The 55784-nt window shown below is 38.4% G+C and carries 66 protein-coding genes and 6 pseudogenes (2 of these 72 running past the window's edge); 56 read left to right on the plus strand and 16 right to left on the minus strand.

Translation table 11 applies throughout. From position 1 onward, the window contains the following. From ANG_RS01140 to ANG_RS01180, 11 genes are all read right to left on the minus strand, one after another. Window positions 1-165, minus strand: partial view of an ArpU family phage packaging/lysis transcriptional regulator gene (locus ANG_RS01140; protein WP_003038422.1) — the beginning only. 276 nt of this gene lie to the left of the window's left edge; the window shows 165 of its 441 coding nt (coding positions 1-165); it begins with the start codon at window positions 163-165; the stop codon falls past the left edge of the window. A 248-nt stretch (window positions 166-413) separates the two neighbouring features. After that, the gene (locus ANG_RS01145; protein ID WP_020999881.1) at window positions 414-1265 is read right to left on the minus strand and encodes an ATP-binding protein; all 852 of its coding nucleotides are present in this window, start codon (window positions 1263-1265) and stop codon (window positions 414-416) included. A 14-nt stretch (window positions 1266-1279) separates the two neighbouring features. Continuing rightward, a complete protein-coding gene (locus ANG_RS01150; protein WP_003038339.1) occupies window positions 1280-2086 on the minus strand; it encodes a phage replisome organizer N-terminal domain-containing protein in 807 nt (268 codons plus the stop codon). A gap of 8 nt (window positions 2087-2094) precedes the next feature. Then, on the minus strand, window positions 2095-2364 hold the full coding sequence (locus ANG_RS01155; protein WP_003038376.1) for a MerR family transcriptional regulator: 270 nt from the start codon (window positions 2362-2364) through the stop codon (window positions 2095-2097). A gap of 1 nt (window position 2365) precedes the next feature. Next, window positions 2366-2701 (minus strand): hypothetical protein, encoded by a 336-nt coding sequence (locus tag ANG_RS01160; protein ID WP_003038362.1) that lies wholly within the window; start codon window positions 2699-2701, stop codon window positions 2366-2368. Then, window positions 2698-2934 (minus strand): hypothetical protein, encoded by a 237-nt coding sequence (locus ANG_RS01165; protein ID WP_003038392.1) that lies wholly within the window; start codon window positions 2932-2934, stop codon window positions 2698-2700. The genes ANG_RS01160 and ANG_RS01165 overlap by 4 nt, the downstream gene beginning before the upstream one ends. After that, entirely contained in the window at window positions 2924-3100 is a 177-nt protein-coding gene (locus tag ANG_RS11145; RefSeq protein ID WP_003027795.1) for a hypothetical protein, read from the minus strand. The genes ANG_RS01165 and ANG_RS11145 overlap by 11 nt, the downstream gene beginning before the upstream one ends. Next, on the minus strand, window positions 3097-3375 hold the full coding sequence (locus ANG_RS01170; RefSeq protein ID WP_003027794.1) for a hypothetical protein: 279 nt from the start codon (window positions 3373-3375) through the stop codon (window positions 3097-3099). The genes ANG_RS11145 and ANG_RS01170 overlap by 4 nt, the downstream gene beginning before the upstream one ends. A 342-nt stretch (window positions 3376-3717) precedes the next feature. Beyond that, window positions 3718-3885: a hypothetical protein gene (locus tag ANG_RS11150; RefSeq protein ID WP_003038324.1), complete on the minus strand. Its 168-nt coding sequence runs from the start codon at window positions 3883-3885 to the stop codon at window positions 3718-3720. Window positions 3886-3888: 3 nt separating this feature from the next. After that, the gene (locus ANG_RS01175; RefSeq protein WP_003038403.1) at window positions 3889-4506 is read right to left on the minus strand and encodes a Rha family transcriptional regulator; all 618 of its coding nucleotides are present in this window, start codon (window positions 4504-4506) and stop codon (window positions 3889-3891) included. A gap of 16 nt (window positions 4507-4522) precedes the next feature. Beyond that, entirely contained in the window at window positions 4523-4720 is a 198-nt protein-coding gene (locus ANG_RS01180) for a helix-turn-helix domain-containing protein (protein ID WP_003038356.1), read from the minus strand. Window positions 4721-4881: 161 nt separating this feature from the next. Between ANG_RS01180 and ANG_RS10695 the strand changes: the two genes are divergently transcribed. The 4 genes from ANG_RS10695 to mutL all read left to right on the plus strand — a co-directional run bounded on the left by ANG_RS10695 (window position 4882) and on the right by mutL (window position 9853). After that, entirely contained in the window at window positions 4882-5358 is a 477-nt protein-coding gene (locus ANG_RS10695; RefSeq protein WP_003038410.1) for a helix-turn-helix domain-containing protein, read from the plus strand. 144 nt (window positions 5359-5502) lie between these two features. Beyond that, window positions 5503-6507 (plus strand): virulence RhuM family protein, encoded by a 1005-nt coding sequence (locus ANG_RS01190; RefSeq protein ID WP_003038394.1) that lies wholly within the window; start codon window positions 5503-5505, stop codon window positions 6505-6507. A 156-nt stretch (window positions 6508-6663) separates the two neighbouring features. Beyond that, window positions 6664-7812: a tyrosine-type recombinase/integrase gene (locus ANG_RS01195; protein ID WP_003038317.1), complete on the plus strand. Its 1149-nt coding sequence runs from the start codon at window positions 6664-6666 to the stop codon at window positions 7810-7812. Window positions 7813-7906: 94 nt separating this feature from the next. Next, window positions 7907-9853 (plus strand): DNA mismatch repair endonuclease MutL, encoded by a 1947-nt coding sequence (gene mutL, locus ANG_RS01200; RefSeq protein WP_025271565.1) that lies wholly within the window; start codon window positions 7907-7909, stop codon window positions 9851-9853. Between the two features lie 474 nt (window positions 9854-10327). On the opposite strand, the gene ANG_RS01205 is transcribed toward mutL, so the two are convergent. Beyond that, a complete protein-coding gene (locus ANG_RS01205; RefSeq protein WP_003038373.1) occupies window positions 10328-10666 on the minus strand; it encodes a hypothetical protein in 339 nt (112 codons plus the stop codon). A gap of 98 nt (window positions 10667-10764) precedes the next feature. Between ANG_RS01205 and ruvA the strand changes: the two genes are divergently transcribed. Together ruvA and ANG_RS01215 are read left to right on the plus strand one after the other, a co-directional pair. Next, entirely contained in the window at window positions 10765-11355 is a 591-nt protein-coding gene (ruvA, locus tag ANG_RS01210) for a Holliday junction branch migration protein RuvA (protein ID WP_003038332.1), read from the plus strand. 10 nt (window positions 11356-11365) lie between these two features. Continuing rightward, window positions 11366-11938 (plus strand): DNA-3-methyladenine glycosylase I, encoded by a 573-nt coding sequence (locus tag ANG_RS01215; protein WP_003038379.1) that lies wholly within the window; start codon window positions 11366-11368, stop codon window positions 11936-11938. 108 nt (window positions 11939-12046) lie between these two features. Here ANG_RS01215 and ANG_RS01220 read toward each other — a convergent pair. Next, a pseudogene (locus tag ANG_RS01220) lies at window positions 12047-12460 on the minus strand (EamA family transporter). Window positions 12461-13057: 597 nt separating this feature from the next. Here ANG_RS01220 and ANG_RS01225 point away from each other — a divergent pair. The 32 genes and pseudogenes from ANG_RS01225 to ANG_RS01370 all read left to right on the plus strand — a co-directional run bounded on the left by ANG_RS01225 (window position 13058) and on the right by ANG_RS01370 (window position 39395). Further along, window positions 13058-14326, plus strand: a complete 1269-nt coding sequence (locus ANG_RS01225) for a competence/damage-inducible protein A (protein WP_003038347.1) — start codon at window positions 13058-13060, stop codon at window positions 14324-14326. Between the two features lie 43 nt (window positions 14327-14369). Then, on the plus strand, window positions 14370-15518 hold the full coding sequence (gene recA / locus ANG_RS01230) for a recombinase RecA (RefSeq protein ID WP_038677164.1): 1149 nt from the start codon (window positions 14370-14372) through the stop codon (window positions 15516-15518). 86 nt (window positions 15519-15604) lie between these two features. Further along, window positions 15605-16003, plus strand: coding sequence for a transcriptional regulator Spx (gene spx, locus ANG_RS01235; protein ID WP_003026638.1), 399 nt, complete (start codon window positions 15605-15607; stop codon window positions 16001-16003). A 137-nt stretch (window positions 16004-16140) separates the two neighbouring features. After that, complete coding sequence (locus ANG_RS01240; RefSeq protein WP_269446318.1) at window positions 16141-16590, plus strand: SP0191 family lipoprotein; 450 nt, start codon at window positions 16141-16143, stop codon at window positions 16588-16590. 103 nt (window positions 16591-16693) lie between these two features. Then, window positions 16694-17185 (plus strand): SP0191 family lipoprotein, encoded by a 492-nt coding sequence (locus ANG_RS01245; RefSeq protein ID WP_025271567.1) that lies wholly within the window; start codon window positions 16694-16696, stop codon window positions 17183-17185. Window positions 17186-17465: 280 nt separating this feature from the next. Then, window positions 17466-17732, plus strand: a complete 267-nt coding sequence (locus tag ANG_RS01250; protein ID WP_009569646.1) for an IreB family regulatory phosphoprotein — start codon at window positions 17466-17468, stop codon at window positions 17730-17732. After that, window positions 17732-18151 carry a Holliday junction resolvase RuvX gene (gene ruvX / locus ANG_RS01255; RefSeq protein WP_003038407.1) on the plus strand — a complete coding sequence of 140 codons (420 nt, stop codon included), beginning with the start codon at window positions 17732-17734 and terminating at the stop codon, window positions 18149-18151. Before ANG_RS01250 ends, ruvX begins: the two co-directional genes overlap by 1 nt. 17 nt (window positions 18152-18168) lie before the next feature. Beyond that, a complete protein-coding gene (locus ANG_RS01260; protein WP_003027765.1) occupies window positions 18169-18480 on the plus strand; it encodes a DUF1292 domain-containing protein in 312 nt (103 codons plus the stop codon). Window positions 18481-18679: 199 nt separating this feature from the next. Further along, window positions 18680-19912, plus strand: coding sequence for a bifunctional folylpolyglutamate synthase/dihydrofolate synthase (locus ANG_RS01265; RefSeq protein ID WP_003038358.1), 1233 nt, complete (start codon window positions 18680-18682; stop codon window positions 19910-19912). A 47-nt stretch (window positions 19913-19959) separates the two neighbouring features. Then, the gene (locus ANG_RS01270) at window positions 19960-20397 is read left to right on the plus strand and encodes an SP_0198 family lipoprotein (protein WP_003038389.1); all 438 of its coding nucleotides are present in this window, start codon (window positions 19960-19962) and stop codon (window positions 20395-20397) included. A gap of 259 nt (window positions 20398-20656) precedes the next feature. Then, on the plus strand, window positions 20657-22189 hold the full coding sequence (gene cls / locus ANG_RS01275) for a cardiolipin synthase (protein WP_025271568.1): 1533 nt from the start codon (window positions 20657-20659) through the stop codon (window positions 22187-22189). Between the two features lie 62 nt (window positions 22190-22251). Beyond that, window positions 22252-22386: a hypothetical protein gene (locus ANG_RS11535; protein ID WP_003038412.1), complete on the plus strand. Its 135-nt coding sequence runs from the start codon at window positions 22252-22254 to the stop codon at window positions 22384-22386. Between the two features lie 54 nt (window positions 22387-22440). Beyond that, window positions 22441-23982 carry a hypothetical protein gene (locus ANG_RS01280; protein WP_003038345.1) on the plus strand — a complete coding sequence of 514 codons (1542 nt, stop codon included), beginning with the start codon at window positions 22441-22443 and terminating at the stop codon, window positions 23980-23982. A 108-nt stretch (window positions 23983-24090) separates the two neighbouring features. Then, window positions 24091-26301 (plus strand): anaerobic ribonucleoside-triphosphate reductase, encoded by a 2211-nt coding sequence (gene nrdD, locus ANG_RS01285; RefSeq protein ID WP_025271569.1) that lies wholly within the window; start codon window positions 24091-24093, stop codon window positions 26299-26301. Window positions 26302-26509: 208 nt separating this feature from the next. Continuing rightward, the gene (locus tag ANG_RS01290) at window positions 26510-27007 is read left to right on the plus strand and encodes a GNAT family N-acetyltransferase (protein WP_025271570.1); all 498 of its coding nucleotides are present in this window, start codon (window positions 26510-26512) and stop codon (window positions 27005-27007) included. Between the two features lie 4 nt (window positions 27008-27011). Then, window positions 27012-27617: an anaerobic ribonucleoside-triphosphate reductase activating protein gene (gene nrdG / locus ANG_RS01295; RefSeq protein WP_003038320.1), complete on the plus strand. Its 606-nt coding sequence runs from the start codon at window positions 27012-27014 to the stop codon at window positions 27615-27617. Between the two features lie 175 nt (window positions 27618-27792). Further along, a complete protein-coding gene (locus ANG_RS11280) occupies window positions 27793-30207 on the plus strand; it encodes a SpaA isopeptide-forming pilin-related protein (RefSeq protein WP_025271571.1) in 2415 nt (804 codons plus the stop codon). Between the two features lie 463 nt (window positions 30208-30670). Next, window positions 30671-31087: pseudogene (locus ANG_RS01305) on the plus strand (sigma factor-like helix-turn-helix DNA-binding protein). Between the two features lie 464 nt (window positions 31088-31551). After that, window positions 31552-31782, plus strand: coding sequence for a hypothetical protein (locus tag ANG_RS01310; RefSeq protein WP_003034793.1), 231 nt, complete (start codon window positions 31552-31554; stop codon window positions 31780-31782). A 142-nt stretch (window positions 31783-31924) separates the two neighbouring features. After that, window positions 31925-32455: a serine integrase family protein gene (locus tag ANG_RS11285; RefSeq protein WP_003034765.1), complete on the plus strand. Its 531-nt coding sequence runs from the start codon at window positions 31925-31927 to the stop codon at window positions 32453-32455. A gap of 5 nt (window positions 32456-32460) precedes the next feature. Then, entirely contained in the window at window positions 32461-33399 is a 939-nt protein-coding gene (locus ANG_RS11290; RefSeq protein WP_231847315.1) for a recombinase zinc beta ribbon domain-containing protein, read from the plus strand. A gap of 30 nt (window positions 33400-33429) precedes the next feature. Then, window positions 33430-33870, plus strand: coding sequence for a recombinase family protein (locus ANG_RS11295; RefSeq protein WP_025271572.1), 441 nt, complete (start codon window positions 33430-33432; stop codon window positions 33868-33870). Next, window positions 33867-34262 (plus strand): annotated as a pseudogene (locus ANG_RS11595) (recombinase family protein); the annotation flags it as partial. The gene ANG_RS11295 and the pseudogene ANG_RS11595, both read left to right, overlap by 4 nt. Window positions 34263-34372: 110 nt before the next feature. Beyond that, a pseudogene (locus ANG_RS11600) lies at window positions 34373-34444 on the plus strand (hypothetical protein); the annotation flags it as partial. A 69-nt stretch (window positions 34445-34513) separates the two neighbouring features. After that, entirely contained in the window at window positions 34514-34984 is a 471-nt protein-coding gene (locus tag ANG_RS11305) for a hypothetical protein (protein WP_003034776.1), read from the plus strand. Between the two features lies 1 nt (window position 34985). Next, the gene (locus ANG_RS01340; protein WP_003034750.1) at window positions 34986-35948 is read left to right on the plus strand and encodes a recombinase family protein; all 963 of its coding nucleotides are present in this window, start codon (window positions 34986-34988) and stop codon (window positions 35946-35948) included. Window positions 35949-36038: 90 nt separating this feature from the next. After that, on the plus strand, window positions 36039-36326 hold the full coding sequence (locus ANG_RS11240; protein ID WP_006269150.1) for a hypothetical protein: 288 nt from the start codon (window positions 36039-36041) through the stop codon (window positions 36324-36326). A 15-nt stretch (window positions 36327-36341) separates the two neighbouring features. Beyond that, window positions 36342-36536 (plus strand): hypothetical protein, encoded by a 195-nt coding sequence (locus ANG_RS01350; protein ID WP_003034847.1) that lies wholly within the window; start codon window positions 36342-36344, stop codon window positions 36534-36536. Beyond that, on the plus strand, window positions 36517-36894 hold the full coding sequence (locus tag ANG_RS11670) for an ORF6N domain-containing protein (protein ID WP_003034809.1): 378 nt from the start codon (window positions 36517-36519) through the stop codon (window positions 36892-36894). The genes ANG_RS01350 and ANG_RS11670 overlap by 20 nt, the downstream gene beginning before the upstream one ends. Window positions 36895-36898: 4 nt before the next feature. After that, window positions 36899-37429, plus strand: coding sequence for a hypothetical protein (locus tag ANG_RS11675; RefSeq protein ID WP_025271573.1), 531 nt, complete (start codon window positions 36899-36901; stop codon window positions 37427-37429). Window positions 37430-37675: 246 nt separating this feature from the next. After that, window positions 37676-38362 (plus strand): response regulator transcription factor, encoded by a 687-nt coding sequence (locus ANG_RS01365; RefSeq protein ID WP_003034816.1) that lies wholly within the window; start codon window positions 37676-37678, stop codon window positions 38360-38362. A gap of 1 nt (window position 38363) precedes the next feature. Beyond that, on the plus strand, window positions 38364-39395 hold the full coding sequence (locus tag ANG_RS01370; protein WP_025271574.1) for a sensor histidine kinase: 1032 nt from the start codon (window positions 38364-38366) through the stop codon (window positions 39393-39395). 61 nt (window positions 39396-39456) lie between these two features. On the opposite strand, the gene ANG_RS11310 is transcribed toward ANG_RS01370, so the two are convergent. Together ANG_RS11310 and ANG_RS11640 are read right to left on the minus strand one after the other, a co-directional pair. Continuing rightward, complete coding sequence (locus tag ANG_RS11310) at window positions 39457-39813, minus strand: SIS domain-containing protein (RefSeq protein ID WP_231847289.1); 357 nt, start codon at window positions 39811-39813, stop codon at window positions 39457-39459. Between the two features lie 246 nt (window positions 39814-40059). Beyond that, window positions 40060-40116 (minus strand): annotated as a pseudogene (locus ANG_RS11640) (hypothetical protein); the annotation flags it as partial. 258 nt (window positions 40117-40374) lie between these two features. On the opposite strand from ANG_RS11640, the gene ANG_RS01380 reads away from it, so the two are divergent. The 5 genes from ANG_RS01380 (at window position 40375) to ANG_RS01400 (ending at window position 46679) form a co-directional block, all read left to right on the plus strand. Beyond that, on the plus strand, window positions 40375-42069 hold the full coding sequence (locus ANG_RS01380; protein WP_003071360.1) for a PTS transporter subunit EIIC: 1695 nt from the start codon (window positions 40375-40377) through the stop codon (window positions 42067-42069). Between the two features lie 2 nt (window positions 42070-42071). Continuing rightward, window positions 42072-42854: a Cof-type HAD-IIB family hydrolase gene (locus tag ANG_RS01385; RefSeq protein WP_020999871.1), complete on the plus strand. Its 783-nt coding sequence runs from the start codon at window positions 42072-42074 to the stop codon at window positions 42852-42854. Window positions 42855-42934: 80 nt separating this feature from the next. Beyond that, on the plus strand, window positions 42935-45580 hold the full coding sequence (gene polA / locus ANG_RS01390) for a DNA polymerase I (protein ID WP_020999870.1): 2646 nt from the start codon (window positions 42935-42937) through the stop codon (window positions 45578-45580). Between the two features lie 166 nt (window positions 45581-45746). Further along, window positions 45747-46184 (plus strand): CoA-binding protein, encoded by a 438-nt coding sequence (locus tag ANG_RS01395; RefSeq protein ID WP_003034829.1) that lies wholly within the window; start codon window positions 45747-45749, stop codon window positions 46182-46184. 108 nt (window positions 46185-46292) lie between these two features. After that, window positions 46293-46679, plus strand: a complete 387-nt coding sequence (locus ANG_RS01400; RefSeq protein WP_412093897.1) for a P-loop NTPase family protein — start codon at window positions 46293-46295, stop codon at window positions 46677-46679. 257 nt (window positions 46680-46936) lie between these two features. Here ANG_RS01400 and ANG_RS01405 read toward each other — a convergent pair whose 3' ends face one another. Beyond that, window positions 46937-47782, minus strand: coding sequence for a DUF975 family protein (locus tag ANG_RS01405; RefSeq protein ID WP_025271575.1), 846 nt, complete (start codon window positions 47780-47782; stop codon window positions 46937-46939). 178 nt (window positions 47783-47960) lie between these two features. Here ANG_RS01405 and tgt point away from each other — a divergent pair, with 178 nt between their 5' ends. The 13 genes and pseudogenes from tgt to rpmC form a co-directional block, all read left to right on the plus strand. Beyond that, a complete protein-coding gene (gene tgt, locus ANG_RS01410) occupies window positions 47961-49103 on the plus strand; it encodes a tRNA guanosine(34) transglycosylase Tgt (RefSeq protein WP_003034833.1) in 1143 nt (380 codons plus the stop codon). Between the two features lie 27 nt (window positions 49104-49130). Further along, window positions 49131-49768: pseudogene (locus ANG_RS01415) on the plus strand (uridine kinase family protein). A gap of 78 nt (window positions 49769-49846) precedes the next feature. Then, window positions 49847-50416, plus strand: coding sequence for an FUSC family protein (locus tag ANG_RS01420; RefSeq protein ID WP_020999869.1), 570 nt, complete (start codon window positions 49847-49849; stop codon window positions 50414-50416). 313 nt (window positions 50417-50729) lie between these two features. After that, entirely contained in the window at window positions 50730-51038 is a 309-nt protein-coding gene (gene rpsJ / locus ANG_RS01425) for a 30S ribosomal protein S10 (protein ID WP_002894478.1), read from the plus strand. Between the two features lie 205 nt (window positions 51039-51243). Continuing rightward, window positions 51244-51870 (plus strand): 50S ribosomal protein L3, encoded by a 627-nt coding sequence (rplC, locus tag ANG_RS01430; RefSeq protein WP_003026558.1) that lies wholly within the window; start codon window positions 51244-51246, stop codon window positions 51868-51870. Between the two features lie 24 nt (window positions 51871-51894). Beyond that, window positions 51895-52518 carry a 50S ribosomal protein L4 gene (gene rplD, locus ANG_RS01435; RefSeq protein ID WP_003029483.1) on the plus strand — a complete coding sequence of 208 codons (624 nt, stop codon included), beginning with the start codon at window positions 51895-51897 and terminating at the stop codon, window positions 52516-52518. Then, on the plus strand, window positions 52518-52814 hold the full coding sequence (locus ANG_RS01440; protein WP_003026555.1) for a 50S ribosomal protein L23: 297 nt from the start codon (window positions 52518-52520) through the stop codon (window positions 52812-52814). Before rplD ends, ANG_RS01440 begins: the two co-directional genes overlap by 1 nt. A 17-nt stretch (window positions 52815-52831) precedes the next feature. Beyond that, entirely contained in the window at window positions 52832-53665 is an 834-nt protein-coding gene (gene rplB / locus ANG_RS01445; RefSeq protein ID WP_003034836.1) for a 50S ribosomal protein L2, read from the plus strand. A 237-nt stretch (window positions 53666-53902) separates the two neighbouring features. After that, window positions 53903-54181, plus strand: coding sequence for a 30S ribosomal protein S19 (gene rpsS, locus ANG_RS01450; protein ID WP_000533765.1), 279 nt, complete (start codon window positions 53903-53905; stop codon window positions 54179-54181). Between the two features lie 14 nt (window positions 54182-54195). Continuing rightward, complete coding sequence (gene rplV / locus ANG_RS01455) at window positions 54196-54540, plus strand: 50S ribosomal protein L22 (RefSeq protein WP_003026550.1); 345 nt, start codon at window positions 54196-54198, stop codon at window positions 54538-54540. 12 nt (window positions 54541-54552) lie between these two features. Then, window positions 54553-55206: a 30S ribosomal protein S3 gene (gene rpsC, locus ANG_RS01460; RefSeq protein WP_003034762.1), complete on the plus strand. Its 654-nt coding sequence runs from the start codon at window positions 54553-54555 to the stop codon at window positions 55204-55206. 3 nt (window positions 55207-55209) lie between these two features. Beyond that, window positions 55210-55623, plus strand: a complete 414-nt coding sequence (gene rplP / locus ANG_RS01465) for a 50S ribosomal protein L16 (RefSeq protein WP_003029477.1) — start codon at window positions 55210-55212, stop codon at window positions 55621-55623. A gap of 9 nt (window positions 55624-55632) precedes the next feature. Continuing rightward, a protein-coding gene (rpmC, locus tag ANG_RS01470; RefSeq protein WP_003029476.1) for a 50S ribosomal protein L29 crosses the window boundary here: on the plus strand, window positions 55633-55784 show its 5' portion. The gene runs 55 nt beyond the window's last position; only the first 152 of its 207 coding nucleotides appear in the window; the start codon lies at window positions 55633-55635; the stop codon falls past the right edge of the window.

Genomic DNA, 55784 nt, shown 5'->3' on the forward strand with positions numbered 1-55784 from the left:
GCTTGGCTGATTGTTCTTGCTACGTGGTTGGTCTGAAAAAGCACTGGCGCTTCGCAAAGTGTATTCACTCCCAGCAATTCGACACAAACGGCGATAAGTCTGTAAAATCTTTTTAGCCTTGGCTTGAGTTGCTTTTTCGTCAATCTCTTGAAACAATTCCAGCATGTTTTATCTCTCCTGTGATATAATAGAGTTATCGAATTTATACCAAAAGGAGCTAGCACAAGCTGGCTTTTTTTGCTATTTTCTGCGCGTGTTCTTTGGATTATCCATGACTCAAATAGTTATTTTCTCTTTGTTCGTTCTTTGTTCAATCACGCGCTATCTTGTTAGATCTTATATTCAATACCTTACCAAAAGCCCGCTTGCTTTTCAAGTCTAGCTAAACAATAAAAGAGGCACGCGCCTCTTTGTTATTTCTTAACTTGTTTAGTCTTTAATTGTCGAATTGAATACCGCTTATCTTTGATACTGTAAATCCTGAACGAATTCCCCTCTAAGCCTTTAAGAATGCGGCTATAGTTACGTTCATTATACACTGTTTTTAATTCATCACCGCTTAGATTGGTATTGATAATTGTATTCTCACGATTGTTAAGTATATCAAATAATAAATTCTGTTCCCAATCGTTCTTAGGTTTAATAACCGCATTCTTTGCCCCTAGATCATCAATGATAAGGTAGTCAGGCTTTTTCAAGAGTTCCACGGCATCAGATTTAGTAAGAGCTGCATTCTTGCCATAACTCCAACCGTCCTGAATTTTATTAACAATATCTGTAAAGGTTACAAACAGAACGCTTTTAGGCTCTCCTTTGGCCTTGTAGCCCTCGTTTATAGCCTTAGCAATAGCTACGCTTAAATGACTCTTTCCTATCCCTGTAGATCCTGTAAATAGGGTATTTCCTGTCATGCCGTCCAGGTATTTCTCTACTTGCCCTCTAGCAAACTTCAGTAGTTGCTTTTCCTCGGCTGTCTCAGCTATGAAATTCTCAAAGCTAGCCTCTTTTAACTCTCTAGGGATCGTACTGTCTCGCATAAGCACATTATAGGTTTTTTGATAGACTTGTTGGTTTGTGGCTTCGTTAGCTAACTCTTGTTCTTCGCGCTGTATATTCTCTCTGACACATTCAGGGCAAAACTCTTGCAACTTACGTTCATCACTTCCCCTAATAGGTATTGATATTTGCCAATAGTTCACGTTATGAATTGAGCAGACCTTATCAAGTATTTTTCTATTTTGATACTCTTTGAACTGTTCCTCCATGTTTTCACCTCCTCCTAAAACGGGACATCAGGGAAGTTGTCCTGTGTTGGTTGTGCTAATGGCTGTTTCTTAGCCTCGTAAGCTGCTTGATTTTGTTTGACTTGCTCGATAGTCTTTAATCCTTGACCTTGCCAGCGTTCAAGGATTGAGCGCGTGTATCTAATAGACCTACCGTTGTTCAATATGGTTTGTTCAAGAGCATAAAGTAACAAAGTCTGGCCGTGAGTAGCTAGCAAGTCTTCAACCTCTGTCACCATTGTGCCACTAACAGACATTTCACCAAAAGCCTCTTTTAGTTTTTCAAAGATAATATTTTTACCAGCTTCACCAGCTTTTTCTTGCTCTAGCTGTTGCTCTATCTCTTTCTCTGTATCTATATCTATCTCTGTCTTACACGTAGTTAACGTGGTAAGATTATCAGATAACATTGTAAGATTTTTATTTTTTTCTCGTTGTTCTCTGCGGTATTCCCGCATATAGGCGGCTTGGTTCGTTTCCTGTTGTACCATGGCTTTAGCTTGTGGCAGCTTTGCATTTTTATCCTCATCAATTTGAATTAAACCGCATTTTGTAAAATATGCCATAGTCATTTCAATATCATCTTCTGAAACATCTAGCTTTAAGGCTAATTCTGCTTTTAAACTATCAAAGTATCCCTCGTAGTAAAGAATGCAGTCACTATCAAGACTTTCAAGCATAAGTCTGATATATATAACTGTCATAGTGTAACCACCCGGTAAAGTTTTAAGTCTCTTGATAAAGATATTATCAAAAAACTTTTTATCAATTTTTAACCAAAAATAAACTTTTGTTTTTGCCATTGTTCCCCCTAATCTACTCCCAAAAATACCAGAATATCGCTTACTTTATAAAAGACTTTCCTAGTGTCTTCTAGTGGTGGCTGGTATCGCTTTAAACCTGCTTTTTCCCAACGTGCCAAGGTTTTGGATTTTATCCCTAGTTCCTCCTTAACCTGTTGGGCTGTCATTAGTCCAAGCTGTCTTGGCTTTGGCTGCGTGTAAGACTGCAGAAAGTTAGAAAGCAAGGTTAGGGCTTCTGCCTTTAGTTGTGTTTCTGTATCTAAGCTAAATAATGCCATATTAACCGCCTTTCAAATATTTGTCTTGTTCATTCAAGTTCGCATACATGAGGGCGCTAATCCGCTTTTGCTCATCTTGTCGTTGTCTATCTAGTGCTCTGATACCTGCCAGACGTTCGCTGTCATTTGCTGGGATATAGTAACCGCCTGCTAGGTCACGGCTTCCACAAATAGCGATATGATACTTAATTACTAAACCGCGAATAATGCCTCGAACGGTTCGGATATCTAGCCCTGTGAGTTTAACAATCTCTTTGCCTGCGCGTGGTCTTTCTGCTCCCTGCGGAATAAGAGCAAGCACGCGCTTATAATTCTCTGGTAAAGTTGGAAGCTTCATTCAATCGCCTCTCTTTCTTTGCTGGCTAGGATAATCTGCCCTCTTTCCCACATATCACAAAAATCCATTAAAGTTTCTAAAACTCGTTCTAGTTGGTTTCGTTCCTCAATACTGTAACAGTCAAATTTATCTTCTAGGGAAAAATCTAGCATAGTCTGATAGGCTTCTTCTAGCCAAATACCAAAGTTCTTAGCTCTTTCATTTGCAAGGTCAAACTCTTTTTTATCTGCCATGTTCTGCCTCCATAACCTCTAGCCATTTTTCAATTTTTCTGAGTTGCTTTTTAGTGATATAGCCCCTCCGCTTGTAAGCAATCGCCCAAGCATTAAACAGTTGAGTACAAATACCAGCAAGAAAGAAAAGTAGTAGCGTTAAAATTGCGCCTAGTAGTTCGCTCATTTGTTTAATGCCTCCAGTTCCTTGGGTTTGTCATTGTTTAATAGCAGAAAGGCAATTTTGTCTAGTCTTTGGCAAAGTTTTTCGTTTTGTGCATAAGCAGTCTCAATATATTTCTTAGCTATCCAGTTAAAGGTCGCTGTATCCACTTTTTGCGTTATCTCTAAGGCTTCTAGAGTTAAGTTATTCATTTCTAAGCTGTTCATGATGTCAGTTAGTTCACTACCTAAGTCGATTAGTTTTTCAGTGCTCAATAATACTGTTGTTGTTTTCGTCATGGTGTTTTACCTCGTTTAAATTTTCTTGTATTTATGCCCTTTTTAAGGGGTAGCGCCCTCCGTATGGTCAAAATGTCCTAGATATGGTATAATCTAGCTATAAATCTTTACTAAAACCCTTACGGCTTGCCTACTGTATTGTTTTAGTATTTGTGTGAAAGGCTTTCTACTTGGTCGGTTGGTTAAGCCTTTTTGTTTTATTCTGTTTTTAAGCACTCTAATAGGCGTTTTGAGCGGTTGAAACGGTTAGGGATATAATTATATCCTTGAGACATTTCAAGTTGATTTTGGCTATATCTTATTGGCGAAAATCAGCTTAAAATCGATTCTAGCGCTTGCTGCTTATTCAGCTTTTGAGTTATCGTTGTCATTTAAAATATATTCAAGCCCTGTTTTGATAAAATAAAGGCTAGTTAGTGCTTGTTTTTTATCACCTTGTAAAATAGCATTGTCTGCAAGGTCGATCATAGCGTATAGATGGGCTTTTTCTTGTTCGTTTGATAGATACATTTTTTATCCTCCTTGTTGTGGTCTAAAGACCATGGATTTTATTTCCTGATAAGTCATGCCTAGCTTAATCATAGCAATAGCCATATCTTCTAAGTCTTGATATCTGGCTAGCTCGGTACTGGTTAGGCTATCAATGCCATTATAGCCGCCACGCGCCGCCATCAGTTGCTTTTTATTCATGTCACTAGTACCTTTTAGCAAAAGATTTGTAATGGTGTTATGCGGGTGCTGGGGTGCTTCTTTCCAGCTTTCTATGCTGTCATGCAAAGTTTTACGCTTTGGCTTTTCTAAAGCACGCTGTAGCTTAAACTTTGCTAGCTCGTCCCGCATTTCAAAGAATGCTTTGACTAGGTTTGTTTTGAATTTGACTACTTGCGGTGTGTTATCTAAGTAGGTGATTAACAACGTGGCTTGTTGTTCGTTTAGATGATAGACCTTTTTAGGTCTTCCTTTTCCGTCTAATTTATGGATTTCAAATCCATAAAATCCAAACACCTCAAATCGTTCCTTATGATTTCTTAATAGGCGCGTTACTGTGTGGTGCTGTACTCCAGCGCATTCAGCAACTATCTCGCTAGTAGTGTACGGCTCTTTCTTGCCGTCCATGTAAACTAATTCCATGCTTGCCTGCTCCGCTCTATTCTTCTGGCGTAAGTAGTTCGTCTATAGTGACGCCTAAATAGTCAGCTACTTTTTGCAATGTCTGAATGTCTGGCTTTTTAGTTCGTTCATAATACAAGGCAATCAAAGCGCTTTTTGAAATACCTGTTTTGTTATGTACGTCCGAAACCTTTTTCCGTCGCTTTGCTAAAAGAACGCGAAAATTATTTTTCATACTTTAGCTCCTTTCCACCAAAAGCCGCAACTTAATTGCGTCATATATTATATATTAGCGCTATTTTTTTGCGTTGTCAAGTATTGTTTTTTCTAAAGCCGTAATTTTTTTGCGTATCTTAGAAAAATGTGTTATAGTTTGTTGTGAAAGGCCGTAATAGTATGAATAGATTAAAAGAATTACGAAAACAAAAAAAGCAAACCCAAAAAGAGCTTGCCCTTGAATTAAAAATTCCTTTACGAACTCTTCAAAGTTGGGAAAATAAAGAGAGTCAAATCAAACAGGACAAAGCCCAGACGCTAGCTGACTACTTTGGTGTAAGTGTTGGGTACTTGTTAGGGTATGACGATATTACTAAGGTAGATGTTACTGATGTAGAAACTTTCAAGCTTTTTGAAAAAGTTGCTGATGAGCAAACAAAAGAATTTGGGTTAAAAGAAATAACAGATATTGAACAACTTAAAGAATTAAAATCAGATGCATTGATAGCCCTTAAGTTTATTGAAAGTATTAGAAATAGTTTAACTATTGGTGTTATTAAACCTTATTCTTATCCCTGGAAAATGGAAGAGATTTCTAATATTTTGCTTGATTTGCTCACCACAATAGAACGTCGTGAACAAGAATTGGCTGATTAGTTGTTTAAATCGTTAAATATTTAATAAGTTCACGCGCCACTAAGTTTTTCCATGATTTGTGCGTGATTTCTCGGGGTTCGTTCGGAGTTCAGCAAGTCAAATATCTTAAAATCTAATTTTTAAAACACCAACAGAAAGGAAGCCATGAACGAATTACAATTTTTAATCTATTCAGCAGATAACAACCAAGAAACAGCTAGCGTTATTATACGCGGGGAAACTATCTGGGCTAGTCAGAAAGAAATGGCTAGGCTGTTTGGTGTTGGTGTCCCTGCCATTAGTAAGCACTTAAAAAATATCTTTGAAGAGGGAGAATTAGAAGAAAAAGTGGTTGTTTCCAAAATGGAAATAACCACAAAACACGGTGCAATTGCTGATAAAACCCAAACTAAGGATGTCAGCTACTACAATCTTGACGCCATTATCTCCGTAGGTTATCGGGTCAACTCTCAAAAAGCCACGCGCTTCAGACAATGGGCTACTTCGGTACTGCGTGAGTACATGATAAAAGGCTTTGCTATGGATGACGAACGCTTGAAACAAGGGGAAAACCTCCTAGGAAAAGACTACTTCCGCGAACTCTTGGAACGTGTCCGCTCTATCCGTGCTAGTGAGCGCCGTATCTGGTTACAGATTACGGATATTTTTGCAGAGATTTCTATCGATTATGACCCACAAAGTACACTTACAAAACAATTCTATGCTGATGTACAAAACAAGTTTCATTATGCTATTACTGATCAGACTGCTGCAGAAATTATATATACGAAAGCAGACCATACCAAGGACAACATGGGACTAACCACTTGGAAAAATTCCCCAGACGGTCGTATCTTACAAATGGATACCCAGGTAGCAAAGAATTACCTAACAGAAAAAGAAATTAGCTCTCTTGAAAGAAGTATCTCCAGCTATTTTGATTACCTTGAAAGACAAATAGAGCAGCGAAAAACCCAGACCATGCAGCAGCTTGCTGAAAGCATTGATCGCTTTTTGACTTTCCAAGAATACGATATTTTAGAGGGGCATGGTAAAATCACTTCTAAGGCTGCTAAGGATAAGGCAAAGTTAGAGTATCAACTTTTCAATAAAACCCAAAAGATAAATTCAGACTTTGAGAAAGAGCTTAAAGGGCTGATTGACAAATAACCTCATAAAACGCGTTTTAAGCGCTTGTCTGCTTTTCTGGTATAATTTACCGTCTTACATAAAACAAACAAAAATAGGGATGTTCTCGTAGCTCCTAGCATGATATAAACCCAATCTAAAACTTTTACGGCTTGCCTGCTGATAGAAAGGGATATCATGAGAATAACAGAAGTCAAAAAGAAAAACGGTACAACTGTGTACCGTGCTAGTGTTTATCTCGGTGTTGACCAGGTAACAGGTAAGAAAGTAAAAACCAGCGTAACAGGACGGACAAGAAAAGAGGTTAAATTAAAAGCTCAACAAGCCCAGATAGATTTTAAACTGAATGGCTCAACCATTCAAAAGACAGTCACGGTCAAGAATTTTCAAGAGTTGGCCGACATATGGCTAGAAAGCTATAAGCTGACCGTTAAGCCTCAAACCTATGAGGCGACATTGAGCAATCTAAGAACCCATATTTACCCAGTTTTTGGGAACAGACAACTTGACAAGATAACGGCTAGTGATATACAAGTTTTTATTAATCAACTATCAAGATATTTTGAAAACTTTGTGACAATACGGTCAATCATCAGGAGGATTTTTCAGCAAGGAATATTGCTGCAGCTTGTCACCAATAACCCAGCTAGAGATATTATACTTCCTAGAAGACAAAAGAAGGCTGATGATAACAAGGTAAAGTTTATTGCTCCAGATGATTTGAAGGCTTTTCTTGATAATCTAGAAAAGAAGCAGTACAAGCGTTATGGTTTGTATTATGAGTATGTCCTCTATCATTTGCTCTTGTCTACAGGGTTACGGATTGGTGAAGCCTGCGCCTTAGAATGGACTGACATAGACCTTGATAAGAGTACAATCACAGTAAATAAAACGTATAACAAAGGCTTAAAGGCGGTTAGTACAGCCAAGACAAAGTCAGCTAACCGAACCATTAGCATAGACAAGAAAACGGTCAATATGCTGCGCTTATACAAGAATAGGCAACGCCAGCTATTTTTCGAGACTGGGGCGCGTGCTCCGTCTGTTGTCTTTGCCACCCCTACAAGAGAATATTTTGATTTGGCAATTAGGCAAAGCGCTTTAGATACCCGTTGTAAAGAAGCAGGTATCCCTCGCTTTACCTTTCACGCTTTCCGCCATACTCACGCTAGTTTATTGCTGAATGCTGGTATCTCATACAAAGAATTACAATATCGCTTAGGTCATGCAAATATTACAATGACTTTAGACATCTACAGCCACCTATCAAGAGACAAAGAAAAAGAAGCAGTAGCTTACTTTGAGAAAGCCATTAGCTCCCTTTAGTCCACAAAAAGGTGAACAAATTGAGTTTTTGATAGCTGTAAACATCATCAGAACCTTATTAAATCAACGTTTAGAAAGGGTAAAACCAAAAACTATGTCAAAAATTATTGAACTACCAGAAAATCTTGCTAATCAGATTGCAGCGGGTGAGGTTATTGAGCGACCTAGCAGCGTTGTCAAGGAGTTAATAGAAAATTCTATTGATGCTGGTGCCACTCAGATTATAGTTGAGATTGAAGAAGCGGGACTCAGGAGCATTCAAGTCATTGATAATGGTGAAGGAATTGAGCATGAGGAGGTTTCCTTGGCTTTGCGGCGGCATGCTACTAGTAAAATCAAGAAACAAGCCGACCTTTTTCGAATTCGGACATTGGGCTTTCGGGGCGAGGCGCTTCCATCCATTGCCTCTGTTTCACGTTTGACGATTGAAACTGCGACAAGTAGTGGTGCACATGGAACGCTTCTGATTGCGCAAGGTGGAGAAGTTGAGACTTTAGATCCAAGTAGCTGTCCTAGGGGTACCAAAATCAAAGTGGAAGACCTTTTTTTCAACACGCCTGCTCGCTTGAAATATATGAAAAGCCAACAAGCGGAACTATCTCATATTGTAGATGTGATTAACCGTTTAAGCTTGGCTCATCCGGAGGTCGCTTTCACTCTTGTTAATGACGGTAAAGAGATGACACGGACAGCAGGAACAGGAAATCTGCGTCAAGCAATTGCTGGTATTTATGGACTGACAACAGCCAAAAAAATGATTGAAATTTTAGCATCTGATTTGGATTTTGAAGTATCAGGCTATATTAGTTTGCCAGAATTAACAAGGGCTAATCGGAATTACATTACTATCCTCATCAATGGTCGCTACATCAAGAATTTCCTACTCAATCGAGCTATTTTAGATGGATATGGTAGCAAGCTCATGGTGGGACGTTTCCCGATTGCTGTGATTGATATTCGGATTGACCCATATCTTGCTGATGTTAATGTTCACCCGACCAAGCAAGAAGTGCGGATTTCAAAGGAGCGAGAGCTCATGGCCTTGATATCGCAAGCTATTGCTGTAAGTTTGAAAGAGCAAGATTTGATTCCGGACGCATTAGAGAATTTAGCCAAATCAACCATTAACCGAGCAATTAAGCCTGAGCAGACCAGCCTCCCTCTCAAAGAGAACCGACTTTATTACGATAAAGAAAGAAATGACTTCTTTGTGAAACCACAAGTGTCAGAAGCTCAACCTTCTTTTGAGGAATCTGCCCGATTAGACCAACAATCTGCTGATACAGATGAACTCAATTCAAAATCTGCTTCTGTCAAATTTGCAGAAAGGCAATCTCCTTCTTACAATCAACTAGATCATCCAGAGCTGGATCAGGCGAGCTTAGAGAGAGCTTTAGATAAGCTAGATGGAGAAGAAACTTCAACGTTTCCAGAATTGGAATATTTCGGGCAAATGCACGGCACCTACCTTTTTGCTCAAGGAAACGGTGGCCTTTATATTATTGACCAACATGCAGCTCAAGAGCGAGTAAAGTACGAATATTACCGCGAAAAAATCGGAGATGTAGATGCTAGTCAGCAGCAGCTTCTGGTTCCCTATATTTTTGAATTTCCAGCCGATGATATGCTGCGTCTGAAACAACGGATGTCTCTTTTAGAAGAAGCCGGTGTTTTCCTTGAAGAATACGGAACTAATCAATTTATTCTTCGTGAACATCCCATTTGGCTTAAGGAAGAGGAGATCGAATCAGGTATTTATGAGATGTGCGATATGCTCCTTCTAACCAAGGAAGTCTCTATCAAGAAATATCGCGCTGAGCTGGCTATTATGATGAGTTGCAAACGCTCTATTAAAGCCAATCACAGTTTGGATGACTATTCAGCGCGTGATTTGATCTTCCAGCTATCACAATGCGATAATCCCTACAACTGCCCTCACGGTCGTCCCGTTTTGGTCAACTTCACCAAATCTGATATGGAAAAAATGTTCCGTCGGATTCAGGAAAATCATACCAGCCTGAGAGAATTGGGGAAATATTAAAACTATTTATAAAAGCTCTAAAACAGAGAGAGTTTGGGACAAAAAGATTTCAATTTTTAAAAATCTTAATTATTAAGCCCTTCAAATCTATAATTAAATGCGAAAAGCGAACAAAGCAGAATTCTGATTTGTTCGCTTTTTATATTTGAGGTCGGACTTTTGTCCCAGCCTCCTCCGCACAGCTCGAAAGGTTTGGGGAACCCTTCGAGGCTGGAAATAAAGTCAAGTGAAACTTGGGTCAAAAGGACTGGAAAAGTTGAGTTATCAACGTATTAGAGTCCACTCAGCAGTGATTGATTGGCACTAAAGTGCCTAATCAATTGTGCATGGGAAACTCTACATTGACTAAAGTCACTAGAGCTTCTCCAAACCACTGCGTCTTATAATTCTGACTATATAAACAAAAGAAGCTGAGCACTTTTGTCTCAGCTTCTGTTTTTAAGATTTTATCTGTAATTGAGTTTCAGCAGTGATTTAAGATGTTTGGCTATAGGAATGGGGTTCTTGATGTTCAGCACTTTCTACTCTAAAGTTAGTTATCTGGTCCAAGTAAGTTTTCTTGATGGTCAGATACCTCTTGCAAGATAAGGCTGCGCCGGCAGATAGAAAGAAGAGGAAAAAGATGAGGGATGGATTCCAGGGAAGATAGAGTCCTCCTGCGAAAAAGAAGAGGGTGATGGCCAGAAAGAGGATATAGAGGACGTTGACCAGACCAAAGCTTCTGACCTCCTGTTGATAGCCCTCGCTTTCCGAAGTAGTCCACTTGGATCTGGCTTCTTTCTCATCTGCCTGATATTGAGAGAACTTGAACATATAGCCAGCTTTCCTTTTTGTCAACCGGAGGTTGCGCTTTTATTTGCAGTTTCTGCGCTCAGAATATGATATACTAGAAGGGTTGAAAAGGAGAAGTCATGTACGAATATTTTAAAGGAATTTTAAGTAAAATCACAGCCAAATATATTGTAGTGGAGGTGGGGCAAATTGGCTATACCCTGCATGTGGCAAATCCCTATGCCTATTCAGGTCAGGTCAATCAGGAGATTCAAGTTTTTGTTCATCAGGTGGTCAGAGAGGATGCCCAGCTCCTCTACGGTTTTCGCACAGAGGATGAAAAGCAGCTTTTTCTCAATTTGATTTCGGTTTCTGGTATTGGACCTGTTTCTGCTCTTGCGATAATCGCTGCCGATGATAATGCCGGTTTGGTGCAGGCTATTGAGCAGAAAAACATCACTTATCTGACAAAATTTCCTAAAATCGGCAAAAAAACGGCCCAGCAGATGGTGCTGGACTTAGAAGGCAAGGTTGTGGCAACAGGTGTTGCTCCTAAGCAAGTTGCTGTTGCAGCTACTAGTGACAATCAAGAATTGGAAGAAGCCATGGAAGCCATGCTAGCTCTGGGATACAAGGCGGCTGAACTCAAGAAAATTAAGAAATTTTTTGAAGGAACCAATGATACCGCGGAAAACTATATCAAATCCGCTCTTAAGATGCTGGTAAAATAAAGGAGAAAAGATGAAACGATGTAGTTGGGTAAAAAAGAATAATCCTTTATATGTCGCTTATCATGATCTAGAGTGGGGGATTCCTTTGCATGATGAGCGGGCTTTATTTGAGTTGCTCTGCCTAGAGACCTATCAGGCAGGACTGTCTTGGGAGACTATTCTCAATAAACGAGCAGCCTTCCGACAAGCTTTTCATGGCTATGATGTTCATCAGGTGGCAGTCATGACAGATGCGGAGTTAGAAGGCGTTTTACAAAATCCTGCCGTCGTCCGAAATCGTCGGAAAATCTATGCAACACGTGCCAACGCCCAAGCTTTTTTGAAAATACAGGCAGAATTTGGCAGTTTTGATCATTATCTCTGGTCTTTTGTAGACTTTACACCGATTGACAATCCTGTAAAGGACTACAGACTTGCTCCATCTAAAACGTCACTGTCCGAAGAAGTAGCTAAAGACATGAAGAGACGAGGCTTCGAGTTTGTAGGACCAGTCTGTGTCTATTCTTTCCTGCAGGCGGCAGGTCTTGTCAATGACCATGAGGAGACTTGCGATTTTAATTCAGCAAGAAAAACAATCAAATGATTTTAATAGCTTTGCTATCTTTTATGTGAGTAGTCGGTGCAATATTTATTGACCGATACTGTTTTATATTTTTCGTAATATTGCTGTATTTATGATGATATGACATCACTACAAAACCATGACCAAAGTTCCAATCGTAATCAAAATGCTGCCAATCAAGGATTTCATAGTAAAATCCTCGTGGAAAAAGATAAAAGCAAGAATGAGTGTGAGGACAACACTAAGCTTATCAATAGGAACGACCTTGGAGACTTCTCCCTCCTGCAATGCTCAGTAATAACAGAGCCAGGAAGCACCCGTCGCTAATCCAGATAAAATCAAGAAAATCCAACTTTTCTTGCTGATGTTAGCGAGACCGAGTTGCCCTTTGGTCAAAAAGACCATACTCCAAGCCATTAAAACAACGACCACTGTCCGAATAGCTGTCGCTAGATTAGAATTGACGCCAGAAATCCCGATTTTGGCTAAGATAGATGTCAGTGCTGCAAATAAAGCAGAAAGAAATGCAAAAACTGCCCACATCATTAAATCTCCTTAAATGTTTTGTTTTCTTTATTTTATCACATTTGATTCTATCTAACACAGCAAACTAAAGGCACTCAGGCAGTACAAAATTGTCTGTTTTTTATATAAATCCTAGTTTTGCTAAGCTAATCCTCATTTTTGAAGAGGCTGGGGCGAAAGTCTCCAACTTCAAAGTATATAAAGCGATAAATCAATGATGTAGTAGCTGATTGCTCAAAGTACGGCTTTGTGGTGATGCGAAGCAAGTCTCAGGGTATTAGCTTTTCAAGCTCGCAAAAACACTTTTGACGAAAACTTTATTTTCTTTATCCACCGTCTCAACAGTCTCCCAGACTGTTGAGCAAGCTTGCGGAAGTGAGATTACGAACTAAAAATTTTCAAGATGAGTTCTACCTCACTCCCATAATCGAGGTAATCATATTATTGATGTGACACAATTATAGTTATAAATTAGAAGGCTGGTAATTCCAGACTTTTTCTTTGAAAAATTCTTAGTCTTATCAATTTGCTTACAGATTCTTTTCTTAAAATGAAGTTTTTAAGATTTTTTGTGATAAAATAAAATCAATTGCGAATAGTAAAGTAGGAGGTTCTATGAAAGCAGAAATTATTGCTGTGGGTACTGAAATTCTGACAGGTCAGATTGTCAATACAAATGCCCGATTTTTATCGGAAAAATTAGCGAGTCTGGGTGTAGATGTGTATTTCCAAACAGCGGTTGGAGATAATGAAGCTCGTCTGTTATCCATTTTAGAAATTGCTCGAAATCGTAGTAATTTGGTCATCTTAACTGGAGGATTAGGCCCAACAGAAGATGACTTGACTAAGCAGACTTTGGCAAAATTCTTAAATCGTAGGTTGGTATTTGACCGAATGGCTACGGAGAAATTGGACCGCTTTTTCGCAAGTCGACCGGATTATGCTCGAACACCAAACAATGAGCGGCAAGCTCAGATAGTGGAAGGCTCGACTCCTCTCCAAAACGAAACCGGACTTGCGGTGGGAGGCGTGATTGGAGTCGGCGGCGTGACTTATGTTGTTCTCCCCGGACCGCCTAGTGAATTAAAGCCTATGGTAAATAATGAGCTAGTTCCGCTTTTAGCGACTGGTCAAAAATTGTATTCAAGAGTCTTGCGATTCTTTGGTATCGGTGAAAGTCAATTAGTAACTCTTTTAGGAGATTTAATTGATGCTCAGATCGATCCGACCATTGCTCCTTATGCTAAGACGGGAGAGGTGACATTGCGATTGTCCACAAAGGCTGGCAGTCAAAAGGAAGCAGATGTTAAGTTTGCTCATTTAGAAAAGAAAATTTTGGCAGTACAGACTTTTGAGAAACAACATTTAGCAGACCTTTTCTACGCTTATGGAGATGATAGTTCTCTGGGACAAACAGCTTTTGAACTGCTGATAAGAGCAGGAAAGACCGTCACAGCAGCTGAAAGTTTGACTGCAGGACTCTTTCAAGCAACTTTGGCAAACTTTGCTGGAGCCTCCAATGTTTTTAGTGGTGGCTTTGTTACCTACAGTATGGAGGAAAAGAGCCGAATGCTGGGCATTCCCTTGGCAGACTTAGAAAAGCATGGGGTAGTTTCAGCTTTTACAGCGGAGAAAATGGCTGAGCAGGCAAGAAAATTGACCGCTAGTGACTATGCGGTGAGCTTGACAGGTGTGGCAGGTCCAGACAGCTTAGAAGGACATCCAGCAGGGACAGTTTATATCGGCTTAGCAACTACAGAGGATGTTCAGTCTATTAAGGTTAATATTGCGGGTCGCAGTCGGACAGATGTACGTAAAATAGCCGTTCTGCATGCTTTCAATCTGCTACGAAAAACTTTATTAAAAAACGAAAATATGCTATAATAATTAGATAGGCAAAAAAATAATTTATCATTATACAGGAGAAATAAATGGCGAAAAAACAAAAAAAATAGAAGAAATTTCAAAGAAATTTGGCGAGGAACGTCAAAAAGCGCTAGACACTGCACTTAAAAATATTGAAAAAGATTTTGGTAAAGGAGCGATTATGCGCCTAGGTGAGCGCGCTGAACAAAAAGTTCAAGTTATGAGTTCAGGTAGCTTGGCGCTAGATATCGCTCTTGGTGCAGGAGGGTATCCAAAGGGGCGGATTATTGAAATCTATGGACCAGAGTCTTCTGGTAAGACGACCGTAGCTCTTCATGCAGTAGCGCAAGCTCAAAAAGAAGGCGGTATTGCAGCTTTTATTGATGCAGAACACGCTCTGGACCCGGCTTATGCACAAGCCCTTGGAGTTAATATTGATGAACTCTTACTTTCTCAGCCAGACTCTGGTGAGCAAGGCCTTGAGATTGCTGGGAAATTGATTGACTCTGGTGCGGTAGATTTGGTAGTTATTGACTCCGTGGCAGCCCTCGTACCGCGTGCTGAAATTGACGGAGATATTGGAGATAGTCACGTTGGTTTGCAAGCGCGGATGATGAGTCAAGCTATGCGTAAATTGTCTGCTTCTATCAATAAAACGAAGACAATTGCGATTTTCATCAACCAATTGCGTGAAAAAGTTGGTATTATGTTTGGAAATCCAGAAACAACACCTGGTGGTCGTGCCTTGAAATTCTATGCATCTGTTCGTTTGGATGTTCGCGGAAATACCCAAATCAAGGGAACTGGTGATGAGAAAGATACCAATGTTGGTAAGGAAACCAAGATTAAGGTTGTGAAGAATAAGGTTGCTCCGCCATTCAAGGAAGCTTTCGTAGAAATCATGTATGGTGAAGGAATTTCTAAAACAGGCGAGTTGATTAAAATTGCGACAGACCTTGATATTATCAAAAAAGCGGGTGCTTGGTATTCTTATAATGATGAAAAGATTGGTCAAGGGTCTGAAAATGCTAAGAAATACTTGGCGGATCATCCAGAAATTTTTGATGAAATTGATCATAAAGTTCGAGTGCATTACGGTTTGATTGAGGATGATGCTGAAGATGAAAAAAATGCAGAAGCAACTAAATCAGCAAACAAGGTGGAGGAAGTCACACTAGATTTGGATGACGCAATTGAGATTGAGGAATAATTTTTTAAAAATAGGTCGCAAGACGGAGGGATTTTGTGGTATAATATAGTATGATAATAGTACCGTGTGGCGAAAGGAGTACTTACATGATTACAATTTATACTGTCTCAAGTTGCACTAGTTGTAAAAAAGCAAAAACATGGCTCAATGCTCACCAGTTAACTTATAAAGAACAAAATCTTGGTAAAGAAGGAATTACAAAAGAAGAGTTATTAGATATTCTAACAAAAACTGAAAATGGGGTTGCAAGCATTGTTTCTTCAAAAAATCGTTATGCGAAAGGCTTAGGTGTAGATATTGAAGAATTAAGTGTGAGTGAAGTGATTGACTTGATTATGGAAACTCCACGCATCTTGAAAAGCCCTATTTTAGTAGATGACAAGCGCCTACAAGTGGGCTACAAAGAAGATGATATTCGTGCATTCTTACCTCGCTCGGTTCGTAATGTTGAAAATACAGAAGCGCGTTTACGCGCGGCCTTGTAAAGAGTGGAATTTCCACTCTTTTTTTATTTCGATGTTTATTGATATTAAAAATATGATAAAATAAAGAATGAGGAGGAGTTAATCCATGAAAAGAAGCCTGATTCTATTAACCATTATTCTTACAGTCTTAGCAGGATGTGGTCAAAAAAAAAGAAACAGTTGTGACAAAAACCTTATCATTCCCTAAAACAGCTGAAGGGATTCAACAAACACAAACAATTACTTACAAAGGCGATCAATTTTTAAGTTTAACGATTGAGCAAATCATGCCGATGAAAGAAGAAATGAAAAAAGTAGTTGCGGAAGTTGGAGTTGCTGAAGCGCAAAAATTATTGGAGAAATCTTTGGCTGAAGATGAAAAATTTACACAAGCAAAAAGTTTGGAAGGTTTTTCGACCTCTTTGGAAATTATAAATGATCAAGAATTGAAGCGAGTTCATACTTTTGATTTTCAAGTTTTGGATGTTAATAAGGCCGCTGATACTGAATATTTAAAAAATATGAAATTAAAAGAATTTTTAAAAATGAAACCAAAAGAATATGTTGAAAATCAGATTGCGAGTGGTGCAATGGAAGTCAATCAATAACTGTCAATCATTGGTTGCCTTTTTAGACAGGCCGTGTTGACAACGCTTACAAAAGATGGTATATTATTCTTATAAAGCTCTAAAATACAAGGAGGATATTTTTATCAGAAAATCGGTTGTTTTGTTAGGAGCAAGTTTGTTGCTGCTCACAGCTTGTGGTCAAAAATCCGGTCAGAATCAGTCAGGGGATAGTAAGACTGGTTCGAGTGTTGTGAAAAAGGATTCTGTTGTGACCAAGTCTTTTCAACAAAAACAGACTGTCCAAGGGATTGAACAAACACTTCCTGAAAATATGAAGAGTGTATTAGCGGGTCAAGATTTAGAAAGCACTAAGCCGCACTTGATTTCTGCTTTTGAAAAGGCTGCAGGATTGGATAAATTTAAGTCTTTGGGCGGTGTTGATGTTAAAACAGATATTACAAAAGACTATATTATTAAAGTTACAATCAATATTGATATGAGCAAAATCAACCTTGATGAAGCATCAAAACTAGATACATATGGCTCTATGTTTTCAACTATTAAAAATTTAACACCAAAACAATATATTGAGTCTGTCAAGGCAGCTGGAGCTAAAGAAGTTGCAAATCCATGATTTTATAGGTGTATAATGAAACAAAAAGAGGCTGGGACAAAAGTCCTTAACCTCGTCAGATTTTTATGAGTTTCTTGCAAGTCGCAGTGGTTGAGTAGGGCCGTAAAGGTTGATTTATCAACCTTTACGGCCCTACTCAACTGTGCGGGGGTGGGACGACAAAATCAAATTTCTTCGAAATTACCGATTTTTGTCCCACTCCCTTTTTCAACCCCTTTCATTTGTGAAAAGTATTGAAATGTGCTATAATATGAGTATTCTAGTGAAAGAAGGTGTAATTGTGGGATTTACAGATGAGACAGTACGTTTTAATCTTGATGATTCAAACAAAAAAGAGATTAGTGAAACATTGAAAGATGTCTATGTGTCGCTGAATGAAAAGGGCTATAACCCAATCAACCAAATCGTAGGATACGTGCTTAGTGGTGATCCTGCGTATGTACCTCGCTATAATAATGCACGAAATCAAATTCGTAAATATGAACGTGATGAGATTGTAGAAGAATTAGTTCGTTATTATTTGAAAGGGCAAGGCATTGATCTCTAATGAGAATTATGGGGTTAGATGTTGGTTCAAAAACAGTTGGTGTCGCAGTTAGTGATCCACTTGGTTTTACAGCTCAAGGACTTGAAATTATTCCTATTGATGAAGAAAAAGGGGAATTTGGTTTTGACCGTTTAAGTGAGCTTGCAAAAGGATATAAGGTTGAGAAGTTTGTTGTAGGACTCCCTAAAAATATGAACAACACAAGCGGACCACGTGTAGAAGCAAGTCAAGCTTATGGTGCTAAGATTGAGCAATTATTTCATTTGCCAGTTGAATACCAAGATGAGCGTCTAACAACGGTAGCTGCGGAGAGAATGCTGATCGAGCAAGCGGATGTGAGCAGAAAGAAGCGAAAAAAAGTGATTGATAAGCTCGCAGCGCAGCTCATATTGCAGAATTATTTAGATCGAAATTTTTAATAAATAAAGGAGAAAACATGGCACACGATCATAACCATGACCATGAACACGAAGAACGTGAGTTGATTACGCTAGTAGACGAGCAAGGAAATGAAACTTTGTTTGAAATTCTCTTGACCATTGACGGAAAAGAAGAATTTGGGAAAAACTACGTTCTATTGATTCCAGCTAGCGCAGAAGAAGATGAAAATGGTGAGGTAGAAATTCAAGCCTACTCGTTTACTGAAAATGAGGACGGAACAGAAGGTGATTTGCAACCAATTCCAGAAGATTCAGATGCTGAATGGGACATGATTGAAGAAGTTTTCAATAGCTTTATGGAAGAATAAAAATTGTGTACACTAGCTTTTCATATTACAGACGATGAAGAGATTGAAAGGCTGTGTGAATCGTTATTTTATGGTATACGAATGAGTGGTTGGTTTAATTCCTATGTGGAGCAAGAGTACCAACCATTCAAGTGAGTTGTGGGGGTGACAGGAACCAAAATCTGGTTCTGCTTCACTCCCTTTTTGCTGGGAGAAGAATATGAATGAAATTGAAACGTGGCTAGAAAGTCGCATTGGTTTAAATTTTCGCTCCGGCTTAGAGCGAATGAGACAGGCGATAAGTCTTTTAGATCATCCAGAAGAAAATTATCCCATTATTCATGTGACAGGAACGAACGGAAAAGGCTCAACAATTGCGTTTATGAGTCAGCTATTCGTGCAGCATGAAAAGAAAGTGGGAACTTTTACGTCACCTCACATGGCAAGCATTCACGATCGGATTTGTATCAACCATGAACCCATTTCTGACAATGATTTCATTAGAATTGGGCATCGCATTCAAGCAATGGAAAAACAGCTTTTGCAGCCTTTATCCTATTTTGAAATTTTAACGCTCATGGCTTTATTGTATTTCAACGAAGAGCAGGTAGAAGTGGCTTTAATTGAAGTAGGAATCGGTGGGCTTTTAGACACGACAAATGTGTTGACAGGAGATATTGCAGTTGTGACGTCTGTGGGTTTGGATCATCAAGAAACATTAGGAGACTCCATAGTAGCAATTGCGGAGCAGAAAGCAGGGATTTTCAAGGAGAAAAAAATAGCTGTCATCGGACCACTGGCTGAAGAAGCGAGAAGAGTCTGTGAACTGCGCGCGAATGAGCTGGAGACTGTTTTATATGAATATGGTAGAGATTTTTCGTTTTCAAAAGGACAATTTTTCAGCTCAGATGTGAATATTCCTCATCTAAAGTTGAGCCTAGCAGGTACTTATCAGGAAGAAAATGCCGCTGTTGCTTTGCAAAGTTTTCTTTTGTTTATGGGGCAACACAGCTGGCAAGTGAAAATAGAGCTAGTACGAAAAGCTCTGCAAGAGACACATTGGGCAGGGCGGCTGGAATATTTTGAGAGAGGAATTTATTTGGACGGGGCTCACAATTTACCCGCTTTGTCACGTTTGGTGGAGTTTATTCGCCAGCAAGGACAAAAAGAAATCTTTCTCTTATTCGGTGCTTTGAAACGCAAAAATTATCAGGGGATGCTGTCTTATCTTCAGCAGGAATTGCCTCATGTGCAGTTGTTCGTAACGACTTTTGAGGATGACGGTGCAGCAAATGAACAGGACTTTACAAATGGTCTCTACATTGCCTCTTATCAGGACTTTATCGAACAATTTATTAAAAGCGCTAATGACAATCAGCTCCTTTTTGTAACAGGTTCTCTTTATTTTATTGCGGAAGTTCGTGCTTTTCTTTTGGAGAAAGAAATTGACTGATTAGAATGGTGAATGGTATAATAGAAATGCAGGTAAAGGAGGGGAAAATGGCACATTTAAAGAAATTCAGCTACGTCGCATTTTTTCTGATAGGACTTATCATTTTGACATCGTGTGCCAAGTCTAACCAAACTTCACCGTCATCTCAATCTGTCTCAAGCAGTCAATCAACTACAGTCTCAGGTGAGAGTGGTACTTCGTCAACTATTGCGGAAAATTCGTCAGAAAAATTAGACGGTACTTATAAAGGTATGGACGAAGAAGATGAGATCACTTTGGTTATCAAGGGAAACAGTGGTACATGGACAGAAAAAGAACCAAATGGTAAGGAAGAAGTAAAACAGGTGAGCATTGATCCAACAAATCAGAGAATGACGATTGGTGATGACATTGAGCGTTATATGATTGATGGCAAACAGTTAACGATTGAGGATATTGAGCAAGAAAATGGAGAAAATGATACAGTCGTTTTAACGAAGCAATAGCCTGTCTGGGACTGGAGCAAATTTTAGCCACTCTCCAGATTGTTGAAGCATGCGGGAGTGAAAAGGGAACAGGCAATATGTCAGTTAGCACTTAGAATAAGGGAGTGAGGAAAAGTTGATGGTTACGAACCACAACTTTTCTTTTACTCTTTTTTGCTCTAATGAAAAAATACTTTGAATATCGAATAATGAGTGATTCTGGCTTGATTTATTAGGAAATCCCCGTTATACTAGTACTAAGTAAAAACAGGGAGAGAAAATGAATCTTAGGAAATTTCAGCTATTGATGTCAAAATATGGTTTCAGTATTATTATCATGGTACTAGAACTTGCACTCATTTTTTGGTTTTTCTTTTGGCTTGGTCGCTGGACACCTACTTTATGGATTGTCTTTGTGATTTTATTCAGTCTGGCAACGATTTTAGCGATTGTCAATCGCTCAATGACACCAGAAAGCAAAGTAACTTGGCTCTTGGTAGCGTTTGTTCCAGTCATTGGTCCCTTGCTTTATTTAATGTTTGGTGAGCGCCGATTGTCCAGAAGTGAGCTGAAACAGCTAAAAAATATGGATCAGATGAAATTTCGTGAGGACAATAGCTATGAGTTGCGGTTAGACTTGAAAAAAACAGATAAATCAGCTTACGGGATTATTAAGTCGCTTCTCAGCATGGATCATAATGCGGATGTTTACGACGGCACGGAATCGCAATTTTTCCCTTTGGGAGAAGAGATGTTCCAGAAAATGCTGGAAGATTTACGCAAAGCAGAAAAATTTATTTTTTTAGAATATTACATTGTGGAAGAAGGTATCATGTGGAATAGTATTTTGGATATTCTGCGTGAAAAGGCAGCCCAAGGTGTGGAAGTGAAAATGCTCTATGATGACATTGGCTGTATGGCAACTCTTCCGGGAGATTATACCAGCCGATTGCAGGCTATGGGAATTGACGCTCATAAGTTTAACAAAGTGATTCCGCGGATGACGGTGGCTTATAATAATCGAGATCATCGGAAAATTCTCATCGTTGACGGGCAGATTGGCTATACTGGTGGCATCAATCTGGCAGATGAATACATCAATCACATCGAGCGATTTGGTCACTGGAAAGACGGCGGGATTCGTCTGAACGGGCGCGCTGTAAAAGCCTTGACACGGCTGTTTCTGATGAACTGGTATATCAACCGTGGGAAAATCAGTGATTTCGATCGCTATCATTTGGACAACAAAGCTGTAGATGCGTCAGGGCTCTATATTCCGTATGGAAGCGGACCGAAGCCCATGTATAAAGCTCAAGTGGGTAAAAATGTCTATCAAAATATAATCAGTCAGGCGACAGATTATGTGTATATCGCCACGCCGTATTTAATCATTGATTATGATTTGACGGAAGACATTAAAAATGCTGCTATGCGGGGGGTAGATGTCCGCATTGTGACACCTTATATTCCGGATAAAAAAATCATTCAGCTTATTACGCGAGGAGCTTATCCTGATTTAATGGCGGCTGGGGTTCGGATTTATGAGTATACACCGGGCTTTATTCACAGTAAGCATGTAGTGGCTGATGATGATTTTGGTGTTGTCGGAACAATCAATTTTGATTACCGTAGCTTAGTTCATCACTATGAAAATGCTGTTTTGATGTATAAAACGCCTTCTATGTTTGACTTGAAGCGAGATTTTGAGGAATTGTTTGAAACCTCACAAGAAATACATGAAGATACCATTAAAAATACCTGGTATCAACGCTTGATTAAAGAAATTGTCGAATTATTTGCACCGATGCTATAAAATTCTTCTTGCAATAAGAGGAATTTTTCTTTTTTACGAATAATCTAGTAAAAGGAGGCAGAATGGTTAGCGATTTAACAAGTGAAGAAAAGGAATTTTTGAAAGAGTATGCGGCTGTAAGTTATCATCGTTTTCGAGAATTGGAATACTACACTTTACTTTTGCAAAAGATGCAGAACCTGTCAGAATCAAGCTGACAGATAGGGAAGATTTTGATATACTAGATAAGACTGATATCAAGGAGAATCTTTATGTACGATACAATGCCTGAACAAGAGATGAAAGAGACAGTAGTAGAGACGCTTCACGAAGAGAACGAGAAAAAATCGGTTTTTATAAAGCCAATGTCGACTCCTTTTGTTGTTTTATTTTTGTGGAGCTTATTATTGAGCGTTTTAAGTGTTGCCAATCCATTTTTGACCAACCTTGCTACTAATCTGCAATCTCAAAATTTATATGCAGGTTGGGCAATGGCGCAAGGGCAGGTTATTTATGGAAATATTTATGGAACGAGTGGTCTGTTTTATTATCTAGCTAATTGGGCGGGTAGTCTCTTCATGGGCAATATTTTCTTTGCGGCAATGCAATGCTTGGCTTTGTTTGTTGCAGGAATTTATCTGTTTAAAATTGTATATCAATTAACGGCTGTAAAAAACACTTCTATCAAAATCCTTTCTTTATTCTATTGTTTGACGCTCGCTTTAGGTTGGGGCGGCTTATACTCTAGTATTTTTGCTTTCCCATTTGTCTTTGGGTCGCTGTACTTTCTGATGCGTTATGTGACAGGAGAAGCAAGCGACAGAGGTTTTATTGGCTTTGGAGCACTTGGTGCGCTGATGTTTATGATTGATCCGGTGACGAGCCTTGTATTTTATTTGGTGACTTTCCTTGCTCTGCTAGTTTATAATATTTGGGCAAAGAAAAAAGCGCGCGGCCTGTATCAATTATTTGCCATTTTGGTAGGATTCTCGCTTGTATTTTATCCGCTAGGTTATTATACGGTTTTGAATGGCAGTTTTGGGCTTGCCATAAGCCAGATTCTTTATCCTTGGGATAGCTTGCATTTTTCAGGACAGCATTTATTGTACAATGGTTTGCTTTATGGAGGACTTATTATTGGACTTGGTATAGTTGTGACTTGGGTGAGAAGTTTTTCATTGCCAGCAAATTCTTTGGAACGTTTCCTGCAGCTATTTAGTTTTTTCGCGTCCTTAATTTTAGTTTTATTTGTTTTCTTTTTACCAGATCAAGGCGCTTATCAGCTGTTGCCTGTTTTACCATTCTTCCTGATTCTGCTCAGTATGTGGTTAGGAAAAAGTAAACTTAAAAGAGGTGGACGTCATAGCCGTGTACAAAAATCTACATCTATTTTAGGAACGTATGTTGCAAAAAATGCTTTCTTGCCGCTTTTAGCAGTTACTTACTTAATTGGTTCTCCGCTTGTTAATCACTATATTTTATCTTCAGGTGAAGCAAGTGAACGTGTTTCTGCGGCAAATTATATCAAAGATAAAGCGAAGAAGACTGATAAAATCTATGCTTGGGATAAAACAGCAGCGCTTTATCAGGCGAGTAGACACTTATCTGCAGTACCAATTTTAACACCTAGCTTGTACCAAGGAACCGATGAAAACAAAATGGCGCTAGCTAGGAGTCTGAAAGAAAATGCACCAACTTATATTTTAGTGAATAATCAAGTGCCTGTTCTTCAAGATGTGCAAAAACAAATTCAGAAAAATTATGAGAAAACTGACCTGGAACTTCATCATTTCAAGCTTTATAAATTAAAATGATTTAATCAATATCTTGTGTTTAAAATAAAATTTTAAGTTTTTTACCACAAGATATTGATTTTTTTTTATGAGAGTGATATAATATGATTTATACGAATGGAGGAGCTCATGATAGCATTAAAAGAAGAAACAGTACAAGGTTTTGCTGATATTTATGTTGAAAAACGTGACGGTCGTCGTGTGGCTTTTGACGCAGATAAGATTTATAAAGCGCTTGTCAAAGCTAGCCAAGAAGTAACGACGATGACTCCGTTGTTAGAAGCAAAACTTGAAGGTATTACCAATAAAATCGTAGCAGAAGTGATTTCACGTTTTCCTGCGGGCGTTAAAATCTATGAAATTCAAAATATCGTGGAACACGAATTACTGAATGCCAATGAATACGCCATTGCAGAAAGCTATATTACTTACCGCACACAACGTGATTTTGCGCGCTCAAAAGCAACAGATATTAACTTTACAATCGGAAAATTGCTTAACAAAGACCAAGCAGTTGTCAATGAAAATGCCAATAAAGATAGCGATGTTTTCAACACCCAGCGTGATTTGACGGCGGGAATTGTTGGGAAATCGATTGGTCTGCAAATGCTGCCACCACATGTGGCAAATGCACACCAAAAAGGAGACATTCACTATCACGATTTGGATTACAGTCCTTATACACCGATGACGAATTGCTGTTTGATTGATTTTAAGGGCATGTTGGCAAATGGCTTTAAGATTGGAAATGCTGAAGTCGAAAGTCCAAAGTCGATTCAAACAGCGACTGCGCAAATCTCTCAAATCATTGCAAACGTAGCTTCTAGTCAATATGGTGGTTGCTCTGCTGACCGAATTGATGAAGTTTTGGCGCCTTATGCTGAAAAAAATTATGAAAAACATTTGAAGGATGCGCGTGAATGGGTGCTTCCTGAAAAGCAAGAAGAGTTTGCCTGGACAAAGACTAAAAAAGACATTTATGATGCCATGCAATCTTTGGAGTATGAAATCAATACCTTGTTTACATCAAATGGACAAACCCCATTTACATCGCTTGGTTTTGGTCTTGGCACCAATCGTTTTGAAAGAGAAATTCAAAAAGCGATTCTTCAAATTCGCATTAAAGGTCTGGGGTCTGAACATCGGACAGCTATTTTTCCTAAATTGATTTTCACGTTGAAGCGCGGATTGAACTTAGAACCGGATAGCCCAAACTATGATATTAAACAGCTGGCTTTGGAATGCGCTACGAAACGGATGTACCCAGATGTCTTGTCTTACGACAAAATTGTGGAATTAACAGGTTCTTTTAAAGTTCCAATGGGCTGCCGTTCTTTCTTACAAGGCTGGAAAGATGAAAACGGTCAAGAAGTCAATTCTGGTCGGATGAATCTTGGCGTTGTGACGGTCAACCTTCCACGAATTGCTCTTGAATCTGAAGGCAACATGGAGAAATTCTGGGAAATTTTTAATGAGCGGATGAATATTGCTGAAGATGCGCTCGTCTACCGTGTCGAACGCACCAAAGAAGCGACTCCAGCTAATGCTCCTATTCTTTATCAATATGGTGCTTTTGGAAAACGTCTAGGTAAATATGATAAGGTGGATCAACTCTTTAAGCATCGTAGAGCCACGGTTTCTCTTGGCTATATTGGTCTGTATGAAGTGGCTACAGTCTTTTATGGTGGTGAATGGGAGCACAATCCAGAAGCCAAGAAATTCACAGTCGATATCGTTCGTGAAATGAAACGCCGTGTAGAAGAATGGTCTGACCAATATGACTACCACTTCTCTGTTTATTCTACACCGTCTGAAAGTCTGACAGACCGCTTTTGTCGTCTGGATACAGAAAAATTTGGTCTTGTAAAAGATATTACAGATAAGGAATACTATACGAATAGTTTCCACTATGATGTCCGTAAAAATCCGACACCATTTGAAAAATTAGATTTTGAAAAAGATTATCCAGCAGCTGGGGCTTCAGGAGGCTTTATTCACTACTGTGAATATCCTGTTCTACAACAAAATCCGAAAGCACTCGAATCAGTCTGGGACTATGCTTACGATCGTGTGGGCTATCTTGGAACCAATGCTCCGATTGACCATTGTTACAAGTGCGATTTTGAAGGGGACTTCACGCCAACCGATCGTGGATTTACTTGTCCAAACTGCGGCAATAGCGATCCTAAGACAGTTGATGTTGTGAAGCGAACTTGTGGTTATCTTGGAAATCCTCAAGCTCGTCCGATGGTAAATGGACGTCACAAGGAGATTTCGGCCCGTGTTAAACACATGAATGGTTCAACAATCAAGTTCGAAGGACATCATGTAGAAAAGTAGGAACTTTCATGGGAAAATATCAATTAGACGACAAAGGGAAAGCACAAGTTACACGCTATCATGAAAAACACTCGAAAGGTGGAATCAACAAGAAAGCTCGTGTTACAAGTTTGCGAGAATAATTTTTGCAAAAAGCAAAGAAAAAATAAGGGAAAGAGTGAGGTCTGCATGAAGCTAGTCTCACTCTCTTTCTATCAAGGTGTGAAATATGAAATTAAGACGACCAAGATTGGAAGATAAGGACGCAGTCATGGCTCTCATAATGGAATTTGAAAATTCAAATGCCGCACACGATGGTGGTTTTTGGAACGAGGAGGATTTTGATTATGAAGATTGGATTGCTGGGAACCGAAATGCAGAAATGGGTCTCAATATTCCTGATACCTGGGTGCCAGCTATACAATTTGTCGGGTTTGATGAAGGACAAGCAGTTGGTTTTTTAAATTTGCGCCTGAGCCTAAATGAATACTTACTCGAACACGGTGGTCATATAGGCTATAGTGTTCGTCCATCTATGCAAGGGAGAGGCCATGCTACTTCGATGCTGAAAGAAGGACTTCTTGTTGCTGCTTCAAAGAATATTCACCAAGTGCTGGTGACTTGTGCGGTAGATAATCCAGCTAGTCGAGCAGTAATTTTAAAAAATGGCGGAATATTGGAAGATGTACGAGCCGGGAAAGAGCGCTATTGGATAGATTTGGAGTAGAAAAATGACATGGAATACACCGAAGCCAGGTGAGTGGAAAAGTGAAGAGTTAAGCAAGGGGCGTATTATTGACTATAAAGCCTTTAATTTTGTGGATGGTGAAGGGGTGCGTAATTCCCTCTATGTCAGCGGCTGCATGTTTCATTGTGAGGGCTGCTACAATGTAGCGACCTGGTCGTTCAATGCCGGGATTCCTTATACGCAAGAGCTGGAAGAGCAAATCATGAAAGATTTGGCTGAGCCCTATGTTCAAGGACTGACCTTGCTAGGAGGAGAGCCTTTTCTGAATACTGGGATTCTCTTGCCCTTAGTCAAGCGTATTCGACGAGAGTTGCCTGACAAAGATATTTGGTCTTGGACGGGCTATACATGGGAAGAAATGATGCTGGAAACACCAGATAAACTTGAACTTCTTAGTCTCATTGATATTCTGGTAGATGGTCGTTTTGATAAGGCAAAACGAAATCTCATGTTGCAATTTCGAGGTTCTTCTAATCAACGAATCATTGATGTGCAAAAGTCTCTCAAAGCTGGAAAAGTGATTATTTGGGATAGATTGAATGATGGCACAGAAAGTTTTGAGCAGGTTAATCGAGATAAAACAGAATAAATTTAAACCAAAGTAGACTTTCTTTTCCAAATATGATATAATGCTGAACGTATTGTTTTGTGTGAAAATCAAGGAGGATATATATGTATAAAGCATGAATTTTTACTGTAAATAAAAGTCTAAGTTTATTTACGCTATAAAAAAATATACAAGGTAAAGAAGGAGTAGAAAACAAATGAAAAAAAGAGGGAATATACAAAAACTAATTTTATTTTTTTGGTTTTTGTTATATTTGGGGGGAAATATTTATTATACACAAGATGTATTTGCGAGTAACAATAACACAAGCAATTCTGTAACTAACAAAACAAGTAAAGTGGATGATTTTAAAAAAGCTTATGAAGATGGATTTTATAATACAAATTATGATTGGAGTGTAACAGGAAATTTTAATTCTGATTATGTTCCAACTGATATTAAAGCATATAATAAGGCAACAACAAATGTTAGTGATGTTAAAATATCTGTTGAATTTAAAGAAAAAGAAAACAATAAAGGTATTGCATACCTTACAGATAATAAAAAAAGGCATTCAGACAATAAGGCAACAGATAATTTATTTATAGGTAAACTTGATACTAATAAAACACCAACTCTTGGAATTTTTACACAAGCAGGAGAAGATGAGGGGAAGTTAAATACTTCTGAAAGATGGAATTTTGATGGAAGTAAGTTTGTTGGCACATTAACTATAACTTTTGACAAAGAAGTTGAAAATCCGATATTAGATTTATCAGGTATAGGCGGATATAGAAAAGTTTTTACTACAACAGGATCTGATAACTATGCAAAGGGATCGTTTAGTGCCTCAGAATTGGAACTAAAAAATGCAGATATTACGGTAGAAAAAGTCGGTACTGGAGCTAACTTACAGGTTGAAAACAAAAAAATTAAAGTTATCGATAAAAATACATACTCGCAATCTGTATTAGATAAACTATTTGTTCAAGATGCTGAAAATCCAGCTGCAAGAACTCCTGATTTATCTCCGGCAGGGACAGGATCAGTTATGTTGGTTGGTAAAATGAAAGAAGTAACATTTGATGTTTATCATAGCGCTATTCCTTTTTCTAAATTTTCAACAGAGCAATATCACACAGGGAACTCCTATTTTACAAAGGAAGAGGATAAAAAATGTGCAGATGGAATTAACGGATTAAATACACTTATTACTGAGGAAGTTTGTAAAGATAAATTTAACAACAAAGGGACAAAACTGTATAATTCTGATTTATTTTTAATCTCTATTAGACTTGCTAAAAGAGGAAGTGTGGATGTTAAGTACATCACAACAGATGGCAAAATTTTAGAGAATGTAACAGATGTTGTTAAAGATGAACTGGTAGGAAAAGATTATATAACCGTTCAAAAAAGTTTTAATGGATATGTGTTTGAAAAAATGGATACTAATTCAGCTCCGACAACAGGAAAGGTGAAAGAAGAAAAACAACACGTAATTTATGTATATAGAGAACATATTCCAGGCTTTCCACCGCCACCATCAACGCCACCAACAAAAGTTAAGTTTTCTAAGAAAGCATTAACAGAGAATGGAGAAGAACTAAAAGGAGCAACCATCAGATTGACGAAAGAAGATGGAAGCTTAGTCAAAGAATGGGTAACAGATGGAACGGTAAAAGAGTTTGAATTAAAAGACGGGAAGTACACCTTCACAGAAATATCGGCACCAGCTAAATACCAAGTAGCAACAGCAATAACATTTGAAGTAAAAAATGGAAAAGCAATAGTGAAAGGTATAGAAGTAACAGGAAATACGATAGTGATGGTAGATAAGCTGAGAGAACTTCCGCCGCCACCACCATCAACGCCATCAACAAAAGTTAAGTTTTCTAAGAAAGCATTAACAGAGAATGGAGAAGAACTAAAAGGAGCAACCATCAGATTGACGAAAGAAGATGGAAGCTTAGTCAAAGAATGGGTAACAGATGGAACGGTAAAAGAGTTTGAATTAAAAGACGGGAAGTACACCTTCACAGAAATATCGGCACCAGCTAAATACCAAGTAGCAACAGCAATAACATTTGAAGTAAAAAATGGAAAAGCAATAGTGAAAGGTATAGAAGTAACAGGAAATACGATAGTGATGGTAGATAAGCTGAGAGAACTTCCGCCGCCACCACCATCAACGCCATCAACAAAAGTTAAGTTTTCTAAGAAAGCATTAACAGAGAATGGAGAAGAACTAAAAGGAGCAACCATCAGATTGACGAAAGAAGATGGAAGCTTAGTCAAAGAATGGGTAACAGATGGAACGGTAAAAGAGTTTGAATTAAAAGACGGGAAGTACACCTTCACAGAAATATCGGCACCAGCTAAATACCAAGTAGCAACAGCAATAACATTTGAAGTAAAAAATGGAAAAGCGATAGTGAAAGGTATAGAAGTAACAGGAAATACGATAGTGATGGTAGATAAGTTGAAAGAACTTCCACCACCAAATACAAACACTAACAAAACTTTGCCGAAAACTGGAGAAGGTACAAACATATCTCTATATGCATGGCTTATGTTAACATCAGGAACATTATTAGTGCTTATAGGATACAGACGCAGAAATCATGCGAAGTAGAAGGCGTAGGTATTTTTTCACTGATGATAAGAGCTATTTGGAACAATAAGACAGATATTGTCTTGCACATATTGGATAACATAAATAGTTAGTCGTTAATAGAAGGGGGCAGTGATTGTAGAAAATACAGAAAGCCCTCTTCTTATCATCAGTAGTAGATGCAAACGAAAAATATAATGATGATATAAGAACGAAGATTTAATTTTATGTAACTTACGATAGGATAATGCAAACTCAGCGGGGAGAATGTTATGGGGAAGGGAGTCTTTAATTATATAATAGTTAAGTATAGAAGTACCCAGCCTTTTTCCTATTTTCAGTTGTTTACCTCGTGATGTCAAATTAAATATTTTTAGAGAAAGAATAGATTTCTTTCATTTTAGAGGACTTATTATGCCTAAATGCAGAAGTCCTCCTTTTTTTGCCTAAAAACGCAGACAAAAGAAGAAATGGAGGAAACTTTATGTCAAAAGAATACTATCTTTATGTCAACGGGAAAAAGGTAAAGGTTAGCGAGCAGATATATAAAGTCTACTAGCGAGAAAAGGAACACGAAAAGTATTTAGAGCAGGTGGACAAGAAAAACCACTTGCTCTTTTTTTCATCATTGGATCATGATGGACACTTTATAGATAACATTGTCGACGAAAGCGTTGATGTAGAAAAAATTGTAGAAACACAGATGATGATTTGGGTATTAAGATCATCTATATCAAAGTTAAACGATGAAGAAAAAGAAATTATTGAGCGTTTGTATTTCAATGATGAAACTATATCAAGTATTGCATCGGAAAAGGAAGTGAGCTATCAAGCTATTCAGTGGAGGAAATCCAATATACTTAAGAAATTAAAAAAGTTTTTGGAAGAAATATTTAGATAATCACCTTGTAGATGAGGGCAGATTTTCCTTTATAAAGTGAAGGGAGATCTGCCCGCTTTAATTTGTGGAAAACAGGAATTGTAAATTCAAGGTATTTGAAAGGCAATCTCTCTTAGAACCATTAGGTAATTGTTCTTTGACAACTGAATAGACCAAGACGGGACTTTTAATTATTTAGTGAGCGAAAGAAAATTTACGCCATAACTTTCCTGCGAAGAAATTCGGTTTAAATGAATACTGTCAAAGACAAGGATAGAAGGAAACGAGCGACAAATAATTTTTTAAAAAATAAAGGACAAGGATAACTTTGTGAGCCATGACCTAAGTAATGATAATGATACTTCTTTAGTGAAAGCCGGCTCATCTTAACAGGGGCGGTGGTGAGATTCCAATGTTGCTGATCCTAAGCACCCGTCAATGTCATGAAACTTTAAAGAGAAAACAACGAAGAAAGGAGTTTTCTAATGGATTTGATAGAAATGATAAAATTAAAAAATATATCAGTGGAAGACATAGATAGAAATATCGTTCCAGATATTGAAGATATAAAAAAGAAAAAGGATATTATTCCAATACCAATGTATTTTATGAAAGTAGGAAATATCATTGCAAAATGCAGTTATGCAGAAAACGGAAGAAGTTTAGAGGATTGTTTTTTATCTTATTTGAAGAAGAAAGCAATGTTACTTGATTAAAAATATGATAAATAGGGGCTGACTTTTATTTTTGAATATGGTATAATATTTAACAAATAGGGCTACAATTTAATATGTGCCGAGGACTCCAAGTTATCATATTTTTCTTTTGAAAAATGATGAATAATTTGGAGGTTTTGTTATGTCTAAAAATAATTTAGAGGCAAATAATTTTAAGGTCGCTATGTACCTTAGATTATCCCAGGATGATGAAAAATATGATAAAGGCTTTAAGGTGGAAAGCAACAGCATTTCCAATCAGAGACTGCAAATCAAAGATTATATTGATAGTGGAAGATATTTACAAAGAGTATTTCCATCTCTTGAAGTGAGGTTTATTGCCTTAAATGACAATTATGACAGTTTTACAGTCAATGAAACAGAAAAGAATTTAGTTATTCCTTTTAAAAACTTTATTAACGATAACTACTGTAGAGATACATCTGCAAAGGTAAGAAGTGTTTGTAAAGCAAAGAGAAAGCAAGGACAGTTTATATCAAATTATACTCCTTATGGCTATGAAAAAGATAAAGAATATAGGCACAAAATTGTAATAGATAAAGAGGTAGAGTATGTGGTGCAAAAAATCTTTTCTATGAAACTTGAGAGATATAGTTCTTATTCCATTGCAAAGCATCTTAATGAAAATGGGATACGGAACATAAAAAGGTAAAAGGCATCAAATACAAGACGGGCTTTAACACAAAAGTTGTTACAAAATGGGATACACCTGCGGTTAATCGTATTTTAACCAATGAAATATATATTGGTACATTGCAACAAGGAAAAAGAGAAAAAATAAATTATAAGCTGGATAAGGTTATATCTAAAGCCAAAAGCGATTGGATTGAGATTGAAGATAACCATGAGGCAATTATTGATATCCATGATTTTGAGATTGTACAAAAACTTTTAAGGTGCGATATAAAGGCAAGAAATATAGGTGAAAAGGCAGATATATTTTCCGGACTTTTGTTTTGTAAGGATTGTAATTCGCAAATGACAAAGAAGATGGATAGGAGAGGAAAGAAGTCTGCAACCTACTATATTTGCTCTATGTATAACAAAGGAAAGTCATGCAGCAGACACTCTATCAAGCAGGAAGAATTGAAAAAGACGGTTCTTGAAACCATTCGCCACTATATAAATTCACTTGGAAAATACGAAGTTATTTTTGAAAAAATAAGAGAAATGGAAATCTCTTATGAATTATTCAAGAAAATAGATAAAAGGCAAGAATATATAAAGAAAAGTAAGGCGAAATTTGAGCTTTTAAAATCATCATTGTTTCAGGATTTAAAAGAGGGGCTTATTTCTGAGGAAGAGTTTTACGATATGAGAGAGTTTTATACCAATCGTATTGTAGAAAGCGAGCTGATTTTAGAAAGACAGGATAAAGAAATCGCGTGGCTGTATAAAAAGAGTATAGGCAATCAGAACTTTATCTCAGAAATAAAGAAGTACAGGAACATAAGCGTTTTAGAAAGAGGGCTTCTCGTAAGACTAATAGATAAAATCTATGTATTGGAAGATCAAAGGATAGAAATTCATTTTAACTATGATGAAACTTTAGATATATTCGATAAATTAAATAGCTACCAACTTCAAACACTTTAAATCCAAAAGGGAATCAGGGAGGTGGTGTAGATGGCAAGAACTGCAAACAGAAGAATATCAGCAGCAAAAAATAAAGTAATGTTAGAACCATTAAATGGCTTTCAAACAGCTATTTATACCAGAATCTCAAGAGATAAGAAAGAGAAATCGAGCGATTCTATTGAAAATCAGATTGCTCTTTGTGAAGGGTATATCCAAAAGAATGATGAGCTTAGCTTGACTGACATATATAAATATGTTCCGAAAACCGGAACAAATTTTGAAAGACCAGACTTTGATAAACTGATAGAGAAAATAAGGCAGGGGAACATTGAGTGTATTGTTGTAAAGGATTTATCTCGTTTTGGAAGAAACTATATTGAGCTTGGAAATTTTATGGAGAAGATATTTCAAAGAAAGTATCTACATCTAATCAAATACGAATTAAGCAGGGTGGATTTATCTGTGGGGCAGCACCTTATGGGTATATGACACGAAAAGACGGGAATGGAATAAGAAGATTATATGTAGATGAAAATACAGCACCTATTGTTAAGGAAATTTTTGAATCGTACTTAAAAGGGCTTAGTACACTTGAAATTTCAAAGTTGCTACATGAAAGAAAATTCTATGTTGCTACGGATTATCGCAAGTATGGGAAAGTCATAGCAGATAGTGATGAGCCTGTTAGAATTTGGAATCCAACTACGGTTTTACAAGTGCTTAAAAATCGTGTTTATACAGGAACTTTAATTCAAGGAAGAAATCAAAAACATCTATATGAAGTGAGAAAGAGAGAAAGGCTTAGTGAAGAACACTGGACAGTAACTGAAAATGCCCATGAAGCCATTATCTCAATAGATACTTTTGAAAAGGTGCAGATGATGATTTCCTCAAAATCGAGCCCGATTAAAAATAGCAGACAGAAAATGCTCTCCTTAAAGAGGATACGGTATTTCGAGGAAAAGTTTATTGTGGTATTTGCAAGAGAAGAATGTGCGTACACAGGCAACAAAGTGGTAAAAAATCTGTATTTTATTTTAGCTGTAATATATTTAAAGAATTTACAACAGAAAAATGCGGATTATCTATTACAGAAGCTACTCTTGGGAAAACTGTTAAGGGAGCTTTTGATGTGATTCTTTCAAATAACGGTAAAAGCTATAAAGAATACTTAAAGAATTATGAGAAAGTCATAGGAGAACTCGATAGAAAGTGGGATAAGGAACTCACCGAAATCAATCGTAAATATACAAAACTTAGCGGGTTTCAAAGTGAATATTATGAAAAGTATGTTTTGGGAGAATGGACAAAAGAAACTTTTGAAAAAGAGAAAGAAAAGCTCAATCAAAGTAAGAAAGAATTGGAGATTTTTAAGGAAAAGCAAATATCAGCTTATGATGAGGCGAAATTAAAACTTCAGGAACAGCATAAGTATATTGAAGCTTTCATCAAGGGGAAAAACAAGAAATGGGATAAGAATTTTGTAGCTGCCATTATAGGTAAGATATTTATCTGGAAAGATAATAGTATTGAAATCAAGTTTAATTTTGAAGAGAAGTCTGTAGTTAGGGAAAAACTTGGCGGAAAGGTAAAAAGGTGCTGATATGAATACAGTAGATTTTTACTTAAGACTATCTTTAGAAGATGGGGACTACAAAGATGAGAGTAACAGCATTGTTTCTCAAAGAGATATTCTAAAAGACTATATCAGCTTAAGAGAAGAATTTGCAGGAGTTAAAGTAAGAGAACATATAGATGATGGTTATACTGGAACAAACTTTAATCGACCTGCTTTTCAAAAGGTGATAGGTCTTGTTAAGAAAAATGAAATAAAGACAATTCTTGTAAAGGACTTATCTCACTTGGCAAGAGATTATATTGAAGCAGGAGCATATATTGAGCAGATATTTCCTTTTATGCAAGTTCGATTTATTTCTGTTAATGATAATTATGATAGTAATAATAATGAAGATGGGATTGTCGGCTTAGATGTTCCGTTTAGAAACCTTACTCATGATTACTATTCAAAAGACATCTCACAGAAAATGCGTTCCTCTGTAAAAGTGAGACAAGACAAAGGTTATTACTTTGGTTCAAAAGCTCCTTATGGATATGTGAAAGATAAAAAAGACCATCACCATTTGATTGTTGATGAAAAAGCAAGACATATCATTGAAGAAATATTTGAAAGGTATTTAAGTGGAGATAGTATGCTTTCTATCGCAAAAGATTTCAATGAAAGAGAAGTTTTAACACCGGCAAAGTATATTGGACTAAAGAGAGGAAGCGGAATCTGGACAGGACAAATTGTTAGGTATATATTAACACAAAGAGTCTATACAGGGGCAGTTGTTGGAGGAAAAACAAGAGTACAGGAAGTGGGCTTCGATAATCGGAAATGGATAGATGAAAGTGAATGGATTATACGAGAAAATATGTACGAAGCTATCATTTCTAAAGAGAATTTTATCAAAGTTCAGGAATTATTAAATCGCAATGAAAAGCGCATCAGCAGGGAAAGAAAGAATTTTCACATTCTTCAGGATAAAGTCTATTGTGGTAAATGATGCCATCATAAAATGAGCTATACCGTTCATTATGGCAAAACTGATGGATATTGTTGTCCGTATAAATATAAAGCAAAAGATTGTGGCTGTATGAAAGGAAAGATAAAAGCCTCAATTCTTGAAAAAATTGTAGCTGAAGAAATAAGGCTTTATACAGAGCATTTCCTTGAGCAAGAGCAAACGAGAAACATTGAGTGTAGGGTTCGGGAAAGTATTTGTGAAAGTTTGAAGGATAGAAAAAGAAAGTGGGAAGCCGAAAAACAAAAGTTGCAGGTTTCTAAAATGCAGCTTTACGAAAAGTATAAGCAGGGAGTTACAGATAAGGAGACATATCTTTTTCAAAAAGAAGTCTTTACCAAGAAAATCCAAAGTATATAACAGGAAATATCTATCGTGGAAGTTAAGATAAAAGAAAATACAGCTTCAGGGCATAACTTAAACGTTGATAAATTGAAAGAAGATGTATCAAAAGGAGAGCTTGTTTTAGACTGGATCAATGAAGTCATAGAAAAGATATATATCTATGACAAGGATGATTTTGAGATAGTCTGGAAAATCAAAGAAAGTGATGGAGTGGATAAAAAATAAAGATGAAATGATGATTGTAAATCAAGAGTTTCTTGCAAGTAGAATTTATACAATCAGAGGTCAAAAGGTTATGATTGACTTTGAACTTGCAGAAATTTACGGGTATGAAACAAAAAGGTTCAATGAGCAAGTTAAGAATAATATTGAGAAATTTGATGATGATTTCAGATTTCAACTCACAAAAGATGAATGGGAATTTTTGAGGTCGAAATTTTCGACCTCAAAACCTGAAGCCGGCTCCGGAGGAAGAAGGTATTTACCTTTTGCCTTTACAGAACAAGGGATTTATATGTTAATGACAGTTCTCAAAGGGGAGCTTGCAGTAAAACAAAGTAAAGCTCTTATCTGGACTTTTTAAGCAAATGAAAGACTATATTTTTGGAAATCAAACTTTGATAGGGAAAAGAGAATTTTTACAACTTTCAATGCAGATTACAAGCAATATTGTAGAAATGCAGGATTTAAGAAGAGATTTAAGTGATGTAGAAGAAAAGGTTGCGAATGTAGTGGATACTTTAAGTAATGTTGTTTATAAATCGGAGCTATCTGAGTTACTTCTTGACTTGAGTAATCCTCAGCTAAAATCTGGATTTTTACTGTTAAACGGACAGCCTGTTGAGGCAAATATAGCTTATAAAGATATTTATAGCATAGCGAAAAAGAGCAGTTATATTGTAGATAACTATATCGGAGTAAAAACCTTGGTGCTATTAAAGGAAATAAATCTATCAGTGAAAATTATCATATTTAGCGACAATACAGGTAAAGGACTTCATACTCTTGAATACCAAGATTTTTGCAGAGAATATCCTTATGTAAGTATTAAGTTTCAAAAGTCCGGTAAGGTATTTCACGATAGATACATTATCATTGACTGGAATACAGATAGTTAAAGAATATATCATTGTGGAGCCTCATCTAAAGATGCGGGTCAAAAAATCACAAGCATATTGGAAGTTGCCGATCAAATGATTTATACGGATTTAATAAATAAGCTTTTGAAAAATCCTATATTAAAGTTAAAATAGGGTAGATATTTAATTGATTGGAAATTGGGGAAAAGATGTATCCAATACTTGACACAAGGGTGTTATACTTTTTCATGGTATAACACTATTTTTCACAGTAGAGGTAAGGATATGACAAAGAGAATTTTGTTAGTAGATGATGAAGTAGAGATTACCGAGATTAACAAGCGTTATTTAACACAGGCAGGTTATGAAGTCAATGTGGCGCATGATGGACAAGAAGCTTTAGAGTTGTTTCAGAAATATTCAATTGATTTGATAATTACAGATATTATGATGCCTAATATGGATGGCTATGATCTGATTGGGGAAGTACAATATCTTGCTCCAGACCAGCCTTTCCTTTTTATCACGGCTAAAACATCTGAGCCAGATAAGATTTATTCTCTCAGTATGGGGGCAGATGATTTCATCACCAAACCTTTTAGCCCGCGGGAATTGGTGTTGCGAGTCAATAATATCCTACGTCGCATTCACCGTAGTATGGGAATGGAAGAAACACTGCAGCTGGGTGATCTGGTGATGAATCACGAAACGCGCGAAGTAAGTGTTCATGATCGTCCGCTAGATATCACCATCAAATCGTTTGAGTTGCTATGGATTCTTGCTAATAATCCTCAACGTGTTTTTTCTAAAACAGAGCTTTATGAAAAGGTGTGGCAAGAGGACTTTGTGGATGACACAAATACGCTCAATGTTCATATCCATGCTTTGCGGCAGGATTTAGCGAAGTATAGTACTGAAAAAACGCCCACTATTAAGACTGTTTGGGGGTTGGGCTATAAGATAGAGGTGTAAAATGAAATTAAAGCACTTTATTATTGTGGGTTACCTCATTTCCACAACGATCACGGTTGTTGCAATCATCTGGTCTGTCAACACCATGCTGATTTCAAAAAGTGATATTTATTTTATTATTGGTATTAGCATTCTGGCTAGTATTACAGGGGCATTGGTTAGCCTTTTGCTGTTGAGCCGTGTCTTTCTCTCTTTGGATAAATTAAAACAACTCATAAAAGGAATCTCTGACAAGAAGTTTGAAACGGTCAATACAATTAAAAATCCAACAGAATTTAAAGAGCTGGCAGATGCCTTTAATAATATGTCAAGAAACTTGCAAAGTACCTTTACTTCGTTGGAAGAAAGTGAAAAAGAAAAAGGCTTGATGATTGCTCAGCTCTCACACGATATTAAAACGCCTTTAACATCCATTCAGGCAACTGTCGAAGGAATGTTGGATGGTGTGATTGCGGCAGATGAGCAGCAGTATTATCTCAAAACCATCAGTCGGCAGACCGATCGGTTGAATAAGCTGGTCGAGGAGCTAAGTTTTATCACTCTGAATACGATGAATCAGCCAGATGTACCGCTTGAAAAAGAAGAAATTTTCCTTGATAAGCTCTTGATTGATATTATGTCGGAGTTCCAATTGGTGATTGATAAAGAAGACCGAGATATTCAGATTTCGGTGCAGCCAGAATCAGCAAAAATTATCAGCAACTATGATAAACTCTCGCGGATTATTCTCAATCTTGTCAGCAATGCTTTTAAGTATTCAGAAGCAGGCACTAAGCTTACTATTGATGCAGCGGTTGACAATAAGCGCTTGACTTTAACGGTGGCAGATGAAGGTCAGGGCATTAAGTCAGAGGATTTGGAGAAAATATTTAAACGACTTTATCGGGTAGAATCTTCTCGCAATATGAAAACTGGCGGGCACGGTCTAGGGCTCTATATTGCACGTGAATTGGCACGCCAATTGGGTGGTGATATTTTCGTGCAAAGTGAGTATGGACAAGGTAGTAGTTTTTCGCTTGTATTAGATTTATAAAATGAAAGTGAGATAGACTAGAAAAATGAACATTTCCGGTTTATCTCACTCTTTGTTTTTATTAGTTTGTTTGTTGCTCAGCTAGAATGACTTCAAAGAGAAGATTTCCAACTAAATTGAACATTAAACGCGAACGCAATTTTTCGCGTTTTTTTGGTGCATCATAGACAAAAATCATGTGATCGCTGATTTTAGCGAGAAGATGGTTTCCTAAAGTGGTGATTGTAAGAACAGTTGCCCCTTGTTCTTTTGCCTGTAAAATACTGTGGTTGACGTCTTTATTGCTGCCACCGAGTGAAAAGACGATAATCACATCTTTTGGTGTAGCAATGTCTTTAATCCGGTCAATGCTGTATTGCTCAAAGTAATCATTGGACCAAATATTGATAAGTTTGAGTTTTCGGTTAAAATCGCTCATAGGCATGTAACTAGATCCTACTCCGATGCAGAAGATCCTTCTAGCTGAAAGAATTTTAGCTGCAAAAATCTGAAAATCTTGTTCAGACAACATGGATACGGTATGTTCAAATTCGACTTGTACCTGTTCTTTTAATTGCTCAAAAGAAGTTCGTTCAGACTTGGCTTGCTCTTTTTTTAGTTCTTTTGATAAGCGTAAATCATAGCGTAATTCATTATAAGTTTGATAGCCTAATTTTTTACAAGCACGAATGACAGTGGAAGAGGAAATAAAAAGTTCGTTTGCAATGGTCTTTAATGTGATTGTCTCTACTTCTTTCTAACGCATGAGGTAGTCAATGACTTCCTGCTCATTTACAGACAATCGATCATAGTGTTGTTTTAAATTTTTTAGAAACATAAAGCCTCTTTTCTAAAACCTTGTTTTTAGAAAAACGTTTTCTACTTAGTAAAATTTTACCGAAATAGTCAAAATTATGCAAGATAGAAACTTCTTTCTAAAAAAACGTTTTCACGTTTATTTTTGTTAAAATGAAAACAGAAAAATACAAGGAGCAAAAAAATGAAAGAGAAGAATAAATTTATCTCTGCCTTTGAGCAATTTGGACGCTCATTCTTACTCCCTGTTTCGGTACTGCCCGGTGCAGGGATTATTCAAGGTATTGGTACAGCTTTTACCAATGAAAACACACTCAAGATGTTCCCATTTTTGAACAATGCAGTTTTTCAATTTGTCATGAAATTTTTCATTGCGCTTGGTGGTACAGCTTTTAGCAACTTGCCTGTTATTTTTGCAGTCGGAGTTTCAGTTGGTCTTGCAAAACGGGAAAAAGGGTCGGCAGCTTTATCTGGTTTGTTAGGTTTTCTTGTTTTGCACAATGTTTTGAATTTCTTGTTGAAAATCAGTGGAAGGCTAGTCAATACTGCTAACTTATCAAGCGGTGCAGCCAAACTTGCCCTATCAAATGCCATGCAGACAAAGGTTCTAGGGATTCAAACCATGGATCTCAGTGTGTTTGGAGGGATTATCGTTGGGGTTTCTGTTTACTTCATTCACAAGTGGGCTGTGAAACAAGAATTGCCAACCATGATTGGTTTCTTCAGTGGACCTCGTTTCGTACCAATTGTCACTATGGTGGCGATGTCCTTTGTAGCCGTTGCAATCTTCTTTATTTGGCCGACTATTCAAGCAGGCATTAGCGCAGTGTCTATCCTCGTTTTGAAGTCAGGCCCGATTGGCACTTTCTTATATGGATTGATTGAGCGGGCTCTCTTGCCATTTGGTTTGCACCATGGTCTCAACTGGCCGGTCCGTACGACAGAGCTTGGTGGCTCATGGACAATTGGTGGGAACCATGTCGTCGGTACGGTTAATGCCTACCTTGCTTCTTTAGCGGATTCTTCGATCAAGTCTATTGACCCATCAATCACACGTTTCAATGGCGGTAAATTTGTTTACTTCATGTTCGGTCTTTCTGGTGCTGCTTATGCTATGTACAAGACAGCTTCTCCAGAAAAACGTAAAGTAGCAGGTTCCCTTCTCTTTGCAGCAGCCGGAACTTCATTCTTGACTGGTATTACAGAGCCAATCGAATTTACTTTCCTTTTTGTGGCACCAATGCTTTACGCTGTGCACGCTGTTTTGGCAGGTTCTGCTTTGTTTGTTATGCACATGCTGGGTGCTGGTGTAGCAACTCCTACCGGACATGGTTTCATTAACCTTGTAATCTACGGTGTGTTGCAAGGACCTAAAACGCACTGGTGGCTCGTTTTCTTAGTAGGTATCCCTTATTTCTTCCTTTATTACTATGTCTTTAAATTTATGATTTTGAAATTCAACTTTAAGACTCCAGGTCGAGAAGATACGGATGAAGTCAAGTTGGCAAGTAAGCAAGAAGCGCGTGGTAAATATGGCTTGAAGATTCAAAATGTCGGTCAAGCAGCTCCACAGGATACAGCACCTACTCCAGAAAAATCTGAAGGGAAAGAACTTAGCAAGCAAGAAAAAACGCACCAACAGGCTCTCGGTTTGATTGCAGCCCACGGTGGTCCGGAAAATATTGTTGATGTCAATGCTTGTATCACTCGTTTGCGGATTGATGTCAAGGACAAATCATTAGTGGATAAGGATACGATTGTCAACCAATATGAAGCGCTTGGTTTTGCTGAAAATGGCATGCAAATGCAATCTATCTATGGCGCTTATGCCAATGTTCTCAAAATGGAAATCCAAGACATTCTAGGTTTAGAGGAATAGCCATGGCACATAAGATTTTATGTGTAACAGATTTAGACGGAACTTTTGTGAAAAATTCTGTTGATGTTAATTCAGTAGACTGGCAAGCTTATCAAAAGTTGACACGTTACAGTGACTTCGCTATTGCTACGGGTCGTTCTGTCAAGGAAATCAACTACATTACGCAACGTAATCAGCTTCATTTAAGCTATGCAATCGGCTTTAATGGCGCCATGATTGCTGAAAATGGGAATATATTATTTTCTCAAAAGTTGGCATCAGTAGATGTACAGGCCTTGTTAGACTACCTCAAAAAAGAAAAACTCGTTTTTGATGCACTTGATGGCGAAGAGAGAATTGGCAACTTTGACCATGAGGACAATCGGCGTTTGTGGAATATGCCCATTCTTTGCTTGGAAAATCCTTATGATCTGGTTCGGCAACGTCAGATTTACAAGTTTAACATTCGTCCAGAAGCAGCAAAAACGTCTGTCTATGTAAAAGAATTAAAAGAACATTTTCCCCACTTAGAAGTCTATCAATCAGGGAGCACTCGCATAGAAGTGACTACGAAAGATGTTTCAAAAGGTAGTGGTTTACAACTTTTGAAAAAGCATTATCAACTAGTTGTGGCATTTGGCGACTCTGGAAATGACATCTCGATGTTTGAAAAATCCGATATTTCCTATTGTATGACACATGCCCCTGCCACTGTCCAGGCAGCTGCTTCCTATGTTGTCGACAGCTTTGCAGATGCTATCAAGCATTTGGAGAAGTTATTGTATCAAAATAGTATAAAGGCTTAAGAAAATTCTCTTAGGCTTTTTAGATATTGCTATTATTCTTAATCAGAAAATTTCTTTGGTTTCATGGTATAATAAATAATATGGAAAATAAGAATAAATTACTGTTAATTGATGGCTCTTCTGTAGCTTATCGTGCTTTTTTCGCACTTTACAATCAAATTGATCGATTCAAGAGTCCGTCCGGACTTCATACCAATGCTATTTATGGCTTTCACCTTATGCTCAATCATTTAATGGAGCGGGTGCAGCCGACTCATATCTTGGTGGCATTTGATGCGGGGAAGACCACCTTTCGGACAGAGATGTATGCTGATTATAAAGGTGGTCGAGCTAAAACGCCGGAGGAATTTCGTGAGCAACTTCCTTTTATCCGAGAAATGCTGGATAAGTTAGGTATTCGCTATTACGACTTGGATCAGTATGAAGCTGATGATATTATTGGAACTCTGGATAAAATGGCTGAAAACACGCCTGTACCCTACGATGTGACGATCGTGAGTGGAGACAAGGATCTAATCCAGCTGACCGATGACAATACAATTGTGGAAATTTCCAAAAAGGGTGTGGCAGAATTTGAGGAATTTACACCAGCCTATCTAATGGAAAAAATGGGAATTACACCAGCCCAGATCATTGATCTCAAAGCTCTTATGGGCGATTCCTCAGATAATATACCTGGCGTGACTAAAATCGGCGAAAAAACAGGGCTCAAGCTTCTTTTGGAATATGGTTCTCTGGAAGGCATTTATAACAGCATTGACCAAATGAAGCAGTCTAAGATGAAGGAAAATCTCATTAAGGATAAGGAAATAGCTTTCTTGTCTAGAAAGCTTGTCACTATTGACACTCAAGCTCCGATTGAAATCGGTTTAGAAGATATTCTCTATCAAGGATCAGATATTAAACAACTAGGTAGATTCTATGATGAAATGGGCTTTAAACAATTTAAGCAAGCGCTAGAAGCAGAGATAGAGCCAGAGGAAACGACGGACATTACTTTTAAAGAAGTGACGGAAGTTTGTCCAGAAATGCTCAGTGCAGACGGTTTTTTCTACTTTGAAATGTTGGGGGACAATTACCACATAGACGAGATGGTTGGCTTTGCTTGGGGAAATTCACAGCAGATTTATGCCAGTCAGGACATCAGTCTTTTGCAGCAGCCGGTTTTCAAAGAATTTCTGGAAAATACAGCCTTGAAGGTTTATGACTTTAAACGCTCTAAAGTCTTGCTCAGTCGCTTAGGCATTGAGCTTTCGCAACCAGCGTTTGACAGTCGTTTAGCTAAGTATCTTCTTTCAACTGTTGACAACAATGAAATTGCAACGATTGCTAATCTTTATGGCAAGACTAGACTCGTTGAAGATGAAGTGGTTTATGGAAAAGGAGCTAAGCGGGCGTTGCCTGAAAAAGCTATTTTATTGAGCCATCTAGCCAAAAAAGTCACAGTTCTTGTTGAAACAGAACAACCTATGACGGACTTGCTACGTCAGCACGATCAACTTAATCTCCTGTACGAAATGGAGCAGCCGCTAGCTTTTGTCCTTGCTAAGATGGAAATTGCTGGTATCAAGGTAGAGCGCGAAACATTGCAAACGATGCAGACTGAAAATGAGGAAGTTTTAGCTCGACTAACTCAGGAAATTTATGACTTAGCAGGGGAAGAGTTTAATATCAATTCACCTAAACAGTTGGGAGGCATTCTCTTTGAAAAACTGGATCTGCCAACATCTTTCACTAAGAAAACCAAAACGGGCTACTCTACGGCAGTAGATGTATTGGAACGTTTGTCACCGATTGCACCGATTGTGGAGAAGATTTTGGACTATCGGCAAATTGCTAAAATTCAATCAACCTATGTTATGGGGCTACAGGATTGGATTTTAGCAGACGGAAAGATTCATACTCGCTATCTTCAAGATTTGACCCAGACAGGAAGACTATCTAGTGTGGATCCCAATCTGCAAAACATTCCAATTCGTTTGGAACAAGGACGCTTAATTCGGAAAGCTTTTGTGCCGGAGTGGAAGGATAGTGTCTTGCTCAGTTCCGACTACTCACAAATTGAGCTGCGGGTTTTGGCGCATATTTCGGGTGATGAATATTTAATTGAAGCATTCAGACATGGAGCTGATATTCACACTTCGACAGCTATGCGGGTTTTTGGTATTGAAAAGCCAGAGGATGTGACACCAAATGATCGCCGTAATGCTAAAGCTGTCAACTTTGGTGTTGTTTACGGGATTTCTGATTTTGGACTTGCCAACAATCTGGGGATTAGCCGTAAAGAAGCTAAATCTTATATTGATACTTATTTTGAACGCTATCCTGGAATTAAGAATTATATGGAAAATGTGGTACGAGAGGCTCGAGATAAAGGCTATGTAGAAACTCTCTTCCACCGTCGTCGGGATATTCCAGATATTAATTCTCGTAATTTCAATGTCCGAGGATTTGCAGAACGAACAGCAATCAATTCGCCCATTCAGGGCAGTGCAGCTGATATTCTCAAAATTGCTATGATTCGGCTGGATCAAGCTCTGACAGATAGGAATTTTAAAACTAGGATGTTGCTGCAAGTTCATGACGAAATTGTGCTGGAAGTACCTGAAAACGAACTAACCGCTATCAAAACGCTGGTCAAAGACATCATGGAATCTGCCATTGAACTTGTTGTACCCTTGAAAGCGGACGAAAGTGCTGGCAAGACCTGGTATGAAGCGAAGTAGAATCAAAAGCACCCCAAAGAACTATATCATTCTGATTTTTTAGCTGTGTTCAGTTCAGATCAGAAACTTTCAAGGCAAAGACATCAACTTTATAAAATATTTGTGTTTCTGGTTCAAAAAGGGACGGTATGGCTCACGATACATGAAAGATTACGGAGAACATTTTATGACCTATCATTTCCAAAATCCCAGCGATGGGGTTATCAAACAGTATTTAAAAAATAGCAAGGTGATTGCGGTTGTTGGCTTGTCGGATCGCGAGGAGGCAACTAGCCATCGTGTATCCAAAGAGATGCAAGAGAGAGGCTATCGGATTATTCCGATTAATCCACGAGCAGCTGGTAGGAAAATTCTAGGCGAGACTGTGTATGCCAGTCTAAAGGACATTCCTTTTTCTATTGACATTGTAGATATTTATCGTCGCAGCGAGTTTTTGCCAGATGTGGCGCGTGATTTTCTGCAAGCGAATGCTACAATTTTCTGGGCACAATTAGGTTTGGAAAATGAAGAAGCGGAGCAGATTCTGCGGGCAGCTGGTCGGGATGATATTGTCATGGATCGCTGTATCAAGCAGGAGCACACCCGTCTAATTTTTGGAGAATAAATGGCAACATTGGTGATTATCAGAGGTAATTCTGGTTCAGGAAAAACGAGTTTGGCAAAGAAATTGCAAGAATACTATGGTCGAAAGACGCTGCTCATCTCATAAGATATCGTTCGTCGTGATATGCTGAAAGAAAAGGTCAAGCCGAGCAATCTATCAATCTCTTTGACAGAAACGATCGCCCGCTATGGCTATGAGCGAGATTTGTTGGTTATCGTTGAAGGTTTTTATGAAACAGATATTTATGGGCAAATGCTAGAAAAATTGCATACTCTCTTTTATCCAAAAGTTCTGTCTTACTATTATGATTTAACGTTTGAAGAGACAGATCGCCGTCACCAAGCGAGGAACAAGAAAGCAGATTTTAGTCCAGCTGATATGAAACGTTGGTGGAAAGAATGCGATTTCTTGGGTTGGGAGGAAGCGATATTTACAGATCAGGTTTCGCTGGAAGATGCTTTTCAAAAAATTTCTAAAAATATCAATTTGTTATAAAAAATTAAGGTTGATTTAAGTTAACTTGGTTATACTATGTTTATCAAATGAAGACCTCCCAACTTTATTTGATAGAAATCCTAAACTTTTTCATAATAATCTCCCTAATAAAAGTCACCCATTGGTGGCTTTTTTCATGTAAAGTTTGCAATATAACACTTTAGCGGAATCACTTTACGAAAAATGGATACAACTCAAAAGACCTGAACAGTTTATTCAAGTCTTTTGTTGGATTGCCAATTGTTTCATGCAAGAAATTAATAAAAAATTGGAGTCTGATCTTGTTCCTTTAGCACAGCTTCATAGAAAAGAGTTTGAGCTGTATAAACGTAGGGATAGACATAAATAGATGCGATCCCCAAAGTAATAGCAGTTAGCAAGTACCAGCCAATAAAAGTTAAATCAAGTACAAATCGCTTGCCTTTATATCCTTTCATCATCTGGCGGCTTGTACGAATAATTTTAAAGGCGCTCTCATAGCTCTGGTTTTCTAATGTGTCACAAAGAATAAATTCTACTTGCGAATAAGCGTAATATTGAGGAAGTGCAACAATAATACCGATTACCATCAAAATAAAACCGATTAGAATATAAAGTAACAATGTCCCAACAGTTGTTTGAAGTGCAGTATTTTGTGAGAGAGCTTGAGAATTGGGGAGGAGTTTTATGACACTAAAACTAGCCAGAATCATCATGCCGCTTCCAATCCAGACGAAAATATTCCACAGAAATAGTAATACACGTTTGAGCAAAAGTGTCATGAAAACAGGACCAATTACTTTACTATCAAAAGTCCGAACTGAATCTGTAAAATGCACCTCTTGCCGTTTTCCACGAATGACTTCCAGTAAGGTCCAAAAAGCAGCCGTCAAAAAGAAAGATACGATAAAACTAATCGCGATTGGGAAAAGAGAACGATTGATTCCGTGGACAATCGTCTTTTGAATGCCATATTGTAAGATATTATTGGAAAAGGTATCTGAAGAATAATTGTAAACAACGGAAATAATCGCCGTTAGAATTGGTACTAAAAAGAGTGCGTAGATTCCCTTGGTTTGGCGTTGGATACGACGAGCTTCTGCTCGCAATTCACTTAAGTTCATATTTGCCTCCTATATTGAAAAATATTATACCATATGCTTCTAAGAGAAAGAAAAGTTTTTATCTACTTTATCTTTCTTCCTTTTTTTGATAAAATCATACAGGATGTTGTGAGTCAAATGAACTCACACACTGTAAAATGAAGGTCTGGGACTGTTTTTCTCAGTATCGGAGGTAAAAATGTCAGATTCACCGATTCAATATCGTTTGATTAAAAAAGAGAAGCACACAGGTGCTCGTTTGGGAGAAATTATCACGCCGCATGGCACTTTTCCAACTCCCATGTTTATGCCCGTGGGAACTCAGGCAACTGTAAAAACGCAGTCACCAGAAGAACTCAAAGAAATGGGTTCAGGGATTATTTTATCCAATACCTACCATCTCTGGTTGCGGCCGAGTGATGAGCTGATTGCGCGTGCTGGTGGGCTTCATAAATTTATGAACTGGGATCAGGCTATTCTGACAGACAGCGGTGGTTTTCAAGTTTATTCCTTGGCAGACAGCCGTAACATCACCGAAGAAGGGGTGACCTTCAAGAATCACCTGAACGGCGCAAAAATGTTCCTCTCTCCAGAAAAGGCCATTTCTATTCAAAACAATCTAGGTAGTGACATCATGATGTCCTTTGATGAATGCCCGCAGTTCTATCAACCGTACGATTATGTCAAGAAATCCATTGAGCGGACCAGCCGCTGGGCAGAGCGTGGACTCAAAGCGCATCGCCATCCGCATGACCAGGGTCTCTTTGGGATTGTGCAGGGTGCTGGTTTTGAAGATTTGCGCCGCCAGTCAGCTCATGATTTGGTTAGCATGGATTTTCCAGGTTATTCCATAGGTGGTCTCGCTGTTGGAGAATCTCACAAAGAAATGAATGCAGTATTGGACTTTACAACCCCGATGTTACCCGAAAACAAGCCCCGCTACCTCATGGGAGTGGGTGCCCCAGACAGTTTGATAGACGGTGTCATTCGCGGAGTAGATATGTTTGACTGTGTCTTGCCGACCCGAATCGCTCGAAATGGGACTTGTATGACTAGCGAAGGGCGTTTAGTCATTAAAAATGCTCAATATGCAGAAGATTTCACGCCGCTGGATCATAACTGTGATTGCTACACCTGCAAAAACTATACGCGTGCTTATCTTCGTCATTTACTTAAGGCTGATGAAACCTTTGGGCTCCGTCTAACCAGCTATCATAATCTCTATTTCCTCATCAATCTGATGAAAAATGTTCGCCAAGCCATTCTAGATGACAATTTGCTTGAATTTCGTGAAGATTTTGTCGAGAAGTACGGCTACAACTATTCTAAGAGAAATTTTTAAAGCCGTCGTAAGAGGAAGTAGGTGCTGATGTTTGATGAAAGAAGTTTGCTGCAAAATATAGAAGCATATCTGTCGAAGGGTAAAAAGGGAACGGTTGCGATTTACGATCATGGTGCTTCTGGAAAATCTACTTTTGCCAAACGTTTAGTAGAAAGTCTGGGGCGAGAGTGAGTTAATCTGCTGGTGGCTGATCCTTATATATAGACGGGGAATATCGTGACTTGCTGGCGGTTAAAGAGTTTCCAGAGCAAAAAGTGACAGCCTGTATTCCAGCAGCTCATGAATTGAAGAGTTTGGAACGTGATATAAGAGCCTTGCAATCTGGCTGCGATATAGTGACGATTGACCAGCCTTGGGCACCAAGTCAGCAACTTTCAGCAGAAAAACCAATTTTAATTGTTGAAGGCATGTCAGTTGCTTTTCTGCCGAAAGAGCTGTTTGATTTGTCTATTTGTTTTTACACCGATGCAGCAACGGAATTAGAGCGTCGCTTGTCCCGTGATGTAGCAGTACGCAATCGGCAGCCTGAGTGGATTGAGAGAACGCACCAAGCACGTCGTGAGCAATACGAGCGTTATTATAGACCTTATCAAGACCTTGCAGATATATTGGTCTGTCAATCGGGAAATACTTTTAAGGTTAAAAATCTCTATTTTAAAAAATAAAGTTACGTTAAGCTAGTTTTAAGGTTGAAAAGTTATTCTATATTTATCCTAAAACTTTTCTTTTTCATAATCTCCCAAATGCCACTACATCATGTTAGTGGTGTTTTTGTTTGGGAAATGCTCTTTGCGATTGATTGGTTTAGTGTTACAATTAGAACAAATAATCAAGGAGATAAAAAAATGAAATTAAATTCACTCGATTTTAAAATCGTTGTCTCAGTTATGTTTTGTATTGTAAGTGCCTGGCTCATTCCTTTTTTAGATATTTTACCAGCTAGCTTCGTTTTCTGCTTTGTTGTGTGTGCAGGAAGAGGGTCTGGCAAGCAAAAAAGTGGATATTATCGGATTTTAGCAACTTTGATAGGTGGTTTAGCGGCTGTTCTTCTGATTTACTGTTATCATTTCATCCCAAGTAAGATAACGTTGTTCTGTCTGTTAATGTTAGCTATCCTTGGAACTCTATATGTTAGCAGATTGGTTGCCTTACCTCCTTTCTTAGCGAGAATTGCAGTTTTAACATTACTGATTGTTGCGATTATGGGAAAAGGAGACTTACTCTACGCAGGAAATCGACTGTTGTCCACAATTTATGGTGCTTTTGTTGCTTGGGGTGTTTCAATAGTACCAATAAAGCAAGACAAAAAATAATATTCAATACTCATTATTTAGAAAACATGAACAAGAGAAATTAGCAAGTTTTCTCTTGCTTTTTTATTCTTCGCCGAGCTAAATTCGTTTTTTTGCCTTGCAAAGTCTCTTTTTGTCAAAAAAATCTCAAAAAAATTCTCAAATCCCTTGCAATCAGTAAGGCTTTGTGTTATTCTATTATGGTGCTGTGAAAAACAGTCTGTAGCTTTGATGCAAGAGGTTGCGACACGCTCGGTTGCATTGCCACGCAATGGCGTCTCGGTTTTCTTGTGGAGCTAGCCTATTATCTTAAATAGACGAAAAGGAGAAAAAGATGGCAAACAAAAAAATCCGTATCCGTTTGAAAGCATACGAACATCGTACACTTGATACAGCGGCTGCAAAAATCGTAGAAACTGCTACTCGTACAGGTGCAGAAGTTGCAGGACCAATCCCACTTCCAACTGAACGCAGCCTCTACACAATCATTCGTGCGACTCACAAATACAAAGATTCTCGCGAACAATTTGAAATGCGTACACACAAACGCTTGATTGACATCATCAACCCAACTCAAAAAACAGTTGATGCTTTGATGAAATTGGATCTTCCAAGTGGTGTGAACGTAGAGATTAAACTTTAATCAAATATTAAGAAATCGTTCAAGTGAAATTGAACACAGGCTGATAGCTGTGCAAAAAAGATAAACTTCCTAGTGTTCATCGAACACGGCGTCAGTTTCCTATTTTTGCCAGGCTCTCTTAACGCCCTTAATATCTTAATCTTGAGCATAAAAAACGCTCGTTAAAAACTTTTTGAATAATTTATAGAAAAGGAAACATTTTCTCATGACAAAAGGAATCTTAGGGAAAAAAGTGGGAATGACTCAAATCTTCACTGAAGCTGGCGAATTGATCCCTGTAACTGTTGTTGAAGCAACACCAAACGTGGTTCTTCAAGTAAAAACAGTTGAAACAGATGGTTATAACGCTGTTCAAGTCGGTTTTGACGACCTTCGTGATGTATTGAGCAACAAACCTGCTAAAGGACATGTAGCGAAAGCTAACACGGCTCCTAAGCGCTTCATTCGTGAATTCAAAAACATTGAAGGCTTAGAGGTCGGTGCAGAAATCACAGTGGATACATTCGAAGCTGGCGATGTTGTTGATGTAACAGGAACTTCAAAAGGTAAAGGTTTCCAAGGTGTTATCAAACGCCACGGTCAATCACGTGGTCCAATGGCTCACGGTTCTCGTTATCACCGTCGTCCTGGTTCTATGGGACCAGTTGCGCCTAACCGTGTTTTCAAAAACAAACACTTGGCAGGACGCATGGGTGGCAACCGTGTAACGATTCAAAACCTTGAAATCGCACAAGTTGTTCCAGAGAAAAACGTTATCCTCATCAAAGGTAACGTGCCTGGTGCTAAGAAATCTCTTATCACTATCAAGTCAGCAGTTAAAGCTGGTAAATAATAAAGAAAGGGGAAATCAGTCACAATGGCAAACGTAAAATTATTTGACCAAACTGGTAAAGAAGCTGGTGAAGTAGTTCTTAACGATGCAGTATTTGGTATTGAGCCAAATGAATCAGTTGTCTTTGACGTTGTTATCAGTCAACGTGCAAGCCTTCGTCAAGGAACTCACGCTGTTAAAAACCGCTCTGCAGTATCAGGTGGCGGACGCAAACCATGGCGTCAAAAAGGAACTGGACGTGCGCGTCAAGGTTCTATTCGCTCTCCACAATGGCGTGGTGGTGGTACCGTATTTGGTCCAACTCCTCGTTCATATGCCTACAAACTTCCACAAAAAGTTCGTAGATTGGCACTTAAATCAGTTTATTCTGAAAAAGTTGCTGAAAACAAATTCGTAGCTGTAGACAGCCTTTCATTTACAGCTCCAAAAACTGCTGAGTTTGCGAAAGTACTTGCTGCGCTTAGCATTGATTCAAAAGTACTTGTAATTCTTGAAGAAGGAAATGAATTTGCTGCACTTTCAGCTCGTAACCTTCCAAATGTAAAAGTTGCAACTGCAACAACTGCAAGTGTTCTTGACATCGTAAATAGCGACAAACTTCTTGTTACTAAAGAAGCTATCTCTACAATCGAGGAGGTTCTTGCATAATGAATTTGTATGACGTAATCAAAAAGCCTATCATCACAGAAAGCACAATGGCTCTTCTTGAAGAAGGCAAATACGTATTTGAAGTGGACACTCGTGCTCATAAACTTTTGATCAAACAAGCGGTTGAAGCTGCTTTTGACGGAGTGAAAGTTGCAAATGTGAACACAATCAATGTAAAACCAAAAGCAAAACGCGTTGGACGTTACACTGGTTTTACAAATAAAACTAAAAAAGCTATCATCACTCTTACAGCTGATTCTAAAGCAATCGAGTTGTTCGGTGCTGAAGCAGAATAATCTAAGGAGGAAATATCGTGGGAATCAGAGTTTATAAACCAACTACAAATGGTCGCCGTAATATGACTTCTTTGGATTTCGCTGAAATCACAACGAGCACTCCAGAAAAAACTTTGCTTGTTTCTTTGAACAACAAAGCTGGTCGTAACAACAACGGTCGTATCACTGTTCGTCACCAAGGCGGTGGACACAAACGCCATTACCGTTTGATTGACTTCAAACGTAACAAAGACGGTGTTGAAGCAGTTGTTAAAACAATCGAATACGATCCAAATCGTTCAGCAAACATCGCTCTTGTACATTACACTGACGGTGTGAAAGCTTACATCATCGCTCCTAAAGGTCTTGAAGTTGGTCAACGCATCGTTTCTGGACCAGAAGCGGATATTAAAATCGGAAATGCTCTTCCACTTGCTAATATCCCAGTTGGTACATTGATTCATAATATTGAATTGAAACCAGGACATGGTGGTGAATTGGTACGTGCTGCTGGAGCTTCTGCCCAAGTATTGGGACAAGAAGGTAAATATGTTCTTGTTCGTTTGCAATCAGGCGAAGTTCGCATGATTCTTGGAACTTGCCGTGCAACTGTCGGTGTTGTTGGAAATGAACAACATGGACTGGTTAACCTTGGTAAGGCTGGACGCAGCCGCTGGAAAGGCATCCGCCCAACAGTCCGCGGTTCTGTAATGAACCCGAACGATCACCCACACGGTGGTGGTGAAGGTAAAGCACCAGTTGGTCGTAAAGCACCATCTACTCCATGGGGCAAACCTGCTCTTGGACTTAAAACTCGTAACAAGAAAGCTAAATCCGACAAACTTATTATTCGTCGTCGCAACGAGAAATAGGCGGCTGAGCAGAAGTTTAGCGGTTTAGCTACCAAATTTCATTGCGAAACCTTGGCAAAGTTGATTAGATGTGTAGCAAGGCTGGTAGCTATAGCTAACTAGCAATCAACCACTGCCCCTCGTGAGTTGTTACATACTTATAATTAGCGAGCTAACTCGCAAAATTCCGCCAGCTCGGTAGCGCTGATTGTCAGTGCAAGCCGTTGTGGTACATATTTTAAAGGAGAAAACATAAAAATGGGACGCAGTCTTAAAAAAGGACCTTTCGTCGATGAGCATTTGATGAAAAAAGTTGAAGCTCAAGCCAACGACGAAAAGAAAAAAGTCATCAAAACTTGGTCACGTCGCTCTACGATTTTCCCAAGTTTCATCGGATATACAATTGCAGTTTATGATGGACGTAAACATGTTCCTGTTTACATCCAAGAAGACATGGTAGGGCACAAACTTGGTGAATTTGCACCAACTCGTACTTACAAAGGTCACGCTGCTGACGACAAGAAAACACGTAGATAAGAGAGGAGAAAAACATGGCAGAAATTACTTCAGCTAAAGCAATGGCTCGTACAGTGCGCGTTTCACCTCGTAAATCTCGTCTAGTTCTTGACAATATCCGCGGGAAAGACGTCGCTGACGCAATCGCAATCTTGAAATTCACACCAAACAAAGCTGCTGGCATTATCGAAAAAGTGTTGAACTCAGCAATCGCTAATGCAGAAAACAACTTTGGTTTGGAAAAAGCAAACTTGGTAGTATCTGAAGCTTACGCAAACGAAGGACCAACAATGAAACGTTTCCGTCCACGCGCAAAAGGTTCAGCTTCACCAATCAACAAACGCACTAGCCACATCACAGTGGTCGTTGCAGAAAAATAAGGAGGTAAAATCGTGGGTCAAAAAGTACATCCAATAGGTATGCGTGTCGGTATCATCCGTGACTGGGATGCCAAATGGTATGCTGAAAAAGAATACGCGGATTACCTTCATGAAGATCTTGCAATCCGTAAATTCGTTCAAAAAGAATTAGCTGACGCAGCTGTTTCAACTATTGAAATCGAACGCGCAGTAAATAAAGTAAACGTTTCTCTTCACACTGCTAAACCAGGTATGGTTATCGGTAAAGGTGGAGCAAACGTTGATGCATTTCGTGCAAAACTTAACAAATTGACTGGTAAACAAGTCCACATCAACATCATTGAAATCAAAACACCAGATTTGGATGCTCATCTTGTTGGTGAAGGAATTGCTCGCCAATTAGAACAACGTGTTGCTTTCCGTCGCGCTCAAAAACAAGCAATCCAACGTACCATGCGTGCGGGAGCTAAAGGAATTAAAACTCAAGTATCTGGCCGCTTGAACGGTGCTGATATCGCTCGTAGTGAAGGGTATTCTGAAGGAACTGTTCCGCTTCATACGCTTCGTGCAGATATTGATTACGCTTGGGAAGAAGCAGATACTACTTACGGTAAACTTGGTGTTAAAGTCTGGATTTACCGTGGAGAAGTTCTTCCAGCTCGTAAAAACACTAAAGGAGGTAAATAACCAATGTTAGTACCTAAACGTGTTAAACACCGTCGCGAATTTCGTGGTAAAATGCGCGGTGAAGCTAAAGGTGGTAAGGAAGTGGCATTTGGAGAATATGGTCTTCAAGCAACTACTAGCCATTGGATCACAAACCGCCAAATCGAAGCTGCTCGTATCGCTATGACGCGTTACATGAAACGTGGTGGTAAGGTTTGGATTAAAATCTTCCCACACAAATCATACACTGCCAAAGCTATCGGGGTTCGTATGGGATCTGGGAAAGGTGCTCCAGAAGGTTGGGTTGCACCAGTTAAACGTGGTAAAGTGATGTTTGAAATCGCTGGTGTGCCTGAGGAAGTTGCTCGCGAAGCGCTTCGTCTTGCAAGCCACAAATTACCAGTTAAAACAAAATTCGTGAAACGTGAAGCAGAATAAGGAGAAGGCATGAAACTTAATGAAGTAAAAGAATTTGTTAAAGAACTTCGTGGTCTTTCTCAAGAAGAACTCGCGAAGCGTGAAAGAGAATTGAAGAAAGAATTGTTTGATCTTCGTTTCCAAGCAGCAACAGGTCAATTAGAACAAACCGCACGCTTGAA

The organism is Streptococcus anginosus subsp. whileyi MAS624 (assembly GCF_000478925.1).
GTDB classification, from domain to species: domain Bacteria; phylum Bacillota; class Bacilli; order Lactobacillales; family Streptococcaceae; genus Streptococcus; species Streptococcus whileyi.

Excerpts from the sequence above, each read along its gene's own strand:
- mutL (WP_025271565.1), top strand. The coding sequence starts at position 7,907 with ATGTCAAAAATTATTGAACTACCAGAAAATCTTGCTAATCAGATTGCA.
- ANG_RS01365 (WP_003034816.1), top strand. The coding sequence starts at position 37,676 with ATGACAAAGAGAATTTTGTTAGTAGATGATGAAGTAGAGATTACCGAG.
- ANG_RS01385 (WP_020999871.1), top strand. The coding sequence starts at position 42,072 with ATGGCACATAAGATTTTATGTGTAACAGATTTAGACGGAACTTTTGTG.
- ANG_RS01180 (WP_003038356.1), bottom strand. The coding sequence starts at position 4,720 with ATGAAAAATAATTTTCGCGTTCTTTTAGCAAAGCGACGGAAAAAGGTT.
- ANG_RS01420 (WP_020999869.1), top strand. The coding sequence starts at position 49,847 with ATGCCACTACATCATGTTAGTGGTGTTTTTGTTTGGGAAATGCTCTTT.
- ANG_RS11295 (WP_025271572.1), top strand. The coding sequence starts at position 33,430 with ATGGCAAGAACTGCAAACAGAAGAATATCAGCAGCAAAAAATAAAGTA.
- ANG_RS01370 (WP_025271574.1), top strand. The coding sequence starts at position 38,364 with ATGAAATTAAAGCACTTTATTATTGTGGGTTACCTCATTTCCACAACG.
- ANG_RS11310 (WP_231847289.1), bottom strand. The coding sequence starts at position 39,813 with ATGAGCGATTTTAACCGAAAACTCAAACTTATCAATATTTGGTCCAAT.
- cls (WP_025271568.1), top strand. The coding sequence starts at position 20,657 with ATGAATCTTAGGAAATTTCAGCTATTGATGTCAAAATATGGTTTCAGT.
- ANG_RS01150 (WP_003038339.1), bottom strand. The coding sequence starts at position 2,086 with ATGGCAAAAACAAAAGTTTATTTTTGGTTAAAAATTGATAAAAAGTTT.
- ANG_RS01380 (WP_003071360.1), top strand. The coding sequence starts at position 40,375 with ATGAAAGAGAAGAATAAATTTATCTCTGCCTTTGAGCAATTTGGACGC.
- rplC (WP_003026558.1), top strand. The coding sequence starts at position 51,244 with ATGACAAAAGGAATCTTAGGGAAAAAAGTGGGAATGACTCAAATCTTC.
- rplV (WP_003026550.1), top strand. The coding sequence starts at position 54,196 with ATGGCAGAAATTACTTCAGCTAAAGCAATGGCTCGTACAGTGCGCGTT.
- ANG_RS01155 (WP_003038376.1), bottom strand. The coding sequence starts at position 2,364 with ATGGCATTATTTAGCTTAGATACAGAAACACAACTAAAGGCAGAAGCC.
- ANG_RS11280 (WP_025271571.1), top strand. The coding sequence starts at position 27,793 with ATGAAAAAAAGAGGGAATATACAAAAACTAATTTTATTTTTTTGGTTT.
- tgt (WP_003034833.1), top strand. The coding sequence starts at position 47,961 with ATGTCAGATTCACCGATTCAATATCGTTTGATTAAAAAAGAGAAGCAC.
- ANG_RS01340 (WP_003034750.1), top strand. The coding sequence starts at position 34,986 with ATGAATACAGTAGATTTTTACTTAAGACTATCTTTAGAAGATGGGGAC.
- ANG_RS01310 (WP_003034793.1), top strand. The coding sequence starts at position 31,552 with ATGGATTTGATAGAAATGATAAAATTAAAAAATATATCAGTGGAAGAC.
- rpsS (WP_000533765.1), top strand. The coding sequence starts at position 53,903 with ATGGGACGCAGTCTTAAAAAAGGACCTTTCGTCGATGAGCATTTGATG.
- ANG_RS01265 (WP_003038358.1), top strand. The coding sequence starts at position 18,680 with ATGAATGAAATTGAAACGTGGCTAGAAAGTCGCATTGGTTTAAATTTT.
- ANG_RS01440 (WP_003026555.1), top strand. The coding sequence starts at position 52,518 with ATGAATTTGTATGACGTAATCAAAAAGCCTATCATCACAGAAAGCACA.
- ANG_RS01195 (WP_003038317.1), top strand. The coding sequence starts at position 6,664 with ATGAGAATAACAGAAGTCAAAAAGAAAAACGGTACAACTGTGTACCGT.
- ANG_RS01145 (WP_020999881.1), bottom strand. The coding sequence starts at position 1,265 with ATGGAGGAACAGTTCAAAGAGTATCAAAATAGAAAAATACTTGATAAG.
- ANG_RS11150 (WP_003038324.1), bottom strand. The coding sequence starts at position 3,885 with ATGTATCTATCAAACGAACAAGAAAAAGCCCATCTATACGCTATGATC.
- ANG_RS01170 (WP_003027794.1), bottom strand. The coding sequence starts at position 3,375 with ATGACGAAAACAACAACAGTATTATTGAGCACTGAAAAACTAATCGAC.
- nrdG (WP_003038320.1), top strand. The coding sequence starts at position 27,012 with ATGACATGGAATACACCGAAGCCAGGTGAGTGGAAAAGTGAAGAGTTA.
- ANG_RS11675 (WP_025271573.1), top strand. The coding sequence starts at position 36,899 with ATGAAAGACTATATTTTTGGAAATCAAACTTTGATAGGGAAAAGAGAA.
- ANG_RS01260 (WP_003027765.1), top strand. The coding sequence starts at position 18,169 with ATGGCACACGATCATAACCATGACCATGAACACGAAGAACGTGAGTTG.
- ANG_RS01280 (WP_003038345.1), top strand. The coding sequence starts at position 22,441 with ATGTACGATACAATGCCTGAACAAGAGATGAAAGAGACAGTAGTAGAG.
- ANG_RS01215 (WP_003038379.1), top strand. The coding sequence starts at position 11,366 with ATGAAACGATGTAGTTGGGTAAAAAAGAATAATCCTTTATATGTCGCT.
- spx (WP_003026638.1), top strand. The coding sequence starts at position 15,605 with ATGATTACAATTTATACTGTCTCAAGTTGCACTAGTTGTAAAAAAGCA.
- ANG_RS10695 (WP_003038410.1), top strand. The coding sequence starts at position 4,882 with ATGAATAGATTAAAAGAATTACGAAAACAAAAAAAGCAAACCCAAAAA.
- ANG_RS01395 (WP_003034829.1), top strand. The coding sequence starts at position 45,747 with ATGACCTATCATTTCCAAAATCCCAGCGATGGGGTTATCAAACAGTAT.
- ANG_RS01165 (WP_003038392.1), bottom strand. The coding sequence starts at position 2,934 with ATGGCAGATAAAAAAGAGTTTGACCTTGCAAATGAAAGAGCTAAGAAC.
- ruvA (WP_003038332.1), top strand. The coding sequence starts at position 10,765 with ATGTACGAATATTTTAAAGGAATTTTAAGTAAAATCACAGCCAAATAT.
- ANG_RS11670 (WP_003034809.1), top strand. The coding sequence starts at position 36,517 with ATGGAGTGGATAAAAAATAAAGATGAAATGATGATTGTAAATCAAGAG.
- ANG_RS01160 (WP_003038362.1), bottom strand. The coding sequence starts at position 2,701 with ATGAAGCTTCCAACTTTACCAGAGAATTATAAGCGCGTGCTTGCTCTT.
- ANG_RS01290 (WP_025271570.1), top strand. The coding sequence starts at position 26,510 with ATGAAATTAAGACGACCAAGATTGGAAGATAAGGACGCAGTCATGGCT.
- ANG_RS01405 (WP_025271575.1), bottom strand. The coding sequence starts at position 47,782 with ATGAACTTAAGTGAATTGCGAGCAGAAGCTCGTCGTATCCAACGCCAA.
- polA (WP_020999870.1), top strand. The coding sequence starts at position 42,935 with ATGGAAAATAAGAATAAATTACTGTTAATTGATGGCTCTTCTGTAGCT.
- ANG_RS01225 (WP_003038347.1), top strand. The coding sequence starts at position 13,058 with ATGAAAGCAGAAATTATTGCTGTGGGTACTGAAATTCTGACAGGTCAG.
- ANG_RS11285 (WP_003034765.1), top strand. The coding sequence starts at position 31,925 with ATGTCTAAAAATAATTTAGAGGCAAATAATTTTAAGGTCGCTATGTAC.
- ANG_RS01175 (WP_003038403.1), bottom strand. The coding sequence starts at position 4,506 with ATGGAATTAGTTTACATGGACGGCAAGAAAGAGCCGTACACTACTAGC.
- ANG_RS11145 (WP_003027795.1), bottom strand. The coding sequence starts at position 3,100 with ATGAGCGAACTACTAGGCGCAATTTTAACGCTACTACTTTTCTTTCTT.
- rplD (WP_003029483.1), top strand. The coding sequence starts at position 51,895 with ATGGCAAACGTAAAATTATTTGACCAAACTGGTAAAGAAGCTGGTGAA.
- ANG_RS11535 (WP_003038412.1), top strand. The coding sequence starts at position 22,252 with ATGGTTAGCGATTTAACAAGTGAAGAAAAGGAATTTTTGAAAGAGTAT.
- ruvX (WP_003038407.1), top strand. The coding sequence starts at position 17,732 with ATGAGAATTATGGGGTTAGATGTTGGTTCAAAAACAGTTGGTGTCGCA.
- rplP (WP_003029477.1), top strand. The coding sequence starts at position 55,210 with ATGTTAGTACCTAAACGTGTTAAACACCGTCGCGAATTTCGTGGTAAA.
- ANG_RS01190 (WP_003038394.1), top strand. The coding sequence starts at position 5,503 with ATGAACGAATTACAATTTTTAATCTATTCAGCAGATAACAACCAAGAA.
- ANG_RS11240 (WP_006269150.1), top strand. The coding sequence starts at position 36,039 with ATGAAAGGAAAGATAAAAGCCTCAATTCTTGAAAAAATTGTAGCTGAA.
- ANG_RS01205 (WP_003038373.1), bottom strand. The coding sequence starts at position 10,666 with ATGTTCAAGTTCTCTCAATATCAGGCAGATGAGAAAGAAGCCAGATCC.
- nrdD (WP_025271569.1), top strand. The coding sequence starts at position 24,091 with ATGATAGCATTAAAAGAAGAAACAGTACAAGGTTTTGCTGATATTTAT.
- ANG_RS01270 (WP_003038389.1), top strand. The coding sequence starts at position 19,960 with ATGGCACATTTAAAGAAATTCAGCTACGTCGCATTTTTTCTGATAGGA.
- rpsJ (WP_002894478.1), top strand. The coding sequence starts at position 50,730 with ATGGCAAACAAAAAAATCCGTATCCGTTTGAAAGCATACGAACATCGT.